Origin of the sequence: Sphingobium tyrosinilyticum (assembly GCF_042654265.1) — a bacterium.
In the GTDB taxonomy this organism is placed as follows: Bacteria; Pseudomonadota; Alphaproteobacteria; order Sphingomonadales; family Sphingomonadaceae; genus Sphingobium; species Sphingobium tyrosinilyticum.
The window spans coordinates 1-56,363 of record NZ_JBHSFZ010000006.1; the positions used below are offsets into that span (position 1 = coordinate 1).

Below are 56,363 nucleotides of genomic sequence, written 5' to 3' on the forward strand. Positions count from 1 at the left end.
GTCGGCGCCTTGACGCGGATCCAGTCCGGCTTGCGGACACGTTGCGGCTGGGGCGGGACGGGAATAGCGGCACTATCGGTCATGCGCCCCAAATAGCGACGCAAGCACAGACTTGCCAGCCCCCAGATTGTTGGGCAGAGACTTCGCCATGACCGACTTTTCCGACATGCTTGAAGGCTACCGCCGCTTCCGCAACACGGGCTGGACACAGCAGCGCGAACGATGGGATGAACTGAGCGAAGGGCAAAGCCCGCGCGTCATGGTCATCGCTTGCTCCGACAGCCGCGTCGATCCCGCGCAGATATTCGACACCAGCCCGGGCGAGATCTTCGTGGTCCGCAACGTGGCGGCGCTGGTCCCCCCATTTGAAACAAACCCGGGTCACCATGGCGTGTCGGCAGCGCTGGAGTTCGCCGTGCAGGTGCTCAAGGTCGGTGAGATCGTCGTGATGGGCCATGGCAAGTGCGGCGGCTGCAAGGCGGCGCTCAGCCAGGAACTGAAGGACGCGCCTCCGGGTGAAGGCGGCTTCATCCACAACTGGATCGACATGCTGCACGATGCGCGGGAGACTGTTATCAACCGTTTCGGCGAAGATCGTGGCCGCGACGCCCACCGCGCCATGGAACAGGAAGGGGTGAAGATCAGCCTGGCCAATCTGCGTACCTTCCCTTGTGTTCGCGCCAAGGAAAAGAGCGGGGAGTTAAAGCTGGTAGGCGCATTTTTCGCGATCTCGGATGGCCAGCTTCATCTGCTGGACGAGACGAGCGGACAATTTCAACCGGCTGCATTGGAAGCCGCCTGATGTCATCGCCGATCCCCAGTGGCGGTAATGTCGCCCTGTTGATCGACGCCGACAACGCCTCTGCTGACCATTTCGACCCGGTGCTGACTGTCCTTGCCGAACTGGGCACGGTCAACATTCGCCGGGCCTATGGCAATTGGAGCAAACCCGCGCTCAAAGGCTGGGCGCGGCAGGCCGTGACCCAGGCCATTGAAACGCAACAGCAGTTCGACCTCACCAAGGGGAAGAATGCGACAGACATGAAGATGACTATCGACGCCATGGACCTAATGGCGGGCGGGCGAGTCACAGGCTTTGGCCTCATGTCTAGCGACAGCGACTTTACGCCCCTGGTCACGCGCATCCGTCAGCAGGGGATACCCGTCTATGGCTTCGGATCGGCCAAGACCACCGACGCCTTCCGCAGCGCCTGCACTCGCTTCATTGATGTCGCCGCCCTGCTCCGTGACCAACCCTCCGAGCCTCCCGCAGAGGATGGCGCGGACGAAAATGGCGATGGCACGGAAGTGTCTCCCGAACTGCTGAAGCTTCTGATCGACGCCTATAATGCCGTAAAACGCGACGAGCAGGGCTATGCCAGACTAAGCGAGGTCGGCCAGCTGGCGGGCAACCGATCCAGCTTCGACACGCGCAATTATGGGTTCAAGCGGCTTTCCGACCTGATTGGGTCGATCAAGAATTTCAAGGTCGAGATTCGCGACGGCCAGACCTGGATCAAGCGGGTACACTAATGGGCGTCATCGCCCGCCATCTCATAATCATGGGCCGCGTGCAGGGCGTATTTTATCGCAATTGGGCGATAGAAACGGCCTCCATGCTTCGCCTGAACGGTTGGGTCCGCAACCGAATGGATGGCAGTGTCGAAGCGGTTATTGAGGGTGATGAGGAAGCCGTTCAGCAATTTATCGCCCTAGCTCATCAGGGTCCGCGCGCGGCTCAAGTCGCCCGCATCGATGCCAGCGATGCAGCTGTCGAGGGCCTGACATCATTTTGCAAGCGGCCGACCTGCTGAACATCGCCTGCAGCGGCTTAGACTACACCGCGCCCCTAAGGGATCACCCTAGCTATGCTGTGCACATGCGCTCGCCGTGATAGCTGGATGAGCGCGCCAACTTCAGCCCGCAATCATGCAAAAAAATGGCCGACCCATTGGGCCGGCCTGAAAGTTTTAGGAGAGGATGCCTGAAAGGCACCCCCTTTGTGCAGTGCAGCACGCCACCTCGCAAGTGCGAAAGGCGTAAGCACCATTGCAATCTCTGCAACCGGTTGCCCTACGGCCGAGCTGATCAGCGCGTGAGCTTCTTATAGGCCAGACGCGTGGGACGGTCCGCAGCATCGCCCAGACGGCGGCGTTTATCCTCTTCATACATTTCGAAATTGCCTTCGAACCATTCGACATGGCTATCACCCTCGAACGCGAGGATGTGTGTCGCCAGACGGTCGAGGAAAAAGCGGTCGTGGCTGATAACCACCGCGCAGCCTGCGAAATTCTCGATCGCTTCTTCCAGCGCGGCGAGCGTTTCGACGTCAAGGTCGTTGGTCGGTTCGTCGAGCAGCAGCACGTTGCCGCCCTTCTTCAGCATCTTGGCGATGTGCACGCGATTGCGCTCACCGCCTGAGAGCTTGCCGACATTCTTCTGCTGGTCCTGCCCTTTGAAGTTGAAGGCACCGACATAGGCACGCGTCGACATGTCATGGCCGTTGACCTTCACATAATCGAGGCCGTCGGATACTTCTTCCCAGACATTCTTGCTGGGGTCGAGATGGTCGCGGCTCTGATCGACATAGCCCAGACGCACCGTTGAACCGATGTCGATTTCACCCGAATCGGGCTGTTCCTGCCCGGTTATGATTTTGAACAGCGTCGACTTACCCGCGCCGTTCGGTCCGATCACACCGACAATACCACCCGGCGGCAACAGGAAGGACAAATCCTCGAACAGCAGCTTGTCGCCATAGGCCTTGCTGATGTTCTTCGCCTCGATCACCTTGCCGCCCAGACGCTCGGGCACCTGGATGACGATCTGCGCCTTGCCCGGCGTGCGGTTTTCTTGGCTCGCGACCAGTTCCTCGAACTTCTTGATTCGCGCCTTGGATTTGGTCTGGCGGCCTTTGACACCCGCCCGGATCCACTCCAACTCATCCTTGATCGCCTTCTGGCGGCCGGATTCCTCGCGAGATTCCTGGTCCAGGCGCTGGGCCTTCTTCTCCAGATAGGTGGAGTAGTTGCCCTCATACGGGAAATATTTGCCGCGATCGAGCTCCAGGATCCAACCCACGACATTGTCGAGGAAGTAGCGATCGTGGGTAATCATCAGCACCGCGCCCGCATATTCCTTCAGATGGTTTTCCAGCCACTCGACACTCTCGGCATCAAGATGGTTGGTGGGTTCGTCGAGAAGCAGAATATCCGGCTTCTGGATCAGCAAGCGAGTCAGCGCGATACGGCGCTTTTCACCGCCCGACAGGCTTTCCACCGACCAATCCGAAGGCGGGCAGCGCAGGGCCTCCATCGCGATTTCGAGTTGGTTGTCGAGCGTCCATCCATCGACCGCATCGATCTGCTCTTGCAGCGTGCCCATTTCCTCCATGAGCGCATCGAAATCGGCATCCTCGGGCGGGTCTGCCATGATCATGCTGATTTCGTTGAAGCGGTCCATCTTATCCGCAATCTCGCGCGCGCCGTCTTTGACGTTCTCCAGCACGTTCTTGCTGATGTCGAGCTGCGGCTCCTGCGGCAGGTAACCGACCGTGATATTCTCGCCCGGCCAGGCTTCGCCGGTGAAATCCTTGTCGATGCCGCCCATGATCTTCATCAGCGTCGATTTGCCCGCACCGTTGGGGCCGACGATTCCGATCTTGGCGCCGCGATAAAATTGCAGGTTGATATTGCTCAACACCGGCTTCTGGGCGCCGGGGAAGCTCTTGGTCATGTTCTTCATGACGAACGCGTATTGCGAGGAGGCGGACATGGCTGGAAGCTGCTCCGAAAGGGCTAAACGTGAAAATCCCGGCGGAGTTAGCGGAGCCCGGAGCCATTGGCAAATGGGCGATGGCTGGGTAAGCCTCCATCCATGCAGAAAATCCGATCGGGCACCGTTGCTGCGCTCCTTCTCGGCAGCATCTTATCCCCCTTCCCCGCCGCGGCCGCGCCATCGAGCAGTGAAACGATTCGGGAGGCCGCGCTACAAGACATCGTTGCGTGGGATTTCGTCGAAGGACTGACCACTGAAGTTGGCGCTCGCCCTGCTGGGACCCCGCAGGAAGCCCGGGCACGCGACTGGACGGTGGCGAAGTTGAAGAGCCTGGGCTTCGCGAATGTTCGGGCTGAACCCTATAAAATGCCTGTGTGGCTGCGCGGACGGGATGAGGCGCGGGTCGTCGCGCCCTTTCCTCAGCGGCTCGTCCTTGCCGCCCTGGGGAACAGCGCATCCACTTCGGAGAAGGGTATAGAAGCCGAGCTTGCCTATTTTCCCACACTCGCCGCCTTGGAGGCCGCACCGGACGGCAGCCTGAAAGGCAAGATCGCTTTCGTCAGTCACGCGATGTCGGCGACTCAGGATGGCAGTTCCTACGGCTATTTCGGCGCTACGCGGCGGCAAGGACCCAGCATCGCGTCAAAAAAAGGCGCTGTAGCCATCCTCATCCGCTCCATAGGCACGGACCACCACCGGCAGGCGCACAGCGGCATTCAGATGTGGGCCGATGGCGCAAAGCCCATTCCCGCTGCCGCGCTCAGCATCCCCGACGCGGATCAGCTGACACGCATCATCGCCAGGGGACATCCTGTCCGCCTGCAGGTCACTCTTACCTCCAGATTGCTGAAGGATCAGCCGTCAGGAAACGTCATCGCGGAAATCCCGGGCAATGATCCTGCGGCGGGCCTGGTCATGGCCGCCTGCCATCTGGACAGCTGGGACCAAGGAACTGGCGCGATCGATGACGCATCAGGCTGCGGCATCATCGCGGCAGCCGCGGTCCACGCCGCCAAGGCCGGTCCGCTCCGCCGAACGATCCGCATCCTGATGGCAGGTGCGGAGGAGGTGGGAGGCGATGGTGGCCGGGCCTACTTCACGGCTCACGGGGCTGAGCTGCACGCGCTCGTAATGGAATCCGACTTCGGCGCCGACCGCGTCTGGCGAGTGGATTATAAGTTGCCTGCGGGACATGAAGCGCTTGCTGCCCGTCTCTCTGCCGCGCTGGCCCCTCTTGGCATCGCGCGGAGCCATGTAGCAGCTGGAGGCGGTTCGGACATTGAGCCCTTGGTCAAGGCGGGCATTCCCGTCATCGATCTTCAACAGGACGGTACTAGATATTTCGACATCCACCACACCCCAGACGACACTTTGGACAAGGTGGATCGCGTTCAGCTTCAACAGAATGTCAGCGCCTGGGCAGTTGCACTTTTCGAAACTGCAAACGCACAAGAATCTCTGGGCATTAAGTGAACTTTTATTGTAGACAACACTCTGTCGCGTGATTCCGTCGCTTCACCGACGCAGAAAAGCATTGATTTGTGCAGCGCACACGTTAATGCGGGTCGCTCGCGCCGGTCGTGTTACGAACATGTCAGGCGCGGCAATATGCTATGGGAGCCGTACACAATGAAGAAGATCGCTGTTGTTTTCGCTTCGGCCGGCCTGATGGCCCTCGCCGCTTGCGGTGAGAAGCCGGCCAACGAGACCGCGAACGCTTCGAACGCTGTTGTCGAGAACGTTGTCGAGAACGCCGCTAACGCTGCCGACAACGCCGCGAATGCTGCTAACGCTGCTGACAACGCCGCGAACGCTGCTTCGAACGCTGCGAACGCCGAATAATCTTCGCGCCAGCGAGATTTTCGAAAGGGCGGGCCGTCTGACGGTCCGCCCTTTTTCTATGCGTGCCGCAGATGTCCGGAGAAAAGTTCAGTCAGTGCGGACGCAATGTCGCACATCAGGGTAAGCGCGGCTTTAGCCACCTCGGCAACCTCTAGGATCCGACCGGCATTCGCTGCCTGGATCAACGCTTGCCCTGCGCCATCGCCGATACGATCGGCCCGCCGTAGCGGTAGAGTGACCGCCGAAAGATCGCATTCCGCCTCGCGTCTAAAGCTCCTCCTGACGCCAAGGCGGCGAGCTTAGGCTCTCCCTAAGCGCCTGAAGAAAGGCATTCGTCCGCCCGCTCCTGCCCTGGCGAGTATGGAGCAGCGCGACCACGTCAGCCTGTGGTGAAGACCAGCGCGGGAGAACCGCCTGCAATCTCCCTCCTGCAAGGTCATCAGCCACATCCCACTCGCTCCGCACCATGAGCCCAAGCCCCGCAAGCGCCCAATCCCGGACTATTTCGCCATCGTTACTGGACATGCAGGGCTTCACCCGTACCGTTGCGTTGCCCTGCTTGGGATGAACGAAGCGCCAGAGCGTGACATCCTCATTATTCTCCCGAAGCGCCAGACACCGGTGCGCGGCTAGATCATCAGGCTTCAGGATGGGCGGTTGATGTTCAAGATAGGTGGGTGAGGCACAAAGAATCCGCTGATTTGGCGCAAGGGTAGTCACCAGCCGATCACTTTCGGGCAGCGACCCGATATGCACGATGATGTCCCAACTCTCGGTCATTTGCCGTATGGGGCTGTCTGACAATTCCAAAGTGGCCGATACTGCGGGGTGCTTCTTGGAAAATTCCTGCACGATCGGCGCGACATAGCGCCGGCCAAAGCCATAAGGCGCCGCAACGCGGAGATGCCCTCGCACCTGACTGGTCCGGCTGGCCAGCCGCTCCGACAGGTCATCGATCGCCCCGATGATCAAGGCGCCTTCCGACGCGACCAGTTCGCCTTCATCCGTCAGGCTAAGACCGCGCGAGGTTCGCTCGATCAATTTTACCCCCACCCGCGCCTCGAGAGCTCGCAGCCGTTGTGTCACGGCCGGCGGCGTAACGTTCAGCCTGCGCGCAGCTTCGGCAAGTGATGGCGCGCCCGCTATGACATGGAAGAAGCCCAGATCATCGGTCGAAATAGTCATCCCCACCTTAATCCTATATGTAGTTTGAATTAATTGCGATATTCATGCTTTGGCATATCTTGTTCACCTGGGCAACGGATGCTGTCCGGCGTCATGACGCACTCGCTACCAAGCATGCGAGCGGGCCAAAGGTGAAGCGATGGGAATGGAACGATGTGAGCGGCTTTATGTCGGGGGCGCCTGGAAACTTCCAGAGACGCCAACTGAAGCCATTCCGCTTGTCAGCCCCGCGACGGAGGAGATCATCGGCTCCGTCGCGTCCGGAAGCGCATCTGACGTCAACAGCGCCGTCGCTGCGGCGCGGGCTGCGTTTCCGACATTTTCATCGACGTCCCCTGCCGAACGCGCTCAACTTCTCAAGCAGATCCTCGACCTTATGGAAGAAAGGGCGGAGGAGCTGGCCCAGGCAATATGCCGGGAAATGGGTTCGGCCATCGGCTTCGCCCGCGCGTCGCAGGTTCCGTTTGGTATCGCCCATGTCCGCGCTGCAATTGATGTGCTGGAAGATTATGCCTTCATAAGAAAGCAGGGCACGACGGCAATCGCCAAAGAAGCGATCGGTGTTTGCGGCCTGATCACGCCGTGGAATTGGCCATTATATCAGATCACGGCAAAGGTAGCCCCCGCGCTCGCGGCCGGTTGTACCTTCCTACTCAAGCCCAGTGAACTGTCACCGCTGAGCGCGCATCTTTTTGCGCAGATCATGCATGATGCGGGTACACCGCCGGGCGTGTTCAACATGGTGACCGGCAGGGGCGAAGATGTCGGCGCCGCTATCGCGTCTCATCCCGATATCGATATGATCTCCATCACCGGATCGACCCGGGCGGGCATATTGGTGGCGCAAGCCGCTGCGCCTACGGTCAAGCGCGTCACCCAGGAATTGGGAGGAAAGTCGCCCAATATAATCCTGAATGATGCGGACTTTGCCCGCGTCATACCGCTAGGCGTGGCTGCCGCCTTCCGCAATGTCGGCCAATCATGCAGCGCTCCCACGCGCATGCTCGTCCCTGCCGACCGGCTAGACGAAGTGGCAGAATTGGCAGCTGCAACCGCTCAGGCGATGATTGTGGGGAATCCATCCGACGATGCTACCGACCTCGGACCTGTCGCCAACCGGAACCAGTTCGCCAAAGTGCAGGAGATGATCGGCGTCGGCATTGCCGAGGGCGCGAAGCTCATTTGCGGCGGCTTGGGAAAACCTGAAGGCTTGTCTGCCGGCTATTTCGTCAAACTAACCATCTTCTCGGAAGTACGCCCGGACATGCGTATAGCGCAGGAAGAGATATTCGGACCCGTGCTGTGCATTATTCCATATGCGGATGAGGATGAGGCTATCCGTATCGCCAATGACACTGTCTATGGCTTGGGTTCTCACGTCCAATCGAGCGATCTCGACCGCGCCCGGCGGATAGCCGGCAAGATCCGCGCGGGCCAAGTCCATATCAATTATCCCGCATGGGACGGTTTTGCCGCATTCGGAGGGTATAAGCAGTCGGGCAACGGCCGCGAATATGGCGTCTTTGGGATGGATGAATATCTCGAGACAAAAGCTATCTTGGGATATTTCCCCGAGTAAGCGGCAGCATCCCTCCCGCGGGCTGAAGAACGCCTGCCAGTTCTGAATTAAGATATACCTTATCCGATACTGCAGAATCAATTAATTGTAGGCTTTTGTCCAGCAATGCACATTGATCGGCGCAATCAAAGCAAGGAATCAGATGGTGAGTGAAGCAGAAACTTCGGTTCCGGAGCAGGACGAAAGCGCAGCCGCGAGTCTGGGTGATCTGGAAACGCCCTGCCTCCTCCTCGACACGGACCGGATGAACCGCAACATCGGGCGCCTTCGGGAACGGCTCGCACCCCTCGGCGTGTCGCTACGGCCCCACCTCAAAACCGCAAAGTCTGTCGAGGTCGCGCGCGCCGTCATGACCACGCCCCAAGGTCCAGCAACTGTATCCACACTCAAGGAAGCGCAATTCTTCGCTGACGCAGGTATCAACGACATCATCTACGCCGTGGGCATCGCTCCCTGGAAGCTCGCCAAAGTCATCGAATTGCGTAAGCGCGGCGTGAACCTTGCCGTCGTCCTCGACACAATCGAGCAGGCCCAGGCCGTGGCAGCCGCATCCCGCGGCGCGGGCGACGCCATCCCGGCGCTGATCGAGATCGATTGTGACGGCCACCGCTCCGGTGTGCTGCCCGGTGACAAAGATCGCTTGATCGCCATCGGCAAGGCGCTGGTAGAAGGCGGCGAATTGCGAGGGGTTCTGACCCATGCGGGCGGCAGCTATAGCGCGCGCGGCGCAGAGGCGCTTGCCCGCTGCGCCGAACAAGAACGGCGCAGCGTCGTGGATGCGGCGGCCATTCTCCGCGAGGCAGGCTTGCCCTGCCCTGTCGTAAGCGTCGGTTCAACGCCAACGGCCCACAATGCTGCGGACCTGAGCGGTGTCACAGAAGTTCGCGCGGGTGTTTTCGTCTTCTTCGATCTCGTCATGGCGGGCGTGGGCATCTGTCAAATCGACGATATTGCAATCTCTGTCCTCGCTACCGTCATCGGTCACCAACGCGAGAAAGGCTGGATATTGGTCGATGCCGGTTGGATGGCCATGTCGCAGGATCGCGGCACGGCCAAACAGGAGATCAACCAAGGTTATGGCGTCGTTTGCGACAGCAGCGGCCGACCCTATGATGATCTGATCCTGGCGGATGCGAATCAGGAGCATGGCATCATCATGGTCCGCCCCGGCTCCCAAAAGTCTTTGCCCGACCTCAAGATCGGTGATCGAGTGCGGATCCTGCCCAATCACGCTTGCGCAACGGGGGCTCAGCATCGCAGCTATCACGTCGTTCACGGCGCATCCGACATTGTCGAGGCCGAGTGGCAGCGGTTCGGGGGATGGTGATGAGCAACAAACCGCGAGCCATCCTCACCGGCAACGCCCCCGCCCCCGCAGGCCATTATTCCCAGGCGACCCGTTCGGGGAGCAACCTCTATATTTCAGGCCAACTCCCGATCAGGACCGACAAGGTGCCGCTGCCTGATAGGAAGTTCGAGACCCAGGCGCGCCAGGCTATCGCGAACATGCTCGCGATCTTGGAAGCCGCGGGCGGCAAGGCTGAGGATCTCTGCCGTGTCACCGCCTATATCGTGGGCGTCGAGAACTGGCCCGAGTTCAACCGGATCTACAGCGATATGCTGGGCGGTGCAAAGCCGGCGCGGACGGTCGTTCCGGTGCCTGAGCTTCATTACGGCCATCTGGTCGAGATAGATGCGATCGCCGCCATCCCCGACCAGGACTGAGCGCCAACTCAACGACCCATCTTGCTCTCGGTAGCCGGAGACGATCATGGCCGCTCTCGCAGTTAGCAACGAACCGTCGGCGGTGTCACAGCCTGTTGCGCCCACCGCTGTAACCACACGCCTGCAAAGCATCGACGCTCTGCGAGGGCTGGTCATGGTCATCATGCTGCTGGACCATGTGCGCGAAACCTGGTTTCTGTACATGCCGGTCGGCGACCCGGTAGATGCGCGGACGGTGATGCCCGCGCTCTTCTTCACCCGCATCACAAGGACCCTGTGCGCGCCGATCTTCGTCGCGCTTACGGGTCTGTCCGCTTTTCTCTTTAGCCAGCGGCACAGCCTCGCGCAGACCAGCGATTTCCTGCTCCGGCGCGGGGCATTTCTCGTGCTGCTCGAGCTCACGCTGGTGAATTTTTCCTGGCGCGCTGAACTAGTCCCCCACTTCGTCTTCCTTCAGGTCATCTGGGCCATCGGCCTCTGCATGATCATTTTGGCGGCGCTTATCCATCTACCGCCGCGGGCGATCCTGCTCTTGGGGCTTGTGATCGTCGCCGGCCATAATCTGCTGGATCCTATCAGCTTTCCGCCCGACCACCCCCTGTTCATCCCCTGGGGTGTCCTCCATGACCGATCGCAGATCGAACTGGGTGGCGTAGTCGTCAAATTCAACTATCCCATCCTGCCCTGGATCGGAGTGATCTGCCTCGGCTGGTCCGCAGGCAGCTGGTTTTCGCAGCTCGCCTCGCCTGAGCGACGGCGCACCCTGCTGAGAACCGGCGCAGCAATGATCGCTGGCTTCGTCCTTCTGCGGGCGCTCAACATCTATGGCGATTCACCCTGGTTTGTCAGTCCCAGCGAGCCGATCCGAACGGTGATGAGCTTTCTTGCTCTCACCAAATATCCGCCCTCTCTGCTGTTCCTTCTCCCAACGCTGGGGATTGGCCTCCTCCTACTCGCTGCATTTGAAAAGGCGAATGATGCGCGGCTTACCCGTTGGCTATCGGTCATGGGCGGCGCGCCGATGTTCTTCTACCTTTTCCACCTCTACCTTCTGCGGATTCTTTATCTCAGCGCTAGGGCGATCTGGGGGACAAACCACGGAGACATATTCGGGGTCGATACCCTCGCCTGGGTGTGGGTCTGGTATCTCGGCCTGATCGTGCCGCTCTATTTTCCGACGCGCTGGTTCTCCAACCTAAAGAAGCGGCGCAAGGATATCTGGTGGCTCAAATATCTTTGACCCCATAGCCGCCCCTCCCGACCAGTCGAACAAGGTGCTTCCGCATGTCTCCCGTTGTCCGTTCCGTTGCCAGCGATGAAGCTCTCCCCAAGGCGGTGGACGTGGTGGTCATTGGCGGGGGGATCGTCGGAACCGCGTCTGCCTATTTCCTCGCCAAGCGCGGGTTTTCTGTGGCGCTCCTCGAAAAAGGCCATGTGGGGTGCGAGCAATCAAGCCGTACCTGGGGGTGGTGCCGCCAACAAAATCGCGATCCACGCGAGATGCCTCTTTCGCTTCTATCCATGCGGCTCTGGGACGATCTGGCGACCGATATAGGGCAGGATCTAGGCTTCCGCCGCACCGGCCTCATCTACACGACGGACGACGCCGCAATGCTGGCTGGCTGGGAAGCATGGCGGCCCGTAGCACGCGAGTTCGGCGTGGAAACCTATATGTTGAACGAAGCGCAAGCCGCCGAGCGCATACCGGAAACAAGGCGAAAATGGCTGGGCGGCTTACACTCCGTCGCGGACGGCAAGGCCGAACCCGCACTGGCCGCGCCCGTTCTAGCGGAAGGCGCTCGCACGTTGGGGACAACCATCCACCAAGGCTGCGCCGCCCGCAGCCTGGACATCACAAACGGTCGCGTGACGGGAATAGATACCGAAGAAGGATACATCCGCGCCGACGCGATCCTGTGCGCAGCCGGCGCGTGGGCCTCCACCTTCCTGCGCCGCCATGGGATTACCTTCCCGCAAGCCAGTGTGCGGCAAACCGCCTTGCGCACGAAGCCAGCCGCGAATGTCGGTGAAGTCCTCTACTGCCCGGATTTCGCGATGACCCGGCGTCTGGACGGCAGTTACACCATGGCGATCAGCGGCCGTGCCACGCTGGAGGTAACGCCTCAAGGCATCCGCTTCGCCCGCGAATTCATGCCGCAGTTTGTTCAGCGGCTGAAGGCGGTGCAACTGGGGCTCGGCCGATCATTCATCGAAGGCCCAGAGTCGCTTGGCGCGATATTTGGCAACGATCCCGCGATCTTTGAGCATCATCGCATATTGGATCCCGCCCCCAACCGAGGGTTGATCGACGCGGTTATGGAGAATGTACGCAGCACCTTCCCGGAACTGGCCGGTCTTCAGATCGACCATAGCTGGGGCGCTTATGTCGATTGCACACCTGATGCTGTGCCCGTGATATCCGGGATCAATCCGGTTGGAGGACTTTACCTGGCGGCAGGCTGCTCAGGTCATGGGTTCGGACTTGGCCCGGGGATCGGCTATCTGGCTGCCGATTTGATCACCAACGCCACCCCCAGCGTCGATCCGGCTCACTTCCAGCTTACGCGGCTGATCAATGGATCGAAGATAAAGGTGGGCTCGCTGTAGCGCCTCGCGTCACGCTCCTGAATGGAGAAGTGGTCGGGGAGACAGGATTCGAACCTGCGACCCTCTGCTCCCAAAGCAGATGCGCTACCAGGCTGCGCTACTCCCCGACTGTGGGGGCCTTAGCGGTGAAGAATATGTCCCGTCAATCGGCCATCATCGGAACAGCAACCACAGGATGATTATCACCGGAATAGGTATGCCAATCAGCCACAGCAAAATGCCCTTGCCCATGCTCGCATTCCTCCATCCAAATCACTCCAGAGGAAATCGATGAACGCAGGCGGATGTTCCACCGCGCGCCGGTTCGCCTTCTACGACTTTCTTATTTGACGAAAAACCGCCGCGACGGCGCAGGACCATCGCGGCGGCATCTGTCAGTTCAATCGATCAAAGCGCGTAGTCGATCTGCGCCCAGAATTTCTTGGTGTCGGCATCTCCCGTGAAGCTCGCAATGCCCTGCCGGTCATAGTCGGCATATTTGACGAGGGCGCTTAGATGCTTGTCGATCTTCAAGGTCACCTGGGCGTTATATTCATCGCCATAATGGATCGAGAGCCGGTCGCTGCTGAAGCGGTGGAAGATGAAGGACGCGACCAGCGGCCCCATCTTGCCAACCTTCGGCACGGTATAGGCGATGCCGCCATAATAGTCCTGAATGCCAGTGGTAGGCGTCGTCAGGAACTTGTCCGCCCAGCCGTTGAACTTGTGCAGCGTGGCAAAGGGCGTCTGAAACGCGAAGCCCGTGGCGCTGCCCAGCGTGGTGGAATCGGAACCAAGCAGCTCATAACCGGCCGTCAGCTTGAAGGCGGAAACCTCCAGCCCCAGTTCAGCCGCGACATAGTCGGCCTTATAATCGACCGGGTTCTTCGCATAATCGCTCTGCCGGGCGTAGCTGGCGAGGTAGCTGAGCTTCACCTTCTTCGCCAGCGGCAGGGCGCCCACGAAGCGCGCGCCATAGGTCTGGCTGCTATTGCGCAGCAATGCCGCCACCGGCTCATCCTCGTCCACCAGATAGGCAAATCCGGTCAGCGTGCCGAACTTCGTCTTGTAGGAGACGTTGGCGAAGACATTGTCGCCGTCGATCTCCGTCGGCCGGTTGACCGATCCGAACTTGCCGCCATCAATGCCCCAGATGGTCCGGGCGGCAATGGCGTAAGTCACATCGACCTTCAGGTTCTTCACGCCCATATATTCGACGCGAACGGCATCGAAGGTCTGCTCATTCTGCCGCCAGGCGACAGAGCCCACGAAGCGCTGGTCATCCAGGTTGATGCGTTGGCGGCCGAGCGTCACGATGAGCGGCTTGGTGCGATATTGGATCTGCACCCGATTTGCTTCGACATTCTCAGGATCGGCGACGATGGGATAGAGCGTCTTCCCGTTGACGCCGCTATTATAATCCTCGTTGATCGCCAGCGTGCCTTCACCTTCCACCAATAAGGCGAAGGGGCCGCTCGACAGTTCGCCACCAGCACGCAGCCGCATCGTGACCGCATTGGCCTCACGATCTTCGACCAGCGGCAACGGTCCGTCCTGCTCAACCATTTCATAGCGCAGCCGCGCCTCGACGATCGGCTTGAACACAATGTCCTGCGCCAGGGCAGGCGTTGCAACCGTCGCCAGTGCCGACGCCGACAGCAACATCTTCAATCCACGCATAATTCCCCCTCTTTTGCTCCCGATGGCCTTAAGGCCCTTCAGGGCATCCCCTCTCAATCCCGATATTTTTGATGCCGCCTTGATGAACGGCTTGTCTCTCACGCAGCGAGCGTTGCCGGATTGCGGTAGCGCTCGTGCAGGAAATGGATGACGGCGCTGCGAGCCTCTGCATATTCAGGCATATCGATAGCCTCGATCCGGTTACGCGGCCGCGCTAGCTCTACAGGCCGGTCTTCTCCGATCCGCGCCGCCGGGCCGTTGGTCATCATGACGACGCGGTCGGCCAACAGCACGGCCTCGTCCACATCATGGGTGATCATCAGCACCGTATTGTTGAGCCGCGCCTGCAGATCCATGACCACGTCTTGAAGCGCCGCCCGCGTCAGAGCATCAAGCGCGCCGAACGGCTCGTCCATCAGCAGCACGCGCGGGTTCATCGCTATCGCGCGGGCAATGCCAACGCGCTGCTTCATGCCTCCCGACAATTCGCCCGGCCTTTTCCCGGCGGCATGGGTCATCTGGACCAACTCCAGATTGTGCATGACCCAGTCCCTGCGCTCTGCCTTGCTCTTGCCTGCCGAAGTCTTATCGACCGCCAGGCGGACATTTTCCTCGACGGTCAGCCAAGGCAGCAGCGAATGATCCTGGAAGACCACCGCACGGTCCGGCCCCGGAGCGTCCACCAGATCCCCATCCAGGAAGATCGCCCCGCGGGTCGGCTTGACCAGGCCCGCGACGGCATTGAGCAGGGTTGACTTACCGCAGCCCGAATGACCGATCAACGCTACGAACTGCCCCTTGTCCACCTCAAGGTCGATGTGGTCCAGCGCGCAGAAACGCCCGGCCTTGGTGGGAAATTCGACGGTGATGCCCTCAAGCGCGAGATAGCTACGCTGTTTCATGAAACTGCCCTCCCCTTCAGCCTGCGCGGCCGATGACGCGACCCGCAAAGGCGACGATGCGGTCCAGTGTGAAGCCGACCAAGCCGATCCAGATCAGCGCGACGATCGTGTCGGTGAGCAAAGAACTGTTGTAGCTGTCCCAGATGAAGAAGCCGACGCCGGTGCCACCCTGCACCATCTCGGCCGCCACGATCGCCAGCCAGCTCATGCCCACGCCGATCCGCAGGCCGGTGAACATGTGCGGCACTGTTGCAGGCAGCATGATCCGCACGAAATATTCGACGGGATTAAGCGCCAGTACCTTGGCCACGTTGCGATAGGCCACTGGAATGGTCTGAACGCCTGCCGCCGTGTTCAGAATAACCGGCCAAATAGCCGTGATGAAGATCAGGAAGATCGCCGATGGCTGCGCTTGTTGAAAGATCGCGAGGCTGATTGGCAGCCAGGCGAGCGGCGGCACCGTGCGCAGCACCTGAAACAAGGGATCGAGCGCGCGGAAGGCAAAGACGCTTTGCCCGATCAGGATGCCCAGCGCCACGCCGACGATCGCCGCGAGGCTGTAACCGATGAGGACGCGGCTGAGGCTGGTCAACACATGGCCGGCAATGCCCACATCGCCCCCATCCTGGATGCTGAAATGGGTGAGACCGATCTCAACGCCCTTGAAAGGATGGGTGATGACGTCATGGCTTTCCTGCCAGACCTTCACCGGGCTGGGGAAAGTCGCCTCCGGCGATCCGCACAGAAATTGCCAGAACAGCAGCAGCGCGCCAATCATGACCATGGTCGGCAACACGGCGGCAACTACCGCGCGCGCCTTGCTCACCAACGGATGCACGGGCGCGGCAACTGGCTCGAAGCTCCGCCTTGCGATCGCTCCTTCGGGATAGGGTACGATGACCCCCAACTCGGTCGCGGCGCCGCCGGACGATACCGGCGGCCCTCCATTCCTGCTGTTGGGCGATGGCGAAGCCATGGCTTTCTCCTTCCTCATCAAACGCGCTTGATCGCCAGGCTGGCCAGATAAGCCTTGGGATTAGCCGGATCGAACTTCTTGCCGTCGAAGAATTTCTCGACGCCGCGGCTGTCGCTCGCCGGGCCCTTGCCGCCCAGCATCGCCGCTGCCTTGCGCCAAATGTCGGAGCGGTTGACCTTGCCGATTACGCCCTTGGTATCGAGCGACATGGGCAGCTTGCCCCAGCGCTGGTTTTCCGTAAGGAACCACAGGTCGTGGCTCTTGTACGGGAAGGACGCGTAGCCATCGAAGAACTTCATCTTGAAGGCTGCGTTCGGGAATTTGCGCCCGTCGCCCATGTTGAAATTGCCCTGTAGGCGGTCAGCGATGTCGGTGATGGGGCATTTGAGATAATCGCGGCCCGCGATCGTGCCCGCCAGCCGGGTTATGTTACCTGGATTGTCCGCCCAACGCTGCGCCTCGATGATTGCCGCTGTGATCGCCAAAGCCGCCCGTGGGTTCTTCGCCACCCAATCGGACCGCATGGCGAAGCTCTTTTCGGGATGGTTCATCCACATCTGGCCAGTCGAAACCGCCGTATAGCCCAGATTCTGCGCCACCAGCTGGTCGTTCCACGGTTCGCCGACGCAGAAGGCGTCCATCGTGTCCGCCTTCATGTTCGCCACCATCTGCGGCGGCGGAACAGTGATCAGTTCGATATCCTTGTCCGGATCGATGCCGCCCGCCGCCAGCCAGTAGCGGATCCACATATCATGCGTGCCGCCGGGGAAGGTCATGGCCATGGTGATCTTCTTGCCAGCGGCCTTCCGCTGAGCGATCACGCCCTTCATCTTCGCCGCGCTGAGGTCCGCTTTGGCGCCCAGATATTCCTTGGAAACCGAGATCGCCTGACCGTTGACGTTCATGCGGGCCAGGATGCTCATGGGCGTCGCCTTGCCGATCGCACCCAGCGTCAGGAGATACGGCATGGGCGTGAGGATATGCGCGCCATCAATGCCGCCACCGCCGCTGCCTAGCACCAGATTATCGCGCGTCGCACCCCAACTGGCCTGCTTCGCCACCTGCACGTCAGGCAGGCCATATTTGGCGAACAAGCCCAATTCCTTGGCAATGATAACCGGCGCCGCGTCGGTCAGGGCGATGAAGCCCAACTTCGCGCCGGTGACTTCAGGCCCCGCTCCTGCAGCGAATGCGCCGGATGGAAACGCCTGATGCACCGCAGCAAAAAGCGCGGCAGTGCCCCCGGTCTTCAGCGCTCCACGGCGGTTGACGCCTTTTGGATTGTCCCCCTCTGCCATTCCCCAATGTCCTTCCCTGTTCGATCATCCGCGCTGCGAAAGGCACGCAGCCAGCCATTCGCCGAAGCACAGTCCGGCGGGTGTAAGATAATGATGGAGGTCCGCGGCGCGCATTCGCGTCCGCGTTGAAAACATAATAAAAAAGCCGCCTGGACGCGGTCCGTTAAGACCAGTCCGGGCGGCGTCATTGCCGATTTCGATCCTGTAGGACCGAAGCTGGTTCCTACCGTCATCGGCGGATCCAACCTATGTGCCGAAGCGTCCCTGCTTCGATACCTCTAAAGCTGTCACCGATTCGTCCGAGTCGCAAGCAAAATTTTTGCGTTGCACAAAATGCAACTGCTGGTTGTTAAACACAGTCGCAACTACCGCCTGGCAGATCGGGAACGGTGTCCCAACTTAGACGTCTCTGCAATGTTGGAAGAGGAGGCGAATTTGCGACAGAATCAGCTCCCTCAGCAGAGGATTGAGCAGCTCTCCTTGCCGGAGCGGGTCGATGTCGAGATTATCGAAAAGATGCGGCCGCTACTGCAAAAGCCTACCGTACAAAAGGTGGGAATGCTCGGCAATCTGGGTGATGAGCCGCCGTTGCTGGCGATATCGGCCGCTCTGCTGATCGGCGGTACGATCACCCGAAAGCCTGCATTACAGCGGGCGGCGATCCGTATGGCACTGGCGCATCTCATCGCCATTGGCTTTAAGGAGGTGGGCAAGAATAATGTCGATCGCACCCGCCCGGACGAACAGCTGAAAACAGGCACCTACCACATGTCCGCCGGACATTCGCACGAGGCCGACCTCCGCTCTTTCCCTAGCGGGCATACCGCGGGCGCGCTCGCCGTAGCCCGCGCCTTTTCCCGCGATTATCCTCGCTACACCAAACCCGTGCTCGCCGCCGCGGCGGTGGTTGGAGCATTACAGGTGCCCCGCCGTGCGCATTATCCGGGCGACGTGCTTGCAGGCGCGGTCGCTGGCGCGGTCGCTGAAAAGATCGCGACCTTCGTCATCGATCGCCTGGGTCTCACAAACCGCCGCCTGGCAGCCCTGTTACGCCCGGTAAATGCTTAGGGAAAGTGGTGGGCCCGGCAGGACTCGAACCCGCAACCTAGCCGTTATGAGCGGCCAGCTCTAACCATTGAGCTACAGGCCCCACCTGTCGTCCGGATAGGCAGGCTCAAGCAGCTTTGCAAGCCCGTCCCCGCTCCGGCACCGCATCCAGCAGTTGATCGAGCGTTGCCGGTCGCACATTCCGGCGGGCGAGATGCGCTAGCACCTTCTCCCACCAGCGGTAAAAGGCCACTCGATCTGCTTCGTCACGAACATAGGGCGTGTGCCCCGGCTCCAGTGTGGGCGAATGAAAGCTGAAGTTCAGCACCGCCGCACCCTCTTCGATGAGGGCATCGATCGCCCGTATCGCATCCGTAACCGGAACGCCTTCGGGCGTCAGGGGAACGCGGCTCAGCATCCCGGTTCTTGCCATCGCGCCCGGCAGCGGCCCCATCTCCCGCGTCGCGCGATAAAGCCTCTCCCCACCACCGCGCAACATGCCGACAAAGGCGGCGGATAGCGGTAACTCGACCAATGATCGGCTAGGTCCTGCCCAATAGGGGTTTAGCGGCATTCCACGAAAATCCGGCCCATGCTGGCCGCTATAGTCGAAGCGACTGCGCACTGAGCTATCCAGGCGGAAGCCCGCCTCCTCCAGCAATCGCGCGCTGTTAGGCCCCACGCCATAGCGCCCCGCCCGATAGGCGATCGGTCTCCGCCCAAATCGCCCGGCGATCCGCTCGCACAGCGTTTCCAGTTTGGCGCGCTCCAGCGCCTCAGGAAGGGCCCCAGCATAGCTGTTGGCGGCCGATATCTCCTCCAGATGCGGCGGGTTCACCCATGGATGCAGATGCGCACCAACATCAGCCGCGCCGTCGGCGACCCACTGGCCCATCATGGCCGCAGCGGCATCGTCATCGACCACTGGATAGTCCGTTACATAAACGGGCTTCACCCCCGCCGCCGCGAAATAGCTTTGCCCCACCACCATGCCCGCGAGCGCGGTGACGCCATGTCCCGTACGGCTGAACGGCGCGCTCCAGTCGAACTCCTCTTCGGTATCGACAAACAGCATGAAGCGCGTTCCGAACTCCGAGACGAGCGTGATCCTGTCTTCCGCCAAAGGTGCGCGAAGCAGGCTGCCGTCATGGATGGGGGCGTTCATACTCCCATGCCTAGCGCTCAATGGTTGCAATAGGGTTTCGGCGCGTCAGAAGCTGCCCGCCGCATCCTCCGCCACCGTCATCGCGGGCATGGAAAGCAGGAACCGATCCGGCTCGATCTGCAGGCTCCCGCCGCAACCCGCCGCGAGACTGCGGATCAGCCGCAGCGAAAAGCCGAGGCCCAGCAGCGGCCCGTCTGCCCAATCGCCCTCGGCCGTATAGCCGGGGTCGAGCAGCCGCTCCTCCTCCATGCCCTCCAGGCTCGAAGGCCGATCGACCGCCAACAGCACATAGCCATGGCCGCCATCTGGCTGGAACCAGCATGCACCGCTCAGCGCCTCGCCCGGCACCGCAATGGACACGACGGTGCGCATCAGATGTTGCACCATCCGCTCGCCCTGCACGGGATCGATCCGCACCATCGGCAGCGCGCGCGCCATGTTGATGTCGATCTGAGGGCCGTCGCTTTCGCCTTGCTCACGGAAGCGGGCGGAGACCTGCGCGATCAGCAGCGCCGGATCGACCGCGCTGGGCGTCTCCGCCCCCTCTCCCCGCGACACGCGCGCGGCAAGATCCAGGTCATCGAACGCCGCCAGCAGATGCCGGGCATCCAGCGCGATCTTACCCGCCATCTCGCGATATTCCGGCCCGCTTGGCCCGAACAGCTCCTGCTCGATAATGTCCGCAAAGCCCAGGATCGCATTCAGCGGCGTGCGCAGCTCATGCACCAATTGCCGCAGCGAATCTGCTGAGAGGCCCGCGACCGACACAGGTTCGGCTTGAGGCGGGGCGGCGACCTCATGCAGATACGGCCGCCGCGCTTGGCCCCGATAGCCTTGGAAACGGCCCGAGCGCGGATCGAAAAAGGGCGTCGCTGACAGCCGCCATTCACCCGCCATCGCACCGCCTACGATGGTATAGCGGCCATTCTGGAATCCGCTCCGCCGCGTGAATGCACCCGCAACGCTGCCGTCCGGCCCGCTCACGCCGGCAACAGCCGTTTCGCTTAGCATCAGTCCGATCAACGCGGCACGCGGCCCCTGATCGATCCAGATGATCATCCCCGTCGCGTCGGTTTCAAAGGCGAAGGAGCGGACCGCCGTCGTTTCCCCCGCATCGGGGCGAGGCACGACCACATCGGGCACCCGCCGCGTGCTGTTAAAGCGTTCGATGCGATCCACAAGATTGCGGATCTGATCGTCGCCTACCGGAACCTCGGCAGCCGCTGATTCGGCCTCCTCCTCGGCCGGCGCATCCACCGTCTGATCAGGCGCAGCGGGCTGCTCCACTGGCGCCACCATATCTGGGGTCAGCAGCATGTCTTCCGCGTCTGCGCCGGGGACGTCATCACGATCGCTCGTCAGCACCAGGTCCGCCGAGCCGAACGCTTCCAACGCCTGTTGCGTCCCGGAACTCAGGTCCCGGCGGCCGCGCAACACGCCACGCGCCGTCGGGCTCAGGCGGGGGAGCAACTCGACCCACGCCTCATCGGGCAAGCGCGCGCGTGACATGGCGGCCGCTGCGATTGCGGGCCTGTCATTGGCGAAAAACTCTACCAGCGCGGGCGAGCGCAATCGCCCGCCCAATTCGACGACCGTCGCGATCCGTTGCGTTTCGGAAAGCTGCGACTGGAGGGCCGCAAGCCGTTCGAGCAGCACAAGCCGCTCCTCGTCGTGCAAGGTCTTGCGATCGGCGCGATCATTCTGCGCCAGCAGATCGACGCATTGGCGCCACAACGTCACTGCGCCAAGGCCGCTCCTATTTTCTGCGGCCAGAACCGTCTGCATTAGATCGTTGAAGCGCACCCTAATCCCCTTGAGGACTTCCAGCGACGTGCAGCACTTCATCGCGGAAGGAAATTACAGCTCTGGATAAGCCTTCGCCGACCAAAGGGGAAGGGGCGACGCCTGCTCATTTGGGACCGTAGCATAGTGGGACAATTGCATTGCCCTGAAATATTATTATGATATCGGGCAAGAAATGAGAAAGGAAATAAGCAGGATAATGGCTGGCCCGAACATCGATGATATCGACCTGCACATCCTGGGCGAACTGCAGCAGGACGGTCGGATGACTAATGTGGAGCTGGCGCGCAAAGTAGGGCTAACTGCGCCCCCATGCCTGCGTCGCGTGCGCGCGTTGGAAGAAGGCGGGGCCATCAGCTCCTATCACGCGGTGGTGAATCCGGCCATGCTGGGTTACACCATCACCGTATTCGCGATGGTCAGCCTGAAAAGCCAGGCGGAGGCCGATCTGAAGGCTTTCGAGGACCATGTCGCCACCCTGCCGGAAGTGCGGGAATGCTATATGCTGAACGGCGAAATCGACTTCATCCTGAAGGTCGTCGCGAAGGACCTGCAAAGCTTCCAGCAATTCCTGACTTCGAAGCTAACCCCTGCCCCCAATGTGGTCAGCGTCAAAACTTCCCTCACCATCCGCATGTCGAAGAATCTGCCGGGCGTTCCGCTCCCGCTCTAGTCGCGATGACGGCGTGCGGAGACAGCATCACCGTTTACTGTCCCAGCCAATCTACCCCCCGTTCGGGCTGAGCCTGTCGAAGCCCTTTCTTACAGGCAGTAGCGCTTCGACAAACACAGCGCGAACGGTCGATTCAAACGCGCAAACGCGTGCCACCCTTCAGCTCGCTGGAGAAATCCCGACCGGCTGAAACGCCGTCTTACGGCTCTGCTGATCAACCCACACGCTCCAGAAACCCGCGACATTTGCCCAGTTGCCGCTCACCTGCGCCAAGGCAGCCTTCGCACCGGCCAAATCACCCGACCGCGCCAATGCTATGCCCAGACGCGCATTAGCTTTGCCGTGATCGATGCCTCCCTTGCTCAACGCCAGACGATACTGCTCCGCCGCCTGTGGAAACTGGCTGAGCGAGAAATAACTGTCCGCCACCGCCAGGGCAGCAGATCCGTCCTTCGCGCCCGCCGCCTTCTTTGCAGCCGCAGGCAGCGCCGCGATCTCCTTCGCCGCCTTTGGCGTCACGCTCTTCATCAAGCTAGCAGTCGCTGCTTGAGTAGTCGTCAGCTTGCCCGATGAGCGCCCAGCCTCGATAATCGCCTTCGCTTCCGCGTAATTTCCCGCCTTTTCGGCAAGCTGCGCATAGCCTTGATAATCCCGCTCACTTGCCATCGCGCCGTTCGCCGCCTGCAGCCGATAGAGATCAAGCTGAACCTGCGTATCGATGCCCGGAGCGCTCAGATAATTGGCAAGCGCCGACCGCCACTCTCCGGCAGAGCCATAGTGCGTCAGCCGTTCCCGATACAGGGATCCAACCTCCCCCCAGTCGCCCGCGGCATAGGCGAGCGAAATCGCCCGATCATACCAGGCAGCCGAAACCGCCTGTCCCGATGCGCGCTGCCGGGCAAGCGCTTCCTGCACGAAGGGCCGAGCGTCCCTTGCCTTGTTCTTGCGCAGGTAGATGTCCGCGCGCAGCATCGTCGCATCGGTCGCGTCGTAGCCGAGCGTCTTGGCGTAATCGAGTTGGGCCAGCGCATCGTCATAATTGCCGACAACATAGGAAAGATAGCCCGCGACATAGCGCAGGCGCGGCGCATCCTTCTTGGGCACAGACGCGGTCTTGAACATGTCGGTCAAGGCGATCCGCTGCGCCTGGAAATTCCGTTTCAGCACAGCCAGTTCAAACCGCAGCCCAGCCGCCGTATAAGCTTCAAAGTCGCTTACCGGCATCAGCCCGCTGATCTGCGCTTGAGCGGTATTCGCGTCGCCCGCCTTGATTGCGCTGTCGGCCGCCTGCGCAGCTGCTCGAAAACTTTCCGACATGACGATCACCGGGCCGCTTGCCGCCGGCTTCTTCGCTAGCGCTGGCGTCGATGTCGCTGCCGCCACGGCGATAGCGAAGAGCCCTGACTTAAGCATGGAATGTCGCAGCCTGACCATGTCGGCCGTCCCCTTTTTATACGCCAGCGCATCGCGCCAGCCCCTGTTGCATCATGTCGAGTAAGGAAGGCGCGCCCATCCCTGAGACGGGCGCGCCTTTTTCAAGATCAGGCCTTGGTGGAGAGATAGGCCAGCCAGAGATCCGCGATCTTTTTGCGCGTGCCCGCCTGGACCGATTGGAAGGCCGTTTTGGCAGATGCGACATCGCCGCCCAGCGCCTTTGCGATGCCGAGGCGCGTGTTCACCTCGTCCGCATCGACGCCGCCCTTTTGCTTGGCCAGTTCGAACATCGTCGCAGCCTTCGCATAGTCACCATAACCCAGATAGGCGTCGGCGGTCGCTGCTGCGATCTTGCCATTGGCGGCCTTGCGGGCATCGGATTCGGCCGAACCAAGCGATGCCTTGTCGCCTGCGATCTTGGGCGCTGCGGTCTGATACAGATCGGCGCCTGCCGTGCCCTTCAGAACGCCCTTGGCGCGACCCTGATCGACGGCGGATTTCACTTCGCCATAGATGCCGGTCTTGGACGCCATCTCGCCATATTCCAGGAAGTCGCCAGCGACCACCAATCCCCCCGATGCCGCCATCAGGCGCAGAACGTCGAGATTTTCGCGGTTGGTGATGTTCGGATTCGACTGCTGGAACAGGCGGATCAGCGTGCGCAGATTCTCACCGCTGGGCTGTGCCTGATAAGCCGAGGTCGCCCATTCGGTCACTTCTGGCAGGCGCGATCCAGCCGCACGGCTAACGCCGATCTGATACCATTGAGCGGGAACCTGCCCGCCAGCCGCCTTCGTCGCGTTGATCGCAGCCTTAAGCGCGGCGAGACCCTGCTGATTAAGACCGCGGCCAGGCTCCGCCGTCGGATTGGCGGTGCCCGCCTTGCCAAAATAGGCTTGTGCCAAGGTCACATTCACTGCATCGGCCTTATAATTGGCCTGTGCCGCCGCCTGCGCGCGGCGGATGGCAAGGTCGTAATTCTTCGCCTGCAACGCCTGGTCGGCAGCAACGGCGTTGAACTGGCCCGCTTGTTCCGGGGGCGTGAGGCCGCTGTCCAGCATCTGGGCGAGCGCCTCGCTCTGCATCGCGCTGTCCTTCGACGCGATCGATGCGTTCAGCTTGACCGCGCCAATCTGATATTTGTCGTCGTTCGACTTGGCCTTGCTGTCGGCGTCGGCCAGCGCCGCCTTGGCAGCGGCGAAATCATTCTTCTGCGTCGCCGCCTGCGCGGCCTGGAGCGCCTTGATCACGTCGGGCGAGACATTGAGCTTCGGGCCGGCCTGCTTCTTCTCTTCCTTCTTCGCCGCCACCGCTGGGCCCGAAACGGGGCCGCCAGCCAGCGCAAGAGCCAGCACGAGCGCCAAGGGGGTAACAAAACGCATGATCATCTTCTCCTCTACGCGCCCGGGGGACAGGCGCCCTTGATTAAGCGCCGATTAGGGGGCGGCGCGTGAATGACGTTTGAACATCGTATATGCACCCCTTCTCCGCCTGTCAGCCCCTTCTTGCAGCTTGATTTATCGCGTGCGCGCGTGCGCGCGCGAGGGGTGACAGAATTGTTTCGCTCCGCTAGTGGAAGCACAACGAAACTGTTCATCCATAAAAGAGAATCGCATTGACCGACGAGACTGCCCTCGCCGACCCCTCGGACATCAGCCCCATCTCCATCGTGGAGGAGATGAAGGCGAGCTATCTCGACTATGCCATGTCGGTCATCGTCGCCCGCGCCCTGCCGGACGTGCGCGACGGCCTGAAGCCCGTGCATCGCCGCATTCTCTTCTCGGCCAGCGAGTCCGGCTTCCACTACAACAAACCCTATCGCAAGTCCGCACGCATCGTCGGTGACGTGATCGGTAAATACCATCCCCACGGCGACAGCTCGATCTATGACGCCCTGGCGCGCATGACGCAGGACTGGGCCATGCGCGTCCCGCTGATCGATGGGCAGGGGAACTTTGGCTCGATGGACCCCGATCCGCCGGCGGCCATGCGCTACACCGAAGCACGCCTCGCCAAGGTCGCTGGTGCGCTGCTCGAAGATCTCGACAAGGACACCGTCGATTTCCAGCCCAACTACGACGCTTCGGAAAGTGAGCCGCAGGTCCTGCCCGCGCGCTTCCCGAACCTGCTGGTCAACGGCGCGGGCGGCATCGCGGTCGGCATGGCGACCAACATCCCGCCGCATAACCTCGGCGAAGTGATCCGCGCCTGCCTCGCCTATATCGAAAACCCTGCGATCAGCGTGGACGACATCATCCAGATCGTCCCCGGCCCGGACTTCCCGACCGCCCCGCTGATCCTCGGCCAGTCGGGCGCCCGCAGCGCCTATCATACCGGCCGCGGCTCGATCATGATGCGCTCGCGTTATGTGGTCGAGGAAGGGCGCGGCGACCGTCGCTCGATCGTGCTGACCGCCATCCCGTACCAGGTCGGCAAGAACGGCCTTGTCGAAAAGATCGCTGAGGCCGCCAAGGACAAGCGGATCGAGGGCATCAGCGACATTCGCGACGAATCGAACCGGGAAGGCGTTCGCATCGTCATGGACCTGAAGCGCGACGCCACGCCTGAAGTCGTGCTCAACCAACTCTGGCGTAACACGCCTGCCCAGTCGAGCTTTCCGGCCAACATGCTCGCCATTCGCGGCGGCCGTCCGGAACTGCTCAACATCCGCGACATTATCGAGGCCTTTGTCCGCTTCCGCGAAGAGGTCATCACCCGCCGCACCAAGTACGAACTCAACAAGGCCCGCGACCGCGCGCATATCTTGCTGGGCCTCGTCATCGCGGTCACCAACCTTGACGAAGTCGTCCGCATCATCCGCGGCTCGGCCAGCCCGGCGGAGGCGCGCGAAACCCTGCTCGCCCGCGACTGGCCGGTGGCGGAAATCGCGCCCTATCTCAAGCTGGTGGAAGCGATTGAGACCGAAGCCGGCGGCGACACCTACCGCCTCTCGGACACGCAGGTCCGCGCCATCCTCGACCTGCGCCTGCATCGTCTGACGGCCCTCGGCCGCGACGAGATCGGCAATGAGCTGGCGGAACTCGCCGCCGCCATCGCTGAATATCTCGCCATCCTCGGCGACCGCAAGAAGCTCTACGCCGTCATGCGCGAGGAATTCGAGGCGATCGAGCGCGACTTCGCCACCCCGCGCATCTCGGAAATCACTGCCGCTGCCGATGGCATCGACGACGAAGACCTGATCGAGCGCGAGGAGATGGTCGTCACCGTCACCGTGCAGGGCTATATCAAGCGCACGCCGCTCGAAAGCTTCCGTGCCCAGGCACGCGGCGGCAAGGGCCGCTCCGGCATGGCGACCAAGGATGAGGATGCGATCACCGAACTGTTCGTGACTTCCACGCACACGCCGGTCCTCTTCTTCTCCACGGCGGGCAAGGTCTATCGCATGAAGGTCTGGCGCTTGCCCGAGGGCGGCCCGGCGACGCGTGGCCGCCCGATGGTCAACCTACTGCCGCTCGGCCCCGGCGAGACGATCCAGACCGTCCTGCCGCTGCCTGAGGATGAGGAAAGCTGGAAGGACCTGCACGTCATGTTCGCGACCGCGAACGGTACGGTCCGCCGCAACAGCATGGACGCATTCGCCAATGTGCCGAGCAACGGCAAGATCGCGATGCGTTTCGATGAGGGCAGCGACGACCGTCTGATCGGCGTCGCTCTCCTCACTGAAAATGACGATGTGCTGCTCGCCACGCGACAGGGCAAGGCCATCCGCTTCCCGGCTACCGACGTGCGCGAATTCCAAAGCCGCACCTCGACCGGCGTGCGCGGCATGACGCTGAAGGGTGACGACGAAGTCATCTCGCTCTCCATCCTCCATCGCTCCGGCGCGACGCAGGAAGAGCGCGAGAACTATCTGCGCTTCGCTCCCTGGAAGCCGGAAAAGGAAGGCGAGCCCAGCATGCTTCCCGAACGCTTCGCCGACTTGCAGGCGAAGGAACAGTTCATCCTCACCGTCTGCGCCAATGGCTATGGCAAGCTGTCGAGCGCCTTCGACTATCGCCGCACCGGACGCGGCGGTCAGGGCATCACGAACATCGACAATATCGGCCGCAACGGCCCCGTCGTCGCCAGTTTCCCTGCCCGACATGAGGATCATCTGATGCTCGTCACTGACCAGGCGAAGCTGATCCGCATGGGCCTCGACACCCTGCGCATCATCGGCCGCAACTCGGCGGGCGTGCGCCTCTTCAACGTGTCCGACAATGAACATGTCGTCAGCGCTGCGAAGATCGAGGAAAGCGACGAAGATGATGTGACGATGCCCGCCGGGCTGGAAGCGACTCCGGACGTCACCCCCGAAGCCGACCCGGACCTTACCGAAGAGTGACGGACCTTTTCGCCTACAAGATCCTGACCAAGGATCAGTATGACCAACTAAAGACCGACGGCGTGTTCAAGGGCGCGCCCGTCGATCTTGCGGACGGCTATATCCACATGTCCACCCGCGAGCAGGCGGCCGAAACGGCCGCCAAACACTTTGCAGGCCAAGACAATCTGGTGATGCTGATGATAGACCTAGCCCCGTTCGGCGACACCCTCAAATGGGAAGAGTCGCGCGGCGGGGCGCTATTCCCACACATCTACGGCGACCTCCCGCTGAGCGCGGTTGCGGGCAAGGTTGTGTTGAGGCTGGACGACCAGGGCAAGCATTTGTTTCCGGCGGGATTCTAACCCAACACCCGTTCGTTTCGAGCAAAGTTGAACAACACTAAGGAGTATCTCGTCCCCCTATTGCAGCCAAGACTGCAATAGGGGCGAATGCGAACCTCTCTCACTTCCAAAGCTTCATCGACGCCAAGTGACCGTCGATGGGAACGCCCCTTCCACCGCACGCCCCTGCGCGTCTCTTGCTGGCAAGAAACGAACTCGTGCGGCGATCAACCTACATGTAAGTCCATCAAGCTCGGAAGTACCGGACGTTTCAATGACGTCGCAACTCTTGACGGTGCCGTCGGCGCCTACATTTATGGCGACCTTAGCTTTGCCTCCGTAATGTACGGACGCCGGGAAATCCTTCGCAGTTATCCATTCTCGCGGATCACTCCGGGGGATAGGCTGATGAGGCAATGGGAACTCGAGTTCCATTACGAACAGCGAATTATTTGAGTTCGTAGGCCGCCAGAAGACGCCAGAATGATAATACCCAGTGATAGGCACACGGGCTCTGTCTTGTGCTGGATGGAATTTGGCACGAGCGCTTAACGATCGGCATACGACTTCATCTAACGTATTCGACCCTGAAGATATCGCTATTTCGCAGTTCTGAACTGATCCCTTCGGATCAATGGTCAAAATGAAAAGCGTTCGTCCCCTGATGCTCACCGGTTGAGGCACATCCGCAGACAGCAGCCATGATTGCCGGTCGTTTTTTGGTCGGGGGCCCCGCCCCATTTCATTTTCCGGCACGCTTCGGGCGACAGTCGCCCAGCTTGCGATGCACAAGGCGCTGCCGACCATCATCCGTTTCAGAAAGCTCACGTAATCGCCCCAGTGTTTAAGTTCTCAAACTAGCTCGAAATGAACGCGCGTCAGTCGCAACGACCAAGCGGAAAAGTCCAAATCAGCGCATCAGTTTAATCCTCATCCCGCCCTCCTCATCCGCACAACCTCCCCACCCTTCACCCAATAATCAAACCCACCCCACCTGATCCGCCGCGAACAAGCCGCCACCAACTGCATTCCCCAATGCGCCCAGCACACCACAAACGGCGCCAGCACATCCCACCAAAGCGACCTTCTCGCCGCCGCCGCTTGTCCCGGCTCCACCACCCCCGCAATGATCCGCCGCCGCACCAGCGCCCGCCCCACAGCCGCCACATAGCCCACGGCCACAGCGCTCCAGCCACCCCACCCGAGCGCCCAGACCCATCCCAGAGCCTGCGCCCCAATAACAGCCCCAGCGATCAACCACATCCCCACACTGTTGGTCACAATATGCCGATACTGCCGCACCCCGAAGGCAATCGCCCCGAGCCCCTCTAGCGGGCTCGCCACCAGCAGGTCCCGCACCGGCCGCAACCGCAGCTTCGCGCGCCATCCGGCGAGGCCAATCGCCATATCGTCGGACAAGCGCCCCGCCAAAGCCGCATCCAGATCAAGCCGCTCCGCCGTCTCGCGCGTCAGCGCCATAGCCCCGCCCCAAGGCATGGTCGCGCTCGCGGCACGCGGCAGGGTCGCCAACTGCATCTCCACCGCGCCAACAAGCGCCGCGACTACGTTCCGCTCCGGCAACAACAACCGATAACCTGTCACGATATCCGCCTTCCCCCGCACCAGAGGAAAGAGCAACCGCCCCACCAGGCGCACCGGAGGCTCAATATCGGCATCCACAAACACCAGGTAACGGTCCTCCGGCGCCAAGGCCCGCAAAGCCGCCCGCAACTTATGAACTTTCTGCCCTTCCTCGCTCGCGACACCGGCGCGAACAATTTGAACCCAATCCCCCTCGCTCGCCCCCAGAGCCTCCGCCGCCGCGCAATCGCCTGAAGTCGCAATCACCAACCGAAACCGCGCCGTCTGCGCCTTCAGCCGCGCGATCAGTTCCGCGCCGCCGTCCCAATCATCTCGCACCGACAGCAGCACGACCACGCCCTCGGGCGCCTCCTCCTGCCGATCGACAGGCAGGTGCCGCCAATAATTGAGGACTCCCAGCAGCGTCAGCCCCTGCAAGACCACCCAAAGCCCCAAGGCCCAATTCATTGCAAATCCAAGCCCTTTACCGTCCCGACCGCTGCTGTATGACGGCAGGCGCAATGCTCTCCAACCCCTTTCTCTTCACCCTCCTCCGCATCCTCCCGGCGCCGCTGGCGTCCTGGCTAGGCGGTTGGCTGTCGGCGAACATCGCGCGCAGGTCCATGAAGCTGCGCGACCAGCGCGCCCGGACCAACCTCGGCATCCTGCGCCCCGACGTTTCCGAAGCCGCCCGCGAGGCCATGCTCACCAGCCGCTGGTTCAACCTCGGCCGCACCATGGCCGAACTCACCAATATCGACCGGCTGATCGAGAAGAACCACATCACGGTCGAGGACGCGCAAGGCTACCAACAAGTCCTCGCCGGTCCGGGCCCGATGATCGCGCTGGCTGTCCATCTCGGCAATTGGGACCTGCTTGCCGCCCATATCAAGGCGTCCACAGACCGACCTGGCCTCGGCGTCTATGACCCTCCGCAAAACCCCGGTCAGGCCGCGATGCTGAAACGCGCCCGCTCCAGCTATATGGGCGAAGCGATCACCGGAGACGGCGCGGCGCGCGGCATCCTCAAGCACCTGACGACGAAGGACCGCGCGACCCTCTACATCCTGCTGGACGAGCGCCGCGACCGCCAGGTCTGGTTCCCTCGTTTCGGCCGCGACCTGCCGCCGTCTGGAAATCTGTCCGTTGCGCTGCGCCTGGCCCGGAAGGTTGGCGCGAAATTCCTGCCCTTCTACATGGTCCGCACGGAAGGACCCAACTTCCGCGTCCATTGGCACCCCCCGCTCGACCCGGCGGCGCTGACCGACGATCAGATCATGGATCAGGTCGATGCCTTCCTGGGAAAAGCCTGCATCGACCATGCCGATCAATGGCTGGCGCTGCATGACATGGATTTGACCACCTGACTGAGCCCCGTCCGTTCGTGCTGAGTAGAGGCTGAGCTTGCCCAAGCCTCATATCGAAGCATATGGCGCGCAGGGAGATGTTCTCACACACACCAACAGCCGCTAAAGCCCCCCAATGTCCCGACTCGCCATCAAAATCTGCGGTCTTTCGACGCCCGACACGGTCGGCGCAGCGATGCGCGCGGACGCCACGCATCTAGGCTTCGTCCATTTTCCCAAAAGCCCGCGCCATGTCGAAGCGGACCAGCTGCGCGCTCTCGCCGCGCCGGTCCCGGCCCATATCGGTCGCGTCGCCGTTCTCGTCGATCCGACCGATGAGACCCTCGCCCTGCTCACCGCCACAAACGCCCTCACCGCTTTCCAACTCCATGGCAAGGAGAGCCCGGCACGCGTCGCCGCCATCCGCCAGCGCTTTAATATCCCGGTCTGGAAAGCCATCTCGGTCAAGACCCGCGCCGACGTAGAATCCGCCAAAGCCTATACGGGCGCTGCCGACCTGCTCCTCTTCGACGCGAAAACGCCGGAGGGCGCTGCCCTACCCGGCGGCATGGGCCTTCGCTTTGACTGGACGCTGCTGCGTGGCGTCCCCATATCCCTGCCCTGGTGCCTCTCCGGTGGCCTTGGCATCGACAATGTCGCCGAAGCCATTCGCATCACCGGCGCACCGATGATCGACGTTTCTTCCGGCGTGGAAAGCGCGCCCGGCATCAAGAGTGTGGACAAGATCATGGCCTTCTGCAAAGCGGCACAGCCATCATGACCATCAAGAACTCGCTCCGCTCCCAGCCCGATGCGTCTGGCCATTTCGGCTCCTTTGGCGGCCGCTATGTCGCCGAAACGCTGATGCCGCTCATCCTGGAGCTGGAGAAGGTCTATAAGGAAGCAAAGCAGGATCCGGCCTTCGATGCCGAGTTCACTGAACTGCTGCGCTTCTATGTCGGCCGTCCCAACCCGCTCTACTATGCCGGGCGTTTGACGGAAGCGCTGCGCGCAGAAGCCGAGCCGGGCAAGGGCGCCAAAATCTATCTCAAGCGCGAGGAACTGAACCACACCGGCGCGCACAAGATCAACAATTGCATCGGCCAGGCGCTGCTCGCCCGCCGCATGGGCAAGAAGAAGGTCATCGCCGAAACCGGCGCGGGTCAGCATGGCGTCGCCACGGCGACCGTCGCCGCTCTATTCGGCATGGAATGCAAGATTTTCATGGGCGCGAAGGATGTGGAGCGGCAAAAGCCCAACGTCTTCCGCATGAAGCTGCTCGGCGCGGAGGTGATCCCGGTCGTGTCAGGATCGCAGACGCTCAAGGACGCAATGAACGACGCCCTGCGCCATTGGGTGTCGAACGTCCACGACACTTTTTACATCATAGGGACAGCGGCAGGGCCGCACCCCTATCCCGAACTCGTTCGCGATTTCCAGTCGATCATCGGCCGTGAAGCGCGCGAGCAGATTCTGGAACTCGAAGGCCGCCTGCCTGACATGCTGATTGCCCCGGTCGGCGGCGGGTCCAACGCCATCGGCCTGTTCCATCCGTTCCTTGATGACGCGGACGTCAAGATGATCGGCGTGGAAGCAGCAGGCGAGGGTCTTACCGGCAAGCACGCCGCATCGCTCGCGGGCGGCGCTTCGGGGATCCTGCACGGCAACCGCACCTATCTGCTTCAGGACGAAGACGGCCAGATCACCGAAGCGCACAGCATCTCCGCTGGCCTCGACTATCCCGGGATCGGCCCTGAACATAGCTGGCTGCACGAAATCGGCCGCGTTCAATATATGCCTATCACCGACGACGAAGCGCTGGCCAGCTTCCAGAAGCTTTCCGCGCTGGAAGGCATCATCCCCGCCCTCGAATCCGCCCACGCCATCGCCTCGGCGGAAAAGGTCGCGACCACGCTGGACGCGGACCAGATCCTCATCGTCAATCTCTCCGGCCGTGGTGACAAGGACATCTTCACCGTGGCGGCGGCGTTGGGAGTGGAGATGTGACCTTGCACGCCCACCCCACATCCGTCCGGACTGAGCCTGTGGAAGCCCCTATATTACCTCTGGAATGCCACCGTGACCGCTGATCGCCTTGCCACTCGCTTCCAAGCCTGCAAGAGCGCAGGCCGCGCCGCGCTCGTCACCTTCGTAACAGCAGGCGACCCAACCGTCGCTGCCACGCCCGCAATTCTGGACGCCTTGGTCGCCGGGGGCGCCGACATCATCGAACTCGGCATGCCCTTTACCGACCCCATGGCGGACGGCCCCGCTATCGAACTAGCGAACCTGCGCAGCCTCGGCTCGGGCACGCGGACGAAGGATATCTTCCACCTTGCCGAAACCTTCCGCGCGCGTCATCCCCATGTCCCGCTGATCCTCATGGGCTATGCCAATCCCATGCTGATCCGCGGCGCGGACTGGTTCGCCGACCAATGCAAGCAGTCGGGCGTAGATGGCGTCATTTGCGTGGATGTCCCGCCGGAAGAGGATGCGGAAATCGGCCCAGCGCTCCGTGCCGCTGGCATCCACCTGATCCGCCTTGCGACGCCCACCACCGACGCCGCCCGCCTGCCCGCAGTGCTTGATGGCGCCAGCGGCTTCCTCTACCATGTCGCCGTCGCGGGCGTCACCGGCAAGCAGCAGGCCGCGCAAGCCGTCGTGGAGCTCGCCGTAGAGAAGCTCAAGGCCGCCACTGATCTTCCCATCGCTGTCGGCTTCGGCGTTCGCTCGGCCGAACAGGCCGCCGCCATTGGCCGCGTCGCAGATGGTGTCGTGGTGGGTTCGGCCATCGTCGATATCGTCGGCTCGCATGGCGACGCCGCCGCCCCCTTCGTTCAAGAGTTCGTCGCTACTTTGAGCGGCGCACTCAAAGCCAACAGCCCCCATTTCCGGGAGACCGCCGCATGAGCTGGATCAACCGCGTCCGCAAGGCCATTCCCTTCATCGCGAAGAAGGAAACTACGGCAGAGACGCTGTGGCACAAATGCCCGTCCTGTACCGAAATGATCTTCATCAAGGAGTGGGAGGATAATCTTTCCGTCTGCCCGCGCTGCGACCATCACGGCCGCATCGGCCCGGCCGATCGTTTCGAGCAGATTCTCGACGCTGGCTTCATCCTGCTGCCCACGCCCCCGGTTCAGGAAGACCCGCTCAAGTTCCGCGATTCCAAACGCTATCCCGACCGTATCAGGGCCGCCCGCGCCTCCACCGGCGATCAGGACGCGCTCATCAACGCACGCGGCGCGATCGACGATGTGCCGCTCGTCATGGGCGTGCAGAACTTTGCCTTCATGGGCGGATCGATGGGCATGGGCGTCGGCGCCGCCTTCATCCAGGGCGTTAACGAAGCCATCGGCCACAAATGCCCCTATGTCATCTTCACCGCAGCGGGCGGCGCGCGCATGCAGGAGGGCATTCTCTCGCTCATGCAGATGCCCCGCTCGACCGTCGCGATCCAGAAGCTGCACGCCGCAGGCCTGCCCTATATCGTCGTCCTTACCGATCCCACGACCGGCGGTGTGACCGCCAGCTACGCGATGTTGGGCGATGTCCAGATCTCCGAGCCCAACGCCCTCATCGGCTTCGCGGGCCAGCGTGTCATCGAAAGCACGATCCGCGAGAAATTGCCCGATGGGTTCCAGCGCGCCGAATATCTGCTGGAACATGGCATGATCGACATGGTTGTTCACCGTAGCGAATTGCGTGACACGCTGGCCCGGGTGATCGGCTATCTGGCCCCTCGCGCCGCCGCCTGACGCCTTCGCGCGAGGGATAAAGGGCCATGCCCGACCACGCCGTCTCCGATGACCCGGGGGTTCAGGCCCAGCTGGACCGTCTGGCGACACTTTCGCCTGGCGCCGACATATTGGGCCTCGACCGCATCACACGCCTGCTCGACCGGCTGCGCGACCCGCACCGAGCGTTGCCGCCTGTCTTCCATGTCGCGGGCACCAACGGCAAAGGCTCGACCTGCGCCTTCCTTCGCGCCGCGCTGGAAGCGGATGGCAAGAGCGTGCATGTCTTCACCTCCCCACATCTCGTCCGCTTCAACGAACGCATTCGCATCAACGGCCAGTTGATCAGCGACGAAGCGCTCGCCCATTATCTCTCCCGCGTCCTCGACGTGGCGGAGGGGATCGGCGCCAGCTTCTTCGAAGTTACCACCGCCGCCGCCTTCCTCGCCTTTGCCGAGCATCCCGCCGACGCCTGCATCCTGGAAGTCGGTCTCGGCGGCCGCCTAGATGCTACCAACATCATCGAAAGCCCCGCCGTCTGCGGCATTGCCCAGCTTGGCCTCGATCATCAGGCATTTCTCGGCAACAGCCTGCGCGCCATCGCTACCGAAAAGGCGGGCATAGCGAAGCCCCGCGCGCCGCTGGTGACCCAACGCTATCCTGAACCCCTTTTCCCCGTGATGCGCGAAGCCGCCGCCCGCGCCCGCACCACCTGGCTCCCCATGGGTCAGAGTTGGGACGCCGCCAGCTACCGCGACCGCCTCCATTATCGCGACGTTCAGGGGCGGATCGAAACCCCGCTTCCTCGCCTGCCCGGCGCGCATCAGGTGCAGAACGCCGCGCTCGCCTTCGCCATGCTGCGTCACCAAAGCGCCGTGCCGGTGAGCGAAGCCGCGCTAAAGGCTGCGCCTCTCTGGGCTCACTGGCCTGCACGCCTCCAGCGCCTAGACCACGGCCCGTTCCTGGCCCCGCTTCCACCCGAAAGCGAAGCCTGGCTCGACGGTGGCCACAATGCGGGAGCGGGCGAAGCCATCAGCGCCTTTTTCACCGCCGACCGTCTCGGCGGCGGCAAGCTGCAACTCATCATCGGCATGCTCGCGAACAAGGATGTCGATGCCTATCTCGCGCCCTTCGCCGGCCGCATCGCCCATATTCACGCCCTGCCCGTCCCCGGTCACGACCATCACCCTGCCGACCGCTTCGCCGCCGTCGCTGCCCGCTGGGGCATTGGTTGCACGGCTAATGATACGCCCGCGCAAGCCATCGCCGCAATCGCAGCGGAGCCGCATCACCGCCCCCCACAGCTGCTGATCGCCGGCTCCCTCTATCTCGCTGGCGAAATTTTGCGGCTGAACGATCAATATCCCGACTAATTGCACTTGCGATTGACTCGCAATAGCGTAACCTGAACTCCGTCACGCAACGGATAAAAAGGTGCACGCCCCATGGCTTATGGAGAGACCAGCCCCCTCGATCTGCCCCGCCCGCTCCCAGGCGGCTATGGCAACCGCCTCTTCCTCTACGTGATGCGCCGTATGGCCAGCGCTGGCGTGGATGACGCCCATGCCGCCAACGCCATGCTTGGCGCTTTCGGCCGCAGCTATCGCCGTCCGCTTATCCTGATGCGGGCGATGATGCTGGAACTCGCCCGCTGCGCGACGCGCAAGATATTGGTCGCGCCCTGCTGCTGCGCCCGTATGACCGCTGACGAAGCCCTGCTCATGCAATCCATCGGGACCGCGCTTCAGCATCCCCATGATGCTTATGAGCAACTCACCTCATTGCTCGGCACCGATGATGCGCTGGGCGCCCTCACCTGCCTGCAGGCCGTCTCGCAGGCGCATAGCGATCTTGGCCGCCCGCTCGACCTTTACGCCGGAGCCTGACCCCCCTCATCGGTTGCCGCGCTGCCCACGCTCGAATCGACGAGCCCACTGCGCATCATCAGCCAGAACAGGATGATGCCGGGCAGCGCCAGCACGGTGGTCAACACATAGAAATCGACATAGCCGAACCGCTCTATCAGCGCGCCCGCACTTGTCCCGGTCAGGAACCGCCCGACGATGCTCGCCGCCGCTGAAATCATCGCATATTGCGCGGCGGTAAAGCGCAGGTCGCACAGGGCCGAAAAATAGGCGACCACTGCAACTCCGCCGATCCCGCTCGCGAAATTTTCAAAGCCGATCGCGCCCGCCATGCCGATATTGCTTTTTCCTGCGGCAGCCAGCGCGGCGAAGCTGAAGTTGGAAATAGCCATCAGCACCAGGCTGATCAGCACCGACCGCTTCAATCCCAATCGCGCATAAAGCACGCCGCCCACGAAAATCCCGGCCAGCAGCGCCCAGAAGCCCACGCCCACATCATAGAGCGCGATCTCCTCATTACTATAACCCAGGTCGTTGAACAGCAGCCGGAAGGTCAGATTCGCCAGCGTGTCGCCGATCTTGTGGACGATGATGAACAGCAGCACCAGCAACGCGCCCTTGCGCTTGAAGAAGTCAACGAACGGCCCGATGATCGCCTGCACCAGTTCTCCGCCGCTCTTGCGCCCTGCAATCTCCCGGTGCCGCTCAGGCTCTCCCACCACCAACGCCGCCAGCATCGCGGGCAGCGCAAAGAGCGCGCAGACCAGATAGGCGACGGTCCAATCCCAATATTGCGCCAGCACCAGCCCCAGCGCGCCCGCTGCCGCCGCGCCGATGCGCCACCCATATTGGGACATACCCGCACCGATCCCAAGTTGCTCGGGTCGCAATATCTCGATGCGGTAGCCATCGATGATGATATCGAAAGTCGCCCCCGCAACTCCCAGCAGGATCGCGGCGCGCACCGTCGCCATCAAGTCCGCCGCCGGATCGACCAGCGCCAGATTGACCACCGCCGCCATCACCAGAACCCCGGCCAGCAGCATCCAGGACACACGCTGCCCCAGGCGATGCAGCAGCGGCAGCTTGACCCCCTCGACCACCCAGGCCCACAGCCATTTGAGATTATAGGCGAGCAGGACCAGGCTGAACGCCGTCACGCTCTTCTTGTCGATCCCGTCCTGCGCCAATCGCGAGGACAGGTTCGCTCCAATCATCGCAAATGGGAAACCGGACGAAATCCCCAGGAACAGGGCCGCCAGCGGCGTCTTCTCGACATAGGGCTTCACCGCATCCAGCCAGCTTCTGGTGCCGATCGCGATGTCCGTCATGATTAGCTGCGCCCCCGAATATGCTTAGGGGTCACCATATGGCCAAATGCCGGAGAAACAAGCGGAAGGCGTTGGATCGGGCGAGCAGGAGAAAGGGAACTCTCCCGACCCCAGCTTCGCTGAGATGACAAAAGGGTGGTAAGCGAAACGGCAGGTTTCATGCATCGGACGACGAAATCCGCTGTTCCGCAGTCATGTCAGTCGATGATATCGGCACCCTCCGCGTTCAAACGGGCGAGACCGTCCTTCATTTGTTGTAGCCGTTCAGGCGGGTGCCCTTGCCACTTCGTCACTTCGGCAATGACTCGCAGCGGGTCACGGGAGCGATAGGACAGCGTCGGATTGCCAGGAAACCTCTTGTCCGTCAGATTGGGATCGTCTTCAAACGGTCCAGCCGGTTCCACAACATAAATCCGTTCGCACCCGTTGCCGATGGCCAGTTCTGCGCCCCAGATCGCAGCATCCAGCGTGCCCGAGAAATATACCCAGGATAGCGGCCTGGCTTCGGCAAAGTTGGATTGGTAGCCGACGACGATCAAGTCTCCGGGTTTCAGATCGGCCTTGGTTCCATGGAAGAATGATCGTGAAAACATGCTGGCAATCGCTGACATAGGCTCGATGCTCCTTTGACTTAAATCGACGGCCGTTTTCTTGACTCAAGGCCCCCGGCTTGCCGCAAGCCCCGCCCTTGGTTAGATAGTGATGGTAGGGAATGCGGCGACTCCCTCATACTAGCATCCAGCGACACACTTAGGTGGGCGATAAGCCTCACGTTCGATGTTGGGTGGCTTCGACTTCCATTCGCCGGTTTGTCCGCTTCTAGCTGCTCAGCTTCCTGAGCGGAACGGCGGGGATTGGTCGCTAACTACAACTTTACCGTCATGCCGGCCTTGAGCCGGCATCCCGCTTCTTCTGATTGCAATGTTAAGCAGGACCCCTGATCAAGTCCGGGGTGACGAAGAACTGGCGACCGAAAATTGATCATCAGCAGATGCGAACAAACGCCGTTCACCTAAACGAAATCGAAGGTCCAGACCTCGCGGGAACGACCATAAGCCCACCACCCAGGTCACGAAAACAACCGCAGCCGCTGCGGCAGCCGCGCCGGCTCATCGCCCCGCATCAGCGCCTCAATCGCTGAAATCGACCCCAGCAAGTCCCGCGGCAGATAGGGCTTCGAAAGGCATCCCACCGCCATTTCATGAGCGTCAACCGGACAAGCCCCCGTCACGAACAGCACCGCCAAACCCTTCTCATGCGCATGCCGCGCCACATCGATCCCGGTCTTGTCGCCATGCAGCGTGATATCGGCGATCACCAGATCGACCTCATCTACTTCGATCACGCTGACTGCATGATCATAGTCCTCCACTGTCGCAGCGACGCGATAGCCCGCCTGCTCCAGCACATGCTCATTGTCGAAAGCGATCAGCGGCTCATCCTCGACAATCAGCACGCTGCGGATCGCCTTGCCTCGCAGCCTCGGCTTTGAGTCCCCTTTGACTAACCCGAAAAACATTTGCCGATCCGCCCCATTTCCGCCATGCAGCCGATCAAACGCGCAGCGCCAGCTGGGAGTTGCGGCCCTCCCCCTCGCATGGGCGACGGGACGGCACTATTCGTCATTTAAACGGCATTCCTGATATGGGAATGCCCTCGCTTCGTTAAAAGGAACCGCCGCGTGGAGCCGCCGAAAAAATCTGGACCGCCCCGCCGGGCAGGACCTGGTGGTCCCCGACGCCCTGCCGATGGCAAGCCCGCCAACGGCCCGCGCTCCGCCCGCCCGCCGTTTCGAAAGGCGAAAGCGGCTCCGGCCAAGCCCGCCAATCCTCACCCTGCACGCGCTGCGGCGGCGGCCAGCGGCAAGAATGAGCCGCAACGCATCGCCAAGCTGCTTGCCCGCGCGGGCGTCGCCTCGCGCCGCGAGATCGAGCGGATGATCGAGGATGGCCGGGTGACCTTGGATGGAGAGGCGATCACCACGCCCGCCACGCTGCTGACATCGCTCAACGGCATCGCGGTCGATGGCAATCCCGTGGCGCAGCCCGCACCCACGCGCCTGTTCCTCTTCCACAAGCCGTCGGGCTATCTCACGACAGAACGCGATCCGCGCGGCCGTCCGACCATCTATGACCGGCTGCCCGCCGACTTGCCCCGCCTCATGCCGATCGGGCGGCTCGATATGACGACCGAAGGGCTGCTACTCCTCACCACTGACGGCGAATTCAAGCGCCAGATGGAACTGCCCGCCACCGGCGTTCCCCGGACCTATCGCGCCCGCGCCTTCGGAGAGGTCAGTCAGGCCCAGCTTGAGGATCTGTTCATGGGCATAGAGATTGATGGCATCCGCTATGGTCAGATCGAAGCCAATCTGGAGCGCCGCACCGGCCGCAACCAGTGGATCGAAATGACGCTGACGGAAGGGAAAAACCGCGAAGTGCGGCGCGTCCTTGAGCATCTCGGGCTCCAGGTGAACCGCCTCATTCGAACCAGCTACGGCCCCTTCCATCTAGACGAACTCGCCTCCGGAGCGGTGGAAGAGGTGCGGCAGCATGACCTGGTCGTCTTCCGCAAGAGCCTTAAAACCCCGCAGCCATAACTTCTCCCCTTCGCCCCGAGCTTGTCGAGGGGCTCCACTTCTTCTGCACGGATGCCGCCATGAGAATAATCGCAGGCCAATGGCGAGGCCGCCCACTTGTCGCCCCGAAAGGCGACGCCACCCGTCCCACTGCCGACCGGACGCGCGAAACCCTCTTCTCCATGCTGCTAAGCCGCCTCGGCTCCTTTGAAGGGCTTAGCGTGGGCGATTTCTTTGCGGGCTCCGGGGCGCTGGGCTTTGAAGCCTTGTCCCGTGGCGCAGCAAGCTGCCTCTTCGTAGAACAGGATCGCGCAGCGCTGGACGCGATCCGCGCCAATGGCGAAAAACTGGGGGTCCGCCCCGACATCCGCCAGAGCAGCGTCCTCTCGCTCGGTCCGGCGCCTAAGCCGCTCGACCTCATCTTCATGGACCCGCCCTATAATAGCGGGGCAGGCGCAGTGGCGCTCGACAAGCTCAGCCGCCTTGGCTGGACCAGCGCCGCCACTTGGATCAGCATAGAAACCGATCGCCGGGAGGATGTGGAGGTCAAAGGCTTCGCCATTGACGCCAACCGTGATGTAGGAAAAGCGCGCCTGACGCTCCTCCGGGCCGAACCTTAAAGCTCCCCTCCCGCAAGCGGGAGGGGCCAGGGGTGGGCTCGCCTCCGCTCACAATTCAAGCAGCCTCGGCATCCTCATAAGCCTGCGCCTCCTTGCCGATCAAAATCTCGGCCAGAAACCAATAGGCTTTGCCCCAGGCGTTCAGCACCGCATCGGTCGCGACCTCTTCACCCAGCACATCGCGGATGGCAGGCAGCAGCGCCTCGGCGACCTTGGGATAATGCTCCGCCTTGACGCCAGTCTCCACATGCCGCTGCACCATCCGTGCGACCGCGCCCTGCAGCGCCTGCAGCTTGTCGATATTTTCGGCATAGCCCAGGATCGCGGCAGCCAGCCGCTTCGGCTGCTCGCCGCTGTCCTGCGCGCCCTGATCGAACATGTCCTTGATCGACGGGTCCTGGAAAAGCCGCTTGTACATCGCAGTGGTGATCTCGACCCCATGGCTACGCAGCGCCGGAGCGGTTGCCTTGACGATGGCGATGGTTTCAGCGCTGAGCTGGCTCATGATGCACCCCTTTTGGTTGAAGACTCGATAAAGGTGCATTTATTTTGCATGTTTGGACATGTAAATAGAATATATGTTTGATCCCTCAACTTCATTCTTTTAACGCATTCCCTCATGCAATTGACCCGCCACACCGATTACGCCCTCCGCGTCCTCATCCACTTGGCGGTATCGCCCACGGGCCGCGCGACCATCTCGGAAATCGCCGACAGCTACAGCCTTCCACGCAATCATCTCATGAAAGTAGTCCATCATCTGGGCCAAGGCCGTTTCATCACGACCCAGCGGGGCCGCGGCGGCGGCTTCATCCTAGCGCGCCCGCCCGAGGCGATCATGCTCGGCGAAGTAATCCGTCATACCGAAACAGACATGAACCTCGCGGACTGCGGCGGATGCGCGCTTCGTCCCGCGTGCGGCCTTTCCGGCATATTGAAGGCGGCAACCGCCGCCTTTCTCTCCGTGCTCGACCAACACAGCCTAGCCGATGCCGCACGCGACAAGGCCGGGCTCGCGGCACTTATCGCCGCGCTGCCCGGCCCCGCCTCGTTAGCTAGCGATGCCTGCGCGAAGCCCGCTTCGAACGCGGCGCTTCACCAGGATTGATGCAGCTGTCCTGCACTGTCCTGCTGCATAACGGATAGTCCTTACCGCCTGCCGGCGGAGGGGTCATATTCCCGCCAACTGTTACTGGATTGGCCGAACTGCCAACCGGGGCTGTCGGGTCAGTGGGCACACCAGCAGGGGCGGGCGTCATGCCTGTACTCGGCGGAACCGCCCCGGTTGATTGACCCGCGTTCGGGTCAGCTGGAGTAGCCGGTGCTGCGGGGGTCGCAGCCTCACCGGGTTCACCTGGTGTAGCGGGCGTTGCAGGAACCGCAGGGTCTCCTGGTGGCGCTGTGTTGGTTGCGGGGGGTTGCCCCACGCTACCTGGCGCACCTTGAGCGATCGCAATCCCGGCAGCGCCCGTGCCAAAGGCCAGCATCGCGGCGCCTGCAAGCATGATCGATTTCATCGGGTCATCCTTTCCTGTTCGTCACCCCGTTCTGCCTCTTGGCTGGTGAAGAACAGCATCGGTGACGCACGCGTTCCGATATCGGCGACGAACCGTTGCTTAGCTGCCATCAGGCGATTGCTCCATCCCTCAACCTTCTGGATAGCGTTCAAACCGGGGAAGTTTGTGGACCGACCCCATCCAAGGTGCGGCCTCAGCCCATTGCACATGAACAGAAGGAGGGAAGATCGACGGGTCGTCGAGCGTAGCCGTCTGAATATCGACCATAGCGGGAAAGGCGGCGGGGTTACGGTAAAAGAGCCCCGTGCCACAATCCGCGCAGAATTGCCGGGTAGCATTTTCCGATGACCGATACGCTTTCGGTTCTCCCTTCACCTTGACCTTATCTTCACGAAACAACGCCCATCCGACCATCGGCGCGCCGGCGCTCCTACGACAGTCAGAACAATGGCAGAGCGCACTGTAAACCGGTTCACCCTGCACCTCGAACTGGATGGCTCCACATTGACACCGTCCCGTCGCCATGACCTTTCTCCTTGCGCTATTCGCCTTTTGTTCTCATAGATCAGACTAACCTGCAAGGGCGTGGCTCTTGCTCCGCTGCACCTTGCTCCCTAGTTGTTGACCATGACTCTGCCCGCCCCTTCGCCCGATGATCCTGCCTATCTTCGGGGTCTCAACGCTCCGCAGCGAGAGGCCGTGCTCACGACCGAAGGGCCGGTGCTGGTGCTTGCGGGCGCGGGCACTGGCAAGACTGCTGCACTGACGGCACGCTTGGCGCATCTTATCGCGACCAGCCGCTCTTACCCTTCTGAAATCCTGGCCGTCACCTTCACCAACAAGGCCGCCCGAGAGATGCGCGAGCGCGTCGGGCGGATGATCGGTCCCGCGGTAGAGGGCATGCCATGGCTGGGCACTTTTCACGCCATCGCCGCCAAGATGCTGCGCCGTCATGCCGAACTGGTGGGCCTCCAATCCAACTTCACCATCCTGGATACGGATGACCAACTCCGGTTGATGAAGCAGTTGATCCAGGCTGAAGGGATTGATGAGAAGCGGTGGCCCGCTCGTCAGCTTGGTGGTTTGATCGACCAATGGAAAAACAAGGGGCTAACGCCCGAGGAGATTGGCGCCGGAGAGAGCGAGGCATATGCCAACGGGCGCGGACAGAAGCTGTATGCTGCCTATCAGGCGCGGCTCCGCGATGTGAACGCCTGCGATTTCGGCGACCTCCTGCTCCATGTCCTGACGATTTTAAAGCGTCATCGCGATGTGCTGGAAAGCTATCAGCAACGGTTCCGTTACGTGATGGTCGATGAATATCAGGATACGAACAGCAGCCAGTATCTCTGGCTTCGGCTGCTGGCTCAACAGCGCAAGAATATTTGCTGCGTGGGGGACGACGACCAGTCCATCTATTCCTGGCGCGGCGCAGAGGTCGCCAACATATTGCGCTTCGAAAAGGATTTCCCGGGCGCGAAGATCGTCCGCCTCGAACAGAATTACCGATCGACCCCCCACATCCTCGGCGCGGCTTCGGGTGTCATTGCGGAGAATGGCAACCGGCTCGGGAAAACTCTCTGGACCGACATCGACATTGGGGAGAAGGTTCGCATCATCGGGGTTTGGGATGGCCCGGAGGAAGCTCGTCGTGTCGGCGACGAAATCGAAACCATCGAACGATCAGGCCAGTCGCTCGATGAGGTCGCGATCCTTGTAAGAGCGCAGCATCAGACGCGGGAGTTCGAAGACCGATTTATCCAGATCGGCCTGCCCTATCGGATCGTGGGCGGCTTTCGTTTCTATGAACGTGCGGAAATTCGCGACGCCCTGGCCTATCTGCGACTCGTCAATCAGCCCGCCGACGATCTGGCGTTCGAAAGGATCGTCAACGTCCCCAAGCGCGGTTTGGGTGACAAGGCTGTCGAAAAGCTCCACCGCCTCGCGCGAGCCGAGGGCATTCCCCTGGCACTTGCGGCCGCCCGCATCCTCGACACGGACGAAATGACGCCGCAGGCCCGCCGCAGCCTCGGCGCGTTTATCGGCGACCTTGCGCGTTGGCGCGACCGTGCTGCCCAGCTTCCTCATGCTGAACTGGCCCGCCAGATCCTGGACGAAAGCGGCTACACCGCCATGCTTCAGGCAGAGCGCACGGCCGAAAGCGCGGGCCGCTTGGAGAATCTCAACGAACTTGCCCGCGCGATGGAGGAATATGAAACGCTGGGGGCGTTCCTAGAGCATGTGTCGCTGGTCATGGACAATGACGCTCAAGCTGAAGAGCGCAAGATCACGATTATGACCATCCACGCCGCTAAGGGGCTGGAGTTCGACACCGTGTTCCTCGCGGGTTGGGAAGAGGGCATTTTCCCCTCTCAGCGAGCGCTCGACGAAGGTGGCCTCAACAGCTTGGAAGAAGAGCGGCGCCTCGCCTATGTCGCAATCACGCGCGCCCGGAAGCTGTGCATCATCCTTCACGCCGCCAACCGTCGTATCTATGGGCAATGGACCAGTTCCATCCCTTCCAGATTCGTTGGTGAGTTGCCGCCCGAACATGTCGAAGAAGAAAGCAGCATGGCTGGTGGCGCGTCGCTCTGGCGAGCAAACTGGTCGGAGCGGGCAGATCCCTTCGCCAATGTTCAGCGCGGCTCCGGGCGTGGTCCCGGCTGGCAGCGGGCGCAACAAAGCGGTCAATTCACTCGCGAACCTTTACGCATCGTCGAAGCCCGCTCCTCGGCCGTGTCACTCGGAAATAAGGGGCGGGACGATATGAGCGTCGGCCTACGCATTTTCCACCAGAAGTTCGGCTATGGGACTGTGGCGGAGATCGAGGGCAACAAGTTGGAGATCGATTTCGAAACCGCAGGCCGCAAGCGCGTGATGGATAGCTTTGTCCAGCCCGCTTGATAGCGGGCCGTTCGTTGACGCGGTACAGGTCCAGGCGTAATCTCGTCACGCAAGTCGCCGCTTGATGACGCGATCAGGCGGAAAGGATGTTGCGATGATCTGCTTCGCATTCCGCTCCTCCTGTTTTAGGCCGCTGGCTGTCTGCCTGATGCTTATCTTTCTGTTCGAAGCAAATGCCGGATCTGCCCAATCCATAATACTCCCGGAAGGGCTGACGATTACCCTGGAGACGCGGCAGGATGTGTCCTCAAAGTCGACGAAGGAAGGCCAATCAATAGATCTAGCAGTGACCAAGCCCGTCGTGATCGGCGGCGTGACTGTTATTGCCGCCGGAACCCCTGTCATCGGCGAAGTGATGCGGGCAAGTGACAATGGCCTGCTCGGCCGATCCGGGAAGCTCAATATCCGCGTGAGCAGGGTGAGGGCCGGTCAGCAAGATGTGGCGGTGCGCGGAGAGCGCAATGTCGAGGGGAAATCCGGCACGCTCAACTCGGTTGGCGCAGGCATCGTTTTTCTCCCATTGGCCATTCTTGTACGCGGCAAGGATGTGCCATTGCCGGCTGGCACCACTTTTGACGTCTATGTCGATAAGGAGATCGCTATCGCTACCACCGGACCGGCGAGCATGAACATGGGCGCCAACCCCTCACCACCCCCGCCCGAGTCGAACGTGATTAGAGCTATAGACCCTAATGAAGCCCTCACGCCCTAATGTGCGGCGAATGCGGCAGCGTGATTTGCAAAGCTCGACCTACCACCCGGCAGCAGGTGATTGAACAGGCATAGGCACAATAACGCCAGACACCTCGCTTCCGGACCGCATGTTTCCACGGCATCCGCAACTATATCTCTGTCGGATATATGGTGGAGCCTAGCGGGATCGAACCGCTGACCTCCTGCATGCCATGCAGGCGCTCTCCCAGCTGAGCTAAGGCCCCATCATGGAGCGACATCATACCGCGTCCTAATGGATCAGGCCATGACCGGTATCAGGACCGTCGGCCAATGTCTGGACCGTCACGCAGCATCTGGAAGTGTCGATCAAGGTTGCCTGCAACCTCCCCACACCCCTCGCTTGCGATCAGACGTTTTACCGGAAGCCATCCGCGGGACGGCTCAACTCCGGCAAAACTGGTGGAGCCTAGCGGGATCGAACCGCTGACCTCCTGCATGCCATGCAGGCGCTCTCCCAGCTGAGCTAAGGCCCCGTTTCCAGTGTCGGCGCCGTTTGGGTCCGGCGCCTCGGAGGTCGCTGCCATTAGGTGGCAGCTTCCTCCTTGGCAAGCAGAAAATTACTTAATTGTCGTCGTCGCCGTCATTGCCGCCAGCATCGACACCCAAGTCGTCGTCACCGCCCAGATCGACATCGTTGTCCGGCGAATCCCCATCGTCATCGACATCCAGATCCAAGTCCAGATCGTCGTCCGCCGCCTCCATCTCGCCGTCGGCCGTCTCGATGACCTTCTTCGGTGCTTCTTCATAAGGCAGCGGCTGCTTCGACTTCAGCACCGGCTCGGGTTCCCAGGCGGTGCCGCAGTTGATGCAGGTAACCGGGTCATCCTTGCCCAGGTCATAGAAGCGCGTCGCACATTTCGGGCAGCTACGCTTCGTGCCCCATTCAGCCTTGACCATGTCCGGGCTTGTCCTTCTTACGAGTGGCTTAAACAGAAATCACGCGGCACGACTATGTCGCCCGCGAAGCGACGCGCGCCTTGCCATAGCGGAACCGCGCTGTCAAAAGCCGGGCGCAATTTTTCAGTTCCCTGACAATCGGATTTCACAGTGACCTCTTCTTCCGATCAACCTCGTTCCATGACGTTTGGAAGCGCGCCGCCGTTATCGGGAAGCATCAACGTGCCGGGCGACAAGAGCATTTCGCACCGATCGCTGATGCTTTCGGCGCTCGCCATAGGGGAAAGCCGCGTGGAAGGTTTGCTGGAGGGCGAGGACGTCCTCGCGACCGCTGCAGCGATGCGCGCCATGGGGGCGCAGATCAGCCGGGACGAGGACGGGATCTGGCATGTTCGCGGGGTGGGCGTCGGCGGTTTGCTGCAGCCGCAATCGGCGCTGGACATGGGAAATAGCGGCACATCGACGCGCCTGTTGATGGGCCTGATCGCTAGCCATGCAATCACCGCGACATTTGTGGGTGACGCCTCGCTCAGCAAACGCCCGATGGCCAGGGTCACCGAACCGCTTTCCCGCATGGGCGCAAGTTTCACCACCAGTCCGGGCGACCGACTTCCACTCACCATGAAGGGCGCTTGCCCGGCTGTTCCGCTGGACTATCGCCTCCCGGTCGCCTCCGCGCAGGTCAAGTCCGCGATTCTGCTGGCAGGTCTGAACGCACCAGGCATCACCCGGATCGTGGAGCCGATCCCCACCCGAGATCATAGTGAACGGATGCTGAAGGGCTTCGGCGCAGACCTCAGCGTGGAAATGGACGCCGATGGCACCCGCTTCATCACTCTCAAGGGCGAAGCTGAACTCCGCCCGCAGTCGATCGTCGTTCCCGGTGACCCGTCCTCGGCAGCCTTCCCTATGGTTGCTGCACTTCTGGTGCCAGGATCGAAGATCACGATCGCCAATGTCGGCCTCAACACAACCCGCGCCGGCCTTATCGACCTGCTGCGGGAAATGGGCGGCGATATCGTCATAGAAAATCCGCGCGAAGTCGGCGGCGAACCAGTGGGCGACCTCGTTCTAACCGCCTCGTCCCTGAAGGGGGTCGAGCCCGACCCAGCGCGCGCGCCTTCGATGATCGACGAATATCCCGTGGCCTTCATTGCCGCCGCCTTCGCGGAGGGCCGCAGCACCTTCCGCGGCCTGGAAGAATTGCGAGTCAAGGAGTCGGATCGCATCGCGACCATGGCGGCTGGCCTTCGCGCCATTGGAGTCACGGTGGAAGAACTGGAGGACGGCATTATCATCGAAGGCAGCGGCGGCACCCTCCTGCCAGGCGGCGGCCCGATCGCCACGAAGCTTGACCACCGCATCGCGATGAGCTTCGCGGTCGCCGGCCTGATTTCGAAAACCGGTATCACCATCGACGACATGCGCCCCGTGGCGACAAGCTTCCCCGGTTTCACCGCTCTTCTGCAGTCGATCGGCGCGATCCCATGACTTTCGACCCCGCCAACGTCATAGGCTTGAGCGGCAGCGGCCTGATGGTCATCGCCTACGCCTATAGCAACATGGCGAAGCAACTGAATTTCACGTTCTTCAACCTGCTGAACCTGATTGGCTCACTACTTCTGATTTATTCGCTGACGGTTCATTTCAACGTCGCGTCGATGGCACTCGAAGTCGTCTGGGCCGTCATTGCACTCATCGGCCTCGACAAGGCGCTGAGGAAAGGCAAAGCATCATGATCATCGCCGTCGATGGGCCCGCCGCGTCAGGGAAGGGTACGATCGCCAAGGCCCTTGGACGCCATTATGGCCTGCCCGTGCTCGACACCGGCCTACTATACCGCGCAGTGGGCCTGGCGGTCCTGAAGACCGGCGGCGACCCGGATCATGAAGCCGATGCCCTGGCCGCTTGTACCTTCAAAAATGACGTCCTCAGCGAACCTGCGTTGAGGAGCGAAGCCGTCGGCTCGCTGGCCTCCCGCGTTTCCATCCACCAAAGCGTCCGTCAGGCCCTTGTTAAGCGTCAGCGCGACTTTGCCACACAGCCTGGCGGCGCGATTCTCGATGGCCGCGACATCGCCACAGTTATAGCGCCTGATGCCGACGCCAAGATTTTCGTGACCGCCAGCGTCCATGTGCGCGCGCAACGTCGCTATGATGATGCCCTGTCCCACGGCGGTCACCCTGACATGGACAGCTTGATCGCCGATATTCAGGCGCGTGATACCCGCGACATGAGTCGGGACCATGCTCCGCTTCGCGTAGCGGACGGCGCGGACTTGCTCGACACCAGTAATTTGACTATAGACGCCGCCGTCCAGCAGGCCATTGCACTGGTGGACGCCCAGTTGGAACGTCGGCGACAAGCCTGACGCGATGACGGCGCTTGGGAATTCCAGGCGCCCTTTTCGCTTATCCTCGGGGCGTCGCCCGTCATCGGTCGAACGGATGTTCGCGCGGCAATCCGGCCGTACGGGCGCTTTGGCCTGAAAGACCACCGGACACAACCGGTAGGCCAGCAATGATGAGTGAAGGAAACTACCATGGCCTCTACGGCATTCCCCTCGCGCGACGATTTCGCCGCGCTTCTCAATGATTCTCTCGGTGGCGAGGACGGCGGCTTCGAAGGCCGCGTCGTAAAGGGCACCGTTACCGGCATCGAAAACGACATGGCGTTGATCGACGTCGGCCTGAAGTCGGAAGGCCGCGTGCCGCTGCGCGAATTCGCCGCGCCGGGCCAGAAGGCTGACCTCAAGGTCGGTGACGAAGTCGAAGTCTATGTCGATCGCGTCGAAAACGCCCATGGCGAAGCGATGCTGTCGCGCGACCGCGCGCGCCGCGAAGCCGCCTGGGACAAGCTGGAATCCGAATTCACCGAAAATGCTCGCGTCGAAGGCGTCATCTTCGGCCGCGTCAAGGGTGGCTTCACCGTCGATCTCGACGGCGCCGTGGCATTCCTGCCCGGTTCGCAGGTCGATATTCGCCCGGTTCGCGACGTCACCCCGCTGATGGACATTCCCCAGCCTTTCCAGATCCTCAAGATGGATCGCCGCCGCGGCAACATCGTCGTGTCGCGCCGCGCCATCCTGGAAGAAACCCGCGCCGAACAGCGCAGCGGCCTCATCCAGACGCTGGCCGAGGGTCAAATCATCGAAGGCGTCGTCAAGAACATCACCGATTACGGTGCGTTCGTTGACCTGGGCGGCATCGACGGCCTGCTGCACGTCACAGACCTCAGCTACAAGCGGATCAACCATCCGAATGAGATGATCAACATCGGCGACACCGTCCGTGTCCAGATCATCCGCATCAACCGCGACACCCAGCGCATCAGCCTTGGCATGAAGCAGCTGGAAAGCGATCCGTGGGAAGGCGCCGCTGCCAAGTACCCGGTCGGTGCGAAGCTGTCGGGCCGCGTCACGAACATCACCGAATATGGTGCGTTCGTCGAACTGGAGCCGGGCATCGAAGGTCTGGTTCACGTTTCGGAAATGTCCTGGACCAAGAAGAACGTCCACCCTGGCAAGATCGTTTCGACCAGCCAGGAAGTCGATGTCATCGTTCTGGAAGTCGATCCCGAGAAGCGCCGCATCTCGCTCGGCCTTAAGCAGGCCCAGAACAATCCCTGGGACAGCTTTGCAGAACGTCACCCGATCGGCTCGACCGTCGAGGGCGAAGTCAAGAACGCGACCGAGTTCGGCCTGTTCATCGGGCTGGACGGCGACGTGGACGGCATGGTCCACATGTCGGACATCGCCTGGGGCATTTCGGGCGAAGACGCGCTGGCGCTGCACCGCAAGGGCGAAACGGTTCAGGCCGTCGTTCTCGACATCGACGTCGAGAAGGAGCGCATCAGCCTCGGCATGAAGCAGCTTGAGCGTGGCGGCCCGGCCGCTGGCGGCACCGCTGCGGCGGCTGCTGGCCTGGCCAAGAACTCGGTCGTCACCGTGACGGTTCTGGAAGTGCGCGACGGCGGCTTGGAAGTTCAGGCTGGCGAAGACGGCGCAGCCGGCTTCATCAAGCGCAGCGATCTTGGCCGCGACCGCGACGAACAGCGTTCCGAACGCTTCCAGGTCGGCCAGAAGTTCGACGCCATGGTCACCGGTTTCGACCGCGCCAAGAAGCCGACCTTCTCGGTCAAGGCCATGCAGATCGCCGAAGAGAAGCAGGCTGTGGCTCAGTATGGTTCGTCCGACAGCGGCGCATCGCTGGGCGACATCTTGGGTGAAGCGCTCAAGGCGAAGAACGAAGGTTAATCTCCTTAGAGATCTAACTTAAGTAATAGAGCCCGTCGGAAGTTCTTCCGGCGGGCTTTTTTAATCCCAAAATGAGAAAGCAACTACCGACATTGGATAATTGTCAGAAGGTAACGGATTCACTATGAATTAAGTGGGAACCAGAAGGGGGAGCTGGAGGACCAATGATACGCTCAGAATTGATACAGACTCTAGCAGAGGAAAATCCGGACCTCGGCCTTCAAGAGGTCGAAAGGATTGTTGACCTTTTCTTCAAAGAGATTGTGGACCGCCTTTCCAACGGTGGCAGGGTGGAGTTGCGCGGGTTTGGCGCCTTCACGACCCGCGCAAGAGATGCGCGCACAGGCCGGAATCCGCGCACGGGGGAGCAGGTGCCGGTATCCGCAAAGCGCGTTCCCTATTTCAAACCGGGCAAGGAAATGCGCGAGCGGTTGAACAGCAAAGCGCACTAAGCATCAGCGCATCTTGACCTGCGCACGCGGAAACGTCAGGGGAAGCGCCACGCGGACGTGGCGAAATCGGTAGACGCAGCGGACTTAAAATCCGCCTCCCCCTGGGAATGCGGGTTCAAGTCCCGCCGTCCGCACCAGCAAATAGGCTAGTTCCGCCGGGGGGCTGGATATTCTGCGCGCTTCCCGCAATGATAAATCATGGCCGGCGCAATCAATCCTCAAAGCTTCAGCGATTCCCTGGTTATTCTGGGGGCTGCCGGATTGGTTATCCCCGGTTTCGCGCGCTTCCGTATCAGCCCTGTGATCGGTTTCATCCTGGTAGGTCTCGCCGTGGGGCCGTCAGGGCTGGGCGCGCTCGTCGGTGAACATCCCTGGCTCTATCACGTCACCATCTCGAATAGAGAAGCGATAGAGCCATTCGCCGAACTTGGCGTCATATTGCTGCTCTTCTCAATAGGTCTGGAACTAAGTTTCCGCCGCCTGTGGACCATGCGCGCTCAAGTCTTTGGTGTTGGTGCAACCGAATTGATCGGCAGCGCAGCAATCATAGCCTTGGGTCTTTATTTGCTGCAACAGCCACTCGCCGGAGCGATCGGCCTCGGCTTGGCTCTTGCCTTGTCCTCAACGGCCGTCGTGCTGCCGATGGTGGGAACACAAAGCGCGGTTGGGAAGGCTGCTTTTGCGATGCTGCTGTTTGAGGACCTTGCGCTGGTCCCCATCATCTTCATGCTGGGTGCACTTGCGCCATCCGTCGCATCCAGTCCCGACGGTGCTTGGGGCGAATTGGCTGATACGCTGTTGAAGGGCGGGATCACTATCGCTGTCATGCTGATCCTCGGCCGGATCTTCCTCCCACACATCTTCAGCCAGGCTGCCCGCACGAAAAGTCCTGAAGTTTTTCTTGCGGCCAGCCTGCTGGTCGTGATCGTCTCCAGCATCGCTACTTCGCTCGCGGGTTTGTCGCCCATCGTCGGAGCATTGCTGGCCGGCCTGCTTATTGCCGAAACCGAATATCATGGCGAAGTGGAAGTCATGACCGCGCCGTTCAAGGGCCTTGCCCTGGGCGTCTTCCTCATCACTGTCGGCATGAGTTTGGATGTGCGGGTCATCCTGGCGAACTGGCCCAGCCTTGTGCTGGCGGTCGTGGGCGTGGTCCTCGCCAAGACCCTGGTGACAGCCGCTCTCCTGTATGTCTCTGGGGCGCGCAAGGGTGTTGCGCTGGAGGTTGGCGTACTCATGGCCAGCCCATCAGAAACGACGCTGATTGTTCTCTCTACTGCGGCCGCGGCCAAACTCATCCTGCCATCCACGGCAGCCTTCTGGCAGATCGTAACCGCGATCGGTCTCACCATCACTCCCCTTCTCGCCCGCATCGGCCATGACATAGCGCGGAGGCTGGAGATGGCGCTCGGAGAAGAGGCGCCGGAGCCGCAGCAGGAAAGCACCGAAGCCGCCGCCGTCGTGATCGGCTTCGGCCGCGTCGGTCGCATGGTGTGCGATCTGCTGCGCGTCCACAACCAGCGCTTCACGGTTGTGGAGTCCGACCCTGACGTCGTCGCCGAGGGCCGCCGGGGCGGTTATCCGATCCTCTTCGGCGATGTGTCCCGCACGGAAATGTTGGACAAGCTACGTCTTGGCCATGCGCGCGCACTGATCCTCACTATGGATGACCCGGTTCTGTCCATCCGCGTGACCAAGCGCGTGCGTGGATGGGTGCCCGATTTACCCATCATCGCTCGCGCACGCGACACGGATCATGCGGCGCAGCTCTACAGGGCGGGTGCCAGCGACGCTGTTCCAGAGACGCTGGAAAGCTCCCTACAGCTCGCCGAGACGGCGCTTGTTGACCTCGGGATCGCGATGGGGCCGGTAATCGCCTCCATTCACCAGACCCGTGAGGACCTGCGCATGGGTATCAAGGATGCCGCGCAGTTGGAAACTGCGCCGAAGCTGCGACGCTTGCGGCCCGACGAGGTGCCTTAGCAAGTGGGCCCCAGCCAACCGCTGGTTATCACGCGTCTGAGCCAGATTTTCGGATGAATCAAGGAACCGCGCGCCGCATAGCGCGGCGGCGAGGCGTAGGAGAGGATTTTTAGCCTCTTGGGTTGCGCTCACCTCCCGAGATGCCAGCTTTCGCTGGCATGACGGTATGGTAGCACATGAAGGTATGGTGGTGACGGCACTACGCCGTTCTCCTGCTTCACGGCAGGGGAACGGCGCTCGTCAGGCAGGAACCTTTGCGAGAGCGGCCTTCACCGCTTCGATCGCAGCGCTGGCCTTGTCCCCTTCGGGACCGCCGCCCTGCGCCATGTCGGGGCGACCACCGCCGCCCTTGCCGCCAAGTGCTTCAACGCCAGCGCGGACAAGGTCCACGGCGCTGATCGTGCTAACCAAGTCATCGGTTACGCCAACGGCGATGCTCGCCCGGCCATCGACCACGGCGAGGACGGCGGACACGCCGCTCCCGAGGTTCGCCTTGTTCTGATCGACCAAGCCGCGCAGTTCCTTGGGATCGAGACCCTCGATCACCTGGCCGATGAAGTTGATTGATCCAACCTGTTCAGGACCTGCCGCCTGGGCCAAGCCGCCGCCGCCAAGGGCCAGCGCCTTCTTCGCTTCAGCCAACTCGCGTTCCAGCTTGCGGCTTTGCTCGACCAGCGCGGCGATGCGTGCGGGCACTTCCTCCGGCGTCGTTTTGAGCGCGGCGGCGGATTGACGCAGGCGATCCTCGCGATCGGAAAGCCAGAGGCGCGCAGCTTCGCCGGTCAGCGCTTCGATGCGGCGAACGCCCGAAGAGACGGCACTTTCCGAGATGATCTTGAAGAGAGCGATATCGCCCGTCGCGCGGACATGAGTGCCGCCGCACAGTTCGACGGAATAGCTGTGGGCGTCGCCCTTACCCATGGAAAGCACGCGCACTTCGTCACCATATTTTTCGCCAAACAGCGCCATCGCGCCCGCCTGGATGGCGTCATCGGGCGTCATCAGGCGGGTCGTAACCGACTCATTATGACGAATCTGCTCGTTCACATCAGCTTCGATCGCGGAGATCTGGCTGTGGGTCAGCGCTTCGGGATGAGAGAAGTCGAAGCGCAGGCGATCCGGCGCGACGAGGCTACCCTTCTGCGTCACATGCGCGCCTAACTGGTGGCGCAGGGCAGCGTGCAGCAGGTGAGTGGCGCTGTGGTTGGCGCGAATGCGGTCGCGGCGGTTCACATCAACGGTGAGGTGAACCGTGTCGCCGACCTTGATGCTGCCGGCCCCGATCTTCGCCTTGTGAGCGTGCAGCCGGCCGAGCGGCTTGGAGGTATCCTCGACATCCGCGACAAGCCCCGCCTGCGAGCTGATCGTGCCAGCGTCGCCCATCTGGCCGCCACTTTCGCCATAAAAAGGCGTCTGATTTGTGATGATCGTGACCGTCTCGCCAGCTGTCGCGCTGTCGAAGTTCACACCGTCCTTGACGATCGCCAGCACCTCGCCCTCGCCCTCGGTCGAGCTGTATCCGATGAACTCGGTATTGCCTGCCTTTTCGGCGATATCGAACCAGATTTCATCCGACGCCTTTTCGCCCGAGCCCTTCCAGGCGGCGCGCGCGGCGGCTTTCTGCTCGGCCATCGCAGCGTCGAAGCCGGTCCGATCGACGCCAAGGCCCCGTGAGCGCAGCGCGTCTTCGGTCAGGTCATAAGGGAAGCCATAGGTGTCGTAGAGCTTGAACGCGGTTTCGCCGGGCAGCGTACCGCCCTCGGAAAGGTCCACAGTCGCCTCGTCGAGCAGCTTCAACCCCTTTTCCAGCGTCTGCCGGAAGCGGGTTTCCTCCCGCAGCAGCGTTTCTTCGATCAGAGGCTGGGCGCGCACCAGTTCCTGATAGGCCCCGCCCATTTCGGAAACGAGGCTGTCGACCAAACGGTGCATCAGCGGTTCCTTCGCGCCGATGATGTGCGCGTGGCGCATGGCGCGGCGCATGATGCGGCGCAGGACATAGCCGCGGCCTTCGTTCGCGGGCAGCACGCCGTCTGCGATCAGGAAGCTGGTCGAGCGCAGGTGATCCGCGATGACGCGGTGGCTGGCCTTGAACTCGCCGTCGATGGCGGTCTTGGTCAGTGCACCCGACTCTTCGATCAGCGCCTTGAAGGTGTCGGTGTCATAATTGTCATGCACGCCCTGAAGCACGGCGGCAATGCGCTCCAGCCCCATGCCGGTATCGA

51 protein-coding genes, 5 tRNA genes and 1 pseudogene (1 of these 57 running past the window's edge) are annotated in these 56,363 nt (G+C 61.7%); 33 read left to right on the forward strand and 24 right to left on the reverse strand.

Annotated features, from left to right (window positions below; translation table 11 throughout):
- Positions 1-128, reverse strand: a pseudogene (locus ACFO3E_RS04350) (lipoyl synthase); the annotation flags it as partial.
- A gap of 20 nt (positions 129-148) precedes the next feature.
- Here ACFO3E_RS04350 and ACFO3E_RS04355 point away from each other — a divergent pair.
- From ACFO3E_RS04355 to ACFO3E_RS04365, 3 genes are read left to right on the forward strand one after another with little or no spacing between them, the layout of a single operon-like run.
- Positions 149-802, forward strand: coding sequence for a carbonic anhydrase (locus ACFO3E_RS04355; RefSeq protein ID WP_066523844.1), 654 nt, complete (start codon positions 149-151; stop codon positions 800-802).
- A complete protein-coding gene (locus ACFO3E_RS04360) occupies positions 802-1,533 on the forward strand; it encodes an NYN domain-containing protein (protein ID WP_066523845.1) in 732 nt (243 codons plus the stop codon). The genes ACFO3E_RS04355 and ACFO3E_RS04360 overlap by 1 nt, the downstream gene beginning before the upstream one ends.
- The gene (locus ACFO3E_RS04365; RefSeq protein ID WP_066523846.1) at positions 1,533-1,814 is read left to right on the forward strand and encodes an acylphosphatase; all 282 of its coding nucleotides are present in this window, start codon (positions 1,533-1,535) and stop codon (positions 1,812-1,814) included. Before ACFO3E_RS04360 ends, ACFO3E_RS04365 begins: the two co-directional genes overlap by 1 nt.
- Positions 1,815-2,088: 274 nt before the next feature.
- Here the strand turns inward: ACFO3E_RS04365 and ettA are convergent, their stop codons facing one another.
- The gene (ettA, locus tag ACFO3E_RS04370) at positions 2,089-3,774 is read right to left on the reverse strand and encodes an energy-dependent translational throttle protein EttA (RefSeq protein WP_066523847.1); all 1,686 of its coding nucleotides are present in this window, start codon (positions 3,772-3,774) and stop codon (positions 2,089-2,091) included.
- A 102-nt stretch (positions 3,775-3,876) separates the two neighbouring features.
- Between ettA and ACFO3E_RS04375 the strand changes: the two genes are divergently transcribed.
- Both ACFO3E_RS04375 and ACFO3E_RS04380 read left to right on the forward strand, forming a co-directional pair.
- Positions 3,877-5,250 carry a M28 family peptidase gene (locus ACFO3E_RS04375; protein ID WP_066523848.1) on the forward strand — a complete coding sequence of 458 codons (1,374 nt, stop codon included), beginning with the start codon at positions 3,877-3,879 and terminating at the stop codon, positions 5,248-5,250.
- A 156-nt stretch (positions 5,251-5,406) separates the two neighbouring features.
- The gene (locus tag ACFO3E_RS04380; RefSeq protein WP_066523849.1) at positions 5,407-5,619 is read left to right on the forward strand and encodes a hypothetical protein; all 213 of its coding nucleotides are present in this window, start codon (positions 5,407-5,409) and stop codon (positions 5,617-5,619) included.
- A 267-nt stretch (positions 5,620-5,886) separates the two neighbouring features.
- On the opposite strand, the gene ACFO3E_RS04385 is transcribed toward ACFO3E_RS04380, so the two are convergent.
- Complete coding sequence (locus tag ACFO3E_RS04385; RefSeq protein WP_380802753.1) at positions 5,887-6,804, reverse strand: LysR family transcriptional regulator; 918 nt, start codon at positions 6,802-6,804, stop codon at positions 5,887-5,889.
- A gap of 139 nt (positions 6,805-6,943) precedes the next feature.
- Here ACFO3E_RS04385 and ACFO3E_RS04390 point away from each other — a divergent pair, with 139 nt between their 5' ends.
- The 5 genes from ACFO3E_RS04390 (at position 6,944) to ACFO3E_RS04410 (ending at position 12,715) form a co-directional block, all read left to right on the forward strand.
- On the forward strand, positions 6,944-8,383 hold the full coding sequence (locus ACFO3E_RS04390) for an aldehyde dehydrogenase family protein (RefSeq protein WP_066523851.1): 1,440 nt from the start codon (positions 6,944-6,946) through the stop codon (positions 8,381-8,383).
- A 142-nt stretch (positions 8,384-8,525) separates the two neighbouring features.
- Positions 8,526-9,710 carry a DSD1 family PLP-dependent enzyme gene (locus ACFO3E_RS04395; protein ID WP_066528455.1) on the forward strand — a complete coding sequence of 395 codons (1,185 nt, stop codon included), beginning with the start codon at positions 8,526-8,528 and terminating at the stop codon, positions 9,708-9,710.
- A complete protein-coding gene (locus tag ACFO3E_RS04400) occupies positions 9,710-10,108 on the forward strand; it encodes a RidA family protein (RefSeq protein ID WP_380802756.1) in 399 nt (132 codons plus the stop codon). Before ACFO3E_RS04395 ends, ACFO3E_RS04400 begins: the two co-directional genes overlap by 1 nt.
- A gap of 46 nt (positions 10,109-10,154) precedes the next feature.
- Complete coding sequence (locus ACFO3E_RS04405) at positions 10,155-11,348, forward strand: acetyltransferase domain-containing protein (RefSeq protein WP_380802759.1); 1,194 nt, start codon at positions 10,155-10,157, stop codon at positions 11,346-11,348.
- 44 nt (positions 11,349-11,392) lie between these two features.
- On the forward strand, positions 11,393-12,715 hold the full coding sequence (locus ACFO3E_RS04410; protein WP_380802761.1) for an NAD(P)/FAD-dependent oxidoreductase: 1,323 nt from the start codon (positions 11,393-11,395) through the stop codon (positions 12,713-12,715).
- A gap of 30 nt (positions 12,716-12,745) precedes the next feature.
- On the opposite strand, the gene ACFO3E_RS04415 is transcribed toward ACFO3E_RS04410, so the two are convergent.
- The 5 genes from ACFO3E_RS04415 to ACFO3E_RS04435 form a co-directional block, all read right to left on the reverse strand.
- A tRNA-Pro gene (locus ACFO3E_RS04415) sits at positions 12,746-12,822 on the reverse strand.
- 280 nt (positions 12,823-13,102) lie between these two features.
- Positions 13,103-14,374, reverse strand: a complete 1,272-nt coding sequence (locus tag ACFO3E_RS04420) for an alginate export family protein (protein WP_066523854.1) — start codon at positions 14,372-14,374, stop codon at positions 13,103-13,105.
- Positions 14,375-14,472: 98 nt separating this feature from the next.
- Positions 14,473-15,276, reverse strand: coding sequence for an ABC transporter ATP-binding protein (locus ACFO3E_RS04425; RefSeq protein ID WP_066528459.1), 804 nt, complete (start codon positions 15,274-15,276; stop codon positions 14,473-14,475).
- Between the two features lie 16 nt (positions 15,277-15,292).
- Positions 15,293-16,252, reverse strand: a complete 960-nt coding sequence (ntrB, locus tag ACFO3E_RS04430) for a nitrate ABC transporter permease (protein ID WP_225870561.1) — start codon at positions 16,250-16,252, stop codon at positions 15,293-15,295.
- Positions 16,253-16,269: 17 nt separating this feature from the next.
- A complete protein-coding gene (locus ACFO3E_RS04435) occupies positions 16,270-17,550 on the reverse strand; it encodes a CmpA/NrtA family ABC transporter substrate-binding protein (RefSeq protein ID WP_066523856.1) in 1,281 nt (426 codons plus the stop codon).
- A 435-nt stretch (positions 17,551-17,985) separates the two neighbouring features.
- Here ACFO3E_RS04435 and ACFO3E_RS04440 point away from each other — a divergent pair, with 435 nt between their 5' ends.
- Positions 17,986-18,618 carry a phosphatase PAP2 family protein gene (locus tag ACFO3E_RS04440; RefSeq protein WP_197486292.1) on the forward strand — a complete coding sequence of 211 codons (633 nt, stop codon included), beginning with the start codon at positions 17,986-17,988 and terminating at the stop codon, positions 18,616-18,618.
- Between the two features lie 6 nt (positions 18,619-18,624).
- Here the strand turns inward: ACFO3E_RS04440 and ACFO3E_RS04445 are convergent.
- The 3 genes from ACFO3E_RS04445 to ACFO3E_RS04455 form a co-directional block, all read right to left on the reverse strand.
- Positions 18,625-18,700, reverse strand: a tRNA-Ile gene (locus ACFO3E_RS04445).
- Positions 18,701-18,724: 24 nt separating this feature from the next.
- Positions 18,725-19,762, reverse strand: coding sequence for a polysaccharide deacetylase family protein (locus ACFO3E_RS04450; protein WP_066523858.1), 1,038 nt, complete (start codon positions 19,760-19,762; stop codon positions 18,725-18,727).
- Positions 19,763-19,807: 45 nt separating this feature from the next.
- Positions 19,808-21,607, reverse strand: coding sequence for a sensor histidine kinase (locus ACFO3E_RS04455; RefSeq protein ID WP_082919521.1), 1,800 nt, complete (start codon positions 21,605-21,607; stop codon positions 19,808-19,810).
- 157 nt (positions 21,608-21,764) lie between these two features.
- Between ACFO3E_RS04455 and ACFO3E_RS04460 the strand changes: the two genes are divergently transcribed.
- The gene (locus ACFO3E_RS04460) at positions 21,765-22,238 is read left to right on the forward strand and encodes an Lrp/AsnC family transcriptional regulator (protein ID WP_066523859.1); all 474 of its coding nucleotides are present in this window, start codon (positions 21,765-21,767) and stop codon (positions 22,236-22,238) included.
- 159 nt (positions 22,239-22,397) lie between these two features.
- Here the strand turns inward: ACFO3E_RS04460 and ACFO3E_RS04465 are convergent, their stop codons facing one another.
- Both ACFO3E_RS04465 and ACFO3E_RS04470 read right to left on the reverse strand, forming a co-directional pair.
- Complete coding sequence (locus ACFO3E_RS04465; RefSeq protein ID WP_066523860.1) at positions 22,398-23,651, reverse strand: hypothetical protein; 1,254 nt, start codon at positions 23,649-23,651, stop codon at positions 22,398-22,400.
- 128 nt (positions 23,652-23,779) lie between these two features.
- Positions 23,780-25,060, reverse strand: a complete 1,281-nt coding sequence (locus tag ACFO3E_RS04470) for a hypothetical protein (RefSeq protein WP_066523861.1) — start codon at positions 25,058-25,060, stop codon at positions 23,780-23,782.
- A 227-nt stretch (positions 25,061-25,287) separates the two neighbouring features.
- On the opposite strand from ACFO3E_RS04470, the gene gyrA reads away from it, so the two are divergent.
- Complete coding sequence (gene gyrA / locus ACFO3E_RS04475; RefSeq protein WP_380802769.1) at positions 25,288-28,017, forward strand: DNA gyrase subunit A; 2,730 nt, start codon at positions 25,288-25,290, stop codon at positions 28,015-28,017.
- On the forward strand, positions 28,014-28,361 hold the full coding sequence (locus ACFO3E_RS04480; protein WP_066523863.1) for a DUF952 domain-containing protein: 348 nt from the start codon (positions 28,014-28,016) through the stop codon (positions 28,359-28,361). The genes gyrA and ACFO3E_RS04480 overlap by 4 nt, the downstream gene beginning before the upstream one ends.
- A 114-nt stretch (positions 28,362-28,475) precedes the next feature.
- On the opposite strand, the gene ACFO3E_RS04485 is transcribed toward ACFO3E_RS04480, so the two are convergent.
- Both ACFO3E_RS04485 and ACFO3E_RS04490 read right to left on the reverse strand, forming a co-directional pair.
- Positions 28,476-29,150: an energy transducer TonB gene (locus ACFO3E_RS04485; RefSeq protein ID WP_380803067.1), complete on the reverse strand. Its 675-nt coding sequence runs from the start codon at positions 29,148-29,150 to the stop codon at positions 28,476-28,478.
- A 120-nt stretch (positions 29,151-29,270) separates the two neighbouring features.
- A complete protein-coding gene (locus tag ACFO3E_RS04490; RefSeq protein ID WP_380802772.1) occupies positions 29,271-30,389 on the reverse strand; it encodes a glycosyltransferase in 1,119 nt (372 codons plus the stop codon).
- Positions 30,390-30,442: 53 nt separating this feature from the next.
- Between ACFO3E_RS04490 and ACFO3E_RS04495 the strand changes: the two genes are divergently transcribed.
- The 7 genes from ACFO3E_RS04495 (at position 30,443) to ACFO3E_RS04525 (ending at position 36,890) form a co-directional block, all read left to right on the forward strand.
- Positions 30,443-31,288: a lysophospholipid acyltransferase family protein gene (locus tag ACFO3E_RS04495; RefSeq protein ID WP_066528472.1), complete on the forward strand. Its 846-nt coding sequence runs from the start codon at positions 30,443-30,445 to the stop codon at positions 31,286-31,288.
- A gap of 115 nt (positions 31,289-31,403) precedes the next feature.
- Positions 31,404-32,048, forward strand: a complete 645-nt coding sequence (locus ACFO3E_RS04500) for a phosphoribosylanthranilate isomerase (RefSeq protein WP_066523865.1) — start codon at positions 31,404-31,406, stop codon at positions 32,046-32,048.
- The gene (trpB, locus tag ACFO3E_RS04505) at positions 32,045-33,274 is read left to right on the forward strand and encodes a tryptophan synthase subunit beta (protein ID WP_066523866.1); all 1,230 of its coding nucleotides are present in this window, start codon (positions 32,045-32,047) and stop codon (positions 33,272-33,274) included. The genes ACFO3E_RS04500 and trpB overlap by 4 nt, the downstream gene beginning before the upstream one ends.
- 72 nt (positions 33,275-33,346) lie before the next feature.
- Positions 33,347-34,177 (forward strand): tryptophan synthase subunit alpha, encoded by an 831-nt coding sequence (gene trpA / locus ACFO3E_RS04510; protein ID WP_066523867.1) that lies wholly within the window; start codon positions 33,347-33,349, stop codon positions 34,175-34,177.
- On the forward strand, positions 34,174-35,025 hold the full coding sequence (gene accD, locus ACFO3E_RS04515) for an acetyl-CoA carboxylase, carboxyltransferase subunit beta (protein ID WP_066523868.1): 852 nt from the start codon (positions 34,174-34,176) through the stop codon (positions 35,023-35,025). Before trpA ends, accD begins: the two co-directional genes overlap by 4 nt.
- Positions 35,026-35,051: 26 nt before the next feature.
- Positions 35,052-36,377 carry a bifunctional folylpolyglutamate synthase/dihydrofolate synthase gene (locus ACFO3E_RS04520; protein ID WP_066523869.1) on the forward strand — a complete coding sequence of 442 codons (1,326 nt, stop codon included), beginning with the start codon at positions 35,052-35,054 and terminating at the stop codon, positions 36,375-36,377.
- A gap of 72 nt (positions 36,378-36,449) precedes the next feature.
- A complete protein-coding gene (locus tag ACFO3E_RS04525) occupies positions 36,450-36,890 on the forward strand; it encodes a DUF6628 family protein (protein ID WP_066523870.1) in 441 nt (146 codons plus the stop codon).
- Here the strand turns inward: ACFO3E_RS04525 and ACFO3E_RS04530 are convergent.
- From ACFO3E_RS04530 to ACFO3E_RS04540, 3 genes are all read right to left on the reverse strand, one after another.
- On the reverse strand, positions 36,875-38,200 hold the full coding sequence (locus ACFO3E_RS04530) for an AmpG family muropeptide MFS transporter (RefSeq protein WP_380802778.1): 1,326 nt from the start codon (positions 38,198-38,200) through the stop codon (positions 36,875-36,877). The genes ACFO3E_RS04525 and ACFO3E_RS04530 overlap by 16 nt on opposite strands.
- A 197-nt stretch (positions 38,201-38,397) precedes the next feature.
- A complete protein-coding gene (gene arr / locus ACFO3E_RS04535) occupies positions 38,398-38,811 on the reverse strand; it encodes an NAD(+)--rifampin ADP-ribosyltransferase (protein ID WP_380802780.1) in 414 nt (137 codons plus the stop codon).
- A 458-nt stretch (positions 38,812-39,269) separates the two neighbouring features.
- Entirely contained in the window at positions 39,270-39,719 is a 450-nt protein-coding gene (locus ACFO3E_RS04540; RefSeq protein ID WP_066523873.1) for a response regulator, read from the reverse strand.
- A 162-nt stretch (positions 39,720-39,881) separates the two neighbouring features.
- On the opposite strand from ACFO3E_RS04540, the gene ACFO3E_RS04545 reads away from it, so the two are divergent.
- Together ACFO3E_RS04545 and rsmD are read left to right on the forward strand one after the other, a co-directional pair.
- Positions 39,882-40,799: a pseudouridine synthase gene (locus tag ACFO3E_RS04545; RefSeq protein WP_066523874.1), complete on the forward strand. Its 918-nt coding sequence runs from the start codon at positions 39,882-39,884 to the stop codon at positions 40,797-40,799.
- 59 nt (positions 40,800-40,858) lie between these two features.
- Complete coding sequence (gene rsmD, locus ACFO3E_RS04550; protein ID WP_066523875.1) at positions 40,859-41,398, forward strand: 16S rRNA (guanine(966)-N(2))-methyltransferase RsmD; 540 nt, start codon at positions 40,859-40,861, stop codon at positions 41,396-41,398.
- Positions 41,399-41,453: 55 nt separating this feature from the next.
- On the opposite strand, the gene ACFO3E_RS04555 is transcribed toward rsmD, so the two are convergent.
- Positions 41,454-41,903, reverse strand: coding sequence for a globin domain-containing protein (locus tag ACFO3E_RS04555; RefSeq protein WP_066528474.1), 450 nt, complete (start codon positions 41,901-41,903; stop codon positions 41,454-41,456).
- Positions 41,904-42,017: 114 nt separating this feature from the next.
- On the opposite strand from ACFO3E_RS04555, the gene ACFO3E_RS04560 reads away from it, so the two are divergent.
- A complete protein-coding gene (locus ACFO3E_RS04560) occupies positions 42,018-42,506 on the forward strand; it encodes an RrF2 family transcriptional regulator (protein WP_380802784.1) in 489 nt (162 codons plus the stop codon).
- Between the two features lie 538 nt (positions 42,507-43,044).
- Here the strand turns inward: ACFO3E_RS04560 and ACFO3E_RS04565 are convergent.
- Complete coding sequence (locus ACFO3E_RS04565; protein WP_082919524.1) at positions 43,045-43,440, reverse strand: GFA family protein; 396 nt, start codon at positions 43,438-43,440, stop codon at positions 43,045-43,047.
- Positions 43,441-43,542: 102 nt separating this feature from the next.
- Between ACFO3E_RS04565 and ACFO3E_RS04570 the strand changes: the two genes are divergently transcribed.
- Positions 43,543-45,819, forward strand: coding sequence for an ATP-dependent helicase (locus tag ACFO3E_RS04570; protein WP_380802787.1), 2,277 nt, complete (start codon positions 43,543-43,545; stop codon positions 45,817-45,819).
- Between the two features lie 94 nt (positions 45,820-45,913).
- Positions 45,914-46,531: a hypothetical protein gene (locus ACFO3E_RS04575; protein WP_066523879.1), complete on the forward strand. Its 618-nt coding sequence runs from the start codon at positions 45,914-45,916 to the stop codon at positions 46,529-46,531.
- Positions 46,532-46,681: 150 nt separating this feature from the next.
- Here ACFO3E_RS04575 and ACFO3E_RS04580 read toward each other — a convergent pair.
- The 3 genes from ACFO3E_RS04580 to ACFO3E_RS04590 all read right to left on the reverse strand — a co-directional run bounded on the left by ACFO3E_RS04580 (position 46,682) and on the right by ACFO3E_RS04590 (position 47,451).
- A tRNA-Ala gene (locus ACFO3E_RS04580) sits at positions 46,682-46,757 on the reverse strand.
- 194 nt (positions 46,758-46,951) lie between these two features.
- Positions 46,952-47,027 (reverse strand) — tRNA-Ala (locus tag ACFO3E_RS04585).
- An 88-nt stretch (positions 47,028-47,115) separates the two neighbouring features.
- On the reverse strand, positions 47,116-47,451 hold the full coding sequence (locus ACFO3E_RS04590) for a TIGR02300 family protein (protein WP_066523880.1): 336 nt from the start codon (positions 47,449-47,451) through the stop codon (positions 47,116-47,118).
- Positions 47,452-47,631: 180 nt separating this feature from the next.
- Between ACFO3E_RS04590 and aroA the strand changes: the two genes are divergently transcribed.
- The 7 genes from aroA to ACFO3E_RS04625 all read left to right on the forward strand — a co-directional run bounded on the left by aroA (position 47,632) and on the right by ACFO3E_RS04625 (position 54,141).
- Entirely contained in the window at positions 47,632-48,942 is a 1,311-nt protein-coding gene (gene aroA, locus ACFO3E_RS04595; protein ID WP_380802790.1) for a 3-phosphoshikimate 1-carboxyvinyltransferase, read from the forward strand.
- On the forward strand, positions 48,939-49,190 hold the full coding sequence (locus ACFO3E_RS04600; protein ID WP_066523882.1) for a CBU_0592 family membrane protein: 252 nt from the start codon (positions 48,939-48,941) through the stop codon (positions 49,188-49,190). Before aroA ends, ACFO3E_RS04600 begins: the two co-directional genes overlap by 4 nt.
- Positions 49,187-49,822: a (d)CMP kinase gene (cmk, locus tag ACFO3E_RS04605; protein WP_066523883.1), complete on the forward strand. Its 636-nt coding sequence runs from the start codon at positions 49,187-49,189 to the stop codon at positions 49,820-49,822. The genes ACFO3E_RS04600 and cmk overlap by 4 nt, the downstream gene beginning before the upstream one ends.
- Before the next feature lie 171 nt (positions 49,823-49,993).
- Positions 49,994-51,706 (forward strand): 30S ribosomal protein S1, encoded by a 1,713-nt coding sequence (gene rpsA / locus ACFO3E_RS04610; protein ID WP_066523884.1) that lies wholly within the window; start codon positions 49,994-49,996, stop codon positions 51,704-51,706.
- Between the two features lie 164 nt (positions 51,707-51,870).
- Complete coding sequence (locus ACFO3E_RS04615) at positions 51,871-52,158, forward strand: integration host factor subunit beta (RefSeq protein WP_066523885.1); 288 nt, start codon at positions 51,871-51,873, stop codon at positions 52,156-52,158.
- Positions 52,159-52,209: 51 nt separating this feature from the next.
- A tRNA-Leu gene (locus ACFO3E_RS04620) sits at positions 52,210-52,295 on the forward strand.
- A gap of 61 nt (positions 52,296-52,356) precedes the next feature.
- Complete coding sequence (locus ACFO3E_RS04625) at positions 52,357-54,141, forward strand: cation:proton antiporter domain-containing protein (RefSeq protein ID WP_066523886.1); 1,785 nt, start codon at positions 52,357-52,359, stop codon at positions 54,139-54,141.
- Positions 54,142-54,381: 240 nt separating this feature from the next.
- Here ACFO3E_RS04625 and alaS read toward each other — a convergent pair whose 3' ends face one another.
- Positions 54,382-56,363, reverse strand: the 3' portion of a protein-coding gene (gene alaS / locus ACFO3E_RS04630) for an alanine--tRNA ligase (protein ID WP_380802796.1). It continues 673 nt past the right edge of the window; only the last 1,982 of its 2,655 coding nucleotides appear in the window; its start codon lies beyond the right edge, outside the window — the gene reads right to left on this strand; the stop codon is at positions 54,382-54,384.

Bases quoted from the DNA above. Each gene is read 5' to 3' on its own strand.
- ACFO3E_RS04570 (WP_380802787.1), top strand. From the start codon at position 43,543: ATGACTCTGCCCGCCCCTTCGCCCGATGATCCTGCCTATCTTCGGGGT.
- ACFO3E_RS04435 (WP_066523856.1), bottom strand. From the start codon at position 17,550: ATGGCAGAGGGGGACAATCCAAAAGGCGTCAACCGCCGTGGAGCGCTG.
- aroA (WP_380802790.1), top strand. From the start codon at position 47,632: ATGACGTTTGGAAGCGCGCCGCCGTTATCGGGAAGCATCAACGTGCCG.
- rsmD (WP_066523875.1), top strand. From the start codon at position 40,859: ATGAGAATAATCGCAGGCCAATGGCGAGGCCGCCCACTTGTCGCCCCG.
- ACFO3E_RS04390 (WP_066523851.1), top strand. From the start codon at position 6,944: ATGGGAATGGAACGATGTGAGCGGCTTTATGTCGGGGGCGCCTGGAAA.
- ACFO3E_RS04525 (WP_066523870.1), top strand. From the start codon at position 36,450: ATGGCTTATGGAGAGACCAGCCCCCTCGATCTGCCCCGCCCGCTCCCA.
- ACFO3E_RS04405 (WP_380802759.1), top strand. From the start codon at position 10,155: ATGGCCGCTCTCGCAGTTAGCAACGAACCGTCGGCGGTGTCACAGCCT.
- ACFO3E_RS04560 (WP_380802784.1), top strand. From the start codon at position 42,018: ATGCAATTGACCCGCCACACCGATTACGCCCTCCGCGTCCTCATCCAC.
- ACFO3E_RS04465 (WP_066523860.1), bottom strand. From the start codon at position 23,651: ATGCTTAAGTCAGGGCTCTTCGCTATCGCCGTGGCGGCAGCGACATCG.
- ACFO3E_RS04425 (WP_066528459.1), bottom strand. From the start codon at position 15,276: ATGAAACAGCGTAGCTATCTCGCGCTTGAGGGCATCACCGTCGAATTT.
- ACFO3E_RS04530 (WP_380802778.1), bottom strand. From the start codon at position 38,200: ATGACGGACATCGCGATCGGCACCAGAAGCTGGCTGGATGCGGTGAAG.
- rpsA (WP_066523884.1), top strand. From the start codon at position 49,994: ATGGCCTCTACGGCATTCCCCTCGCGCGACGATTTCGCCGCGCTTCTC.
- ACFO3E_RS04450 (WP_066523858.1), bottom strand. From the start codon at position 19,762: ATGAACGCCCCCATCCATGACGGCAGCCTGCTTCGCGCACCTTTGGCG.
- ACFO3E_RS04460 (WP_066523859.1), top strand. From the start codon at position 21,765: ATGGCTGGCCCGAACATCGATGATATCGACCTGCACATCCTGGGCGAA.
- ACFO3E_RS04590 (WP_066523880.1), bottom strand. From the start codon at position 47,451: ATGGTCAAGGCTGAATGGGGCACGAAGCGTAGCTGCCCGAAATGTGCG.
- ettA (WP_066523847.1), bottom strand. From the start codon at position 3,774: ATGTCCGCCTCCTCGCAATACGCGTTCGTCATGAAGAACATGACCAAG.
- ACFO3E_RS04485 (WP_380803067.1), bottom strand. From the start codon at position 29,150: ATGATGGTCGGCAGCGCCTTGTGCATCGCAAGCTGGGCGACTGTCGCC.
- ACFO3E_RS04555 (WP_066528474.1), bottom strand. From the start codon at position 41,903: ATGAGCCAGCTCAGCGCTGAAACCATCGCCATCGTCAAGGCAACCGCT.
- ACFO3E_RS04540 (WP_066523873.1), bottom strand. From the start codon at position 39,719: ATGTTTTTCGGGTTAGTCAAAGGGGACTCAAAGCCGAGGCTGCGAGGC.
- ntrB (WP_225870561.1), bottom strand. From the start codon at position 16,252: ATGGCTTCGCCATCGCCCAACAGCAGGAATGGAGGGCCGCCGGTATCG.
- trpB (WP_066523866.1), top strand. From the start codon at position 32,045: ATGACCATCAAGAACTCGCTCCGCTCCCAGCCCGATGCGTCTGGCCAT.
- ACFO3E_RS04395 (WP_066528455.1), top strand. From the start codon at position 8,526: ATGGTGAGTGAAGCAGAAACTTCGGTTCCGGAGCAGGACGAAAGCGCA.
- accD (WP_066523868.1), top strand. From the start codon at position 34,174: ATGAGCTGGATCAACCGCGTCCGCAAGGCCATTCCCTTCATCGCGAAG.
- ACFO3E_RS04410 (WP_380802761.1), top strand. From the start codon at position 11,393: ATGTCTCCCGTTGTCCGTTCCGTTGCCAGCGATGAAGCTCTCCCCAAG.
- ACFO3E_RS04600 (WP_066523882.1), top strand. From the start codon at position 48,939: ATGACTTTCGACCCCGCCAACGTCATAGGCTTGAGCGGCAGCGGCCTG.
- arr (WP_380802780.1), bottom strand. From the start codon at position 38,811: ATGTCAGCGATTGCCAGCATGTTTTCACGATCATTCTTCCATGGAACC.
- ACFO3E_RS04455 (WP_082919521.1), bottom strand. From the start codon at position 21,607: ATGAAGTGCTGCACGTCGCTGGAAGTCCTCAAGGGGATTAGGGTGCGC.
- ACFO3E_RS04575 (WP_066523879.1), top strand. From the start codon at position 45,914: ATGATCTGCTTCGCATTCCGCTCCTCCTGTTTTAGGCCGCTGGCTGTC.
- ACFO3E_RS04385 (WP_380802753.1), bottom strand. From the start codon at position 6,804: ATGACTATTTCGACCGATGATCTGGGCTTCTTCCATGTCATAGCGGGC.
- ACFO3E_RS04380 (WP_066523849.1), top strand. From the start codon at position 5,407: ATGAAGAAGATCGCTGTTGTTTTCGCTTCGGCCGGCCTGATGGCCCTC.
- ACFO3E_RS04565 (WP_082919524.1), bottom strand. From the start codon at position 43,440: ATGGCGACGGGACGGTGTCAATGTGGAGCCATCCAGTTCGAGGTGCAG.
- cmk (WP_066523883.1), top strand. From the start codon at position 49,187: ATGATCATCGCCGTCGATGGGCCCGCCGCGTCAGGGAAGGGTACGATC.
- ACFO3E_RS04500 (WP_066523865.1), top strand. From the start codon at position 31,404: ATGTCCCGACTCGCCATCAAAATCTGCGGTCTTTCGACGCCCGACACG.
- ACFO3E_RS04470 (WP_066523861.1), bottom strand. From the start codon at position 25,060: ATGATCATGCGTTTTGTTACCCCCTTGGCGCTCGTGCTGGCTCTTGCG.
- ACFO3E_RS04360 (WP_066523845.1), top strand. From the start codon at position 802: ATGTCATCGCCGATCCCCAGTGGCGGTAATGTCGCCCTGTTGATCGAC.
- ACFO3E_RS04420 (WP_066523854.1), bottom strand. From the start codon at position 14,374: ATGCGTGGATTGAAGATGTTGCTGTCGGCGTCGGCACTGGCGACGGTT.
- ACFO3E_RS04625 (WP_066523886.1), top strand. From the start codon at position 52,357: ATGGCCGGCGCAATCAATCCTCAAAGCTTCAGCGATTCCCTGGTTATT.
- ACFO3E_RS04495 (WP_066528472.1), top strand. From the start codon at position 30,443: ATGCTCTCCAACCCCTTTCTCTTCACCCTCCTCCGCATCCTCCCGGCG.
- ACFO3E_RS04375 (WP_066523848.1), top strand. From the start codon at position 3,877: ATGCAGAAAATCCGATCGGGCACCGTTGCTGCGCTCCTTCTCGGCAGC.
- ACFO3E_RS04520 (WP_066523869.1), top strand. From the start codon at position 35,052: ATGCCCGACCACGCCGTCTCCGATGACCCGGGGGTTCAGGCCCAGCTG.
- ACFO3E_RS04365 (WP_066523846.1), top strand. From the start codon at position 1,533: ATGGGCGTCATCGCCCGCCATCTCATAATCATGGGCCGCGTGCAGGGC.
- ACFO3E_RS04490 (WP_380802772.1), bottom strand. From the start codon at position 30,389: ATGAATTGGGCCTTGGGGCTTTGGGTGGTCTTGCAGGGGCTGACGCTG.
- ACFO3E_RS04355 (WP_066523844.1), top strand. From the start codon at position 149: ATGACCGACTTTTCCGACATGCTTGAAGGCTACCGCCGCTTCCGCAAC.
- ACFO3E_RS04615 (WP_066523885.1), top strand. From the start codon at position 51,871: ATGATACGCTCAGAATTGATACAGACTCTAGCAGAGGAAAATCCGGAC.
- ACFO3E_RS04400 (WP_380802756.1), top strand. From the start codon at position 9,710: ATGAGCAACAAACCGCGAGCCATCCTCACCGGCAACGCCCCCGCCCCC.